Here is a 43,098-nt window from a genome sequence, read left to right on the forward strand (position 1 = left end):
AAATAAGGGGAATTTATCCTATTGCTTCACTATATAATCAGTTCCACGATATGAATTTACATTCGTATCGTGGTTTTTTATAATCTATTCTTTGAGTTGATCTATTTTTTCAATTGAAAGTACTCAATTGATATAATTATCTTCTAATAAACTCGAAAGATGCTGGATGAAGTACTGGTTACTGAAATAGTTCATGTTAGTATTGTTTGCTACTTGGGTTACGATACTTATAAATATATAGAGCTCTTATACACATCTAGATGTGTATAACTTATTTACTATAACATGGATAATTAAATAATACAAGAGCTAAAGCAAAATTAATTTATATTAATAAAATAATTTATTGCTATTTATACTAATAAACAACAATATTGATATTCAAAAGATTAAAATCAAATCATTATTCCTATAATTTACTTACGATAATATAGAATGAAATGTGAATTATTAATTAGTATTCAATATCCATCTATTACAGAGAAAGGTAATTCTCTACTGAAATAAATAGATGACCCTACTACCTTTTAAATTTCAATCGAATAAAACTGTCCTATTTCCAATCACACTCAAACTTATCTGGCTTGTTACATATAGTATTGATTTTAGAAAGAAAAAACTCATACTAAGAGTTAAATGCTATTAATTTCTCTCTATATATTTATAAGTATCGTAACCCAAGTAGCAAACAATACTAACATGAACTATTTCAGTAACCAGTACTTCATCCAGCATCTTTCGAGTTTATTAGAAGATAATTATATCAATTGAGTACTTTCAATTGAAAAAATAGATCAACTCAAAGAATAGATTATAAAAAACCACGATACGAATGTAAATTCATATCGTGGAACTGATTATATAGTGAAGCAATAGGATAAATTCCCCTTATTTTTTCCAGCTTTCAACTGTTTCTTGATTTTTACTGATCCAGTCTTTTGCTGCCTGTTGAGGGTCCTTACCATTATTGATTTCTAACATGACTTCTTCCATGTCTTTCTCAGACCATGAGAAATGATCCAGTACTTCGTAAACTTCAGGTTGATCCTCTTTCAACCCAGGGCGTGCAATTGTATGGATTTCTTCTGCATCCCCCATGGCATGTTTTGGATCTTCTAAATATTTCAAATCGTATTTTGCAAACATCCAGTGAGGGGTCCAGCCTGTAATTACAATAGGTTCTTGTTTTTTGATTGCTTGTCCTAATGCGACAGTCATAGCACCAGAAGAAGAAGTTTCTACTGTCCAATCTGCAAGATTATCATATTGTTCCAATGTGTTTTCTGCTGCATTCACAACCCCTGCACCTGGTTCGATCCCAGTAATTTTCTTTCCAGCTTGATCTGTTAGATCTGCAATCGAGTCAACGTCCATATAGGTAGGAACAGCCAGCCCGACTTTTGCGCCTGTCAGATTTGCTCCTAGATCGTCTACTTTATTTTTGTACTGTGCATATTGTGAACCATGGGTGTTAGGTAACCATGCTGAAACCATCCCATCGGATTCACCTTTAGAAACAGATTCCCACATAATCGAATTATCAAGGGGGGTGATCGTTACATCATAACCCATTTCTTTTAAAACTTCTGCTACAACATTGGTAGAAGCAACTTCGGTATCCCACTCTACATATGAAAGATTGACTTTTTTCGTTTCCTTCGCAGTTGATAAACTTCCCAAACCAATAGCTCCTAAGAGAATCACTACAGCAGCGCCAATCATTATACCTTGACGTTTTCTATTCTTTTGCTTAGCTGGTACTCCAACTTTTTGTATTTTTGGTTGGTTTAAGTGTTGTGTGAAACGGTCAATGATGATTGCCAAAATAACTAACGCAACCCCATTAACAAAACCATTACCGACTTGCGCACGCTGTAAAGCAGATAGAACACCACGTCCTAAACCAGGAGCTCCGATCATTGAAGCGATAACGACCATAGAAAGAGAAAGCATAGTTGTTTGGTTGATCCCCGCCATGATCGTACTTTTAGCAAGTGGCAACTCTAGTTTCATCAATTTTTGCCAACCTGTACTACCAAACGAATCAGAGGCTTCGACCAATTCTTTTGGTACTTGACGGATCCCTAGATTCGTAAAGCGAACAGTTGGAGGTAAAGCAAAGATCACAGAGGCGAAGACCCCTGGAACCATCCCGATCCCAAAGAAAGCAACCGCTGGTATCAAATAAACAAAACCCGGCATTGTTTGCATAAAATCTAGTATTGGCTTGATGATTCCTTGTGCCTTATCACTTTTAGCCATCAAAATACCTAAAGGAACCCCAATAATAATTGAGATCAAACTAGATAATAAAACAAGCGTTACTGTACTCATCAAATCGGTCCATAACCCTTGATTGTAAATAAACCATAATCCAATCAAGGTAAATATGGTTAAACCTGGTCGTTTTTTTGAAACGAAAAAAGCAACAATTGTCAACAATAAAATAAATATAGGAGCCGGAATAATCAATAATAAATTAGTGATTCCCGACATGACGGCTTGACCGATTGTTTGTAGAAAAGAAAACAACCCAGCAAAAGTATTCGTAAACCAATCGGTGATATTTTCTACCCAATCAGCAACTGGTAATTGATAGTTTAATAAATTATTCATCAGCGCTCACCTCACTCGTTTCTGCTAAGGCTTCAATCACACTTCCGCGAATGACAACCCCTTTTAGTTTTCCATTATCCACTACCGCAAGTGGGGTTGGAGAATCATAAATAATGTTGAAAATATCACTAACAACCATATCTTTGCCAATAATCGTTACATTCTCATCCAAGAAATCAATTAATGGTCGTTTTTGTCTTCTAGCTTCTAATGCTTGATCTGCAGTGATGATCCCTTTGAGATTTCGTTTTCTATCCACTGCCATCAACATACTTACTTCTTCCTTACGCATACGCGTCAATGCCACGTTAGGTCCGTCAGATTCAATATTTGTTGTTAATGCTGGCACCATGATGTTTTGTGCAGTCAAGACTTTTGAACGATCGACTTCTCCCACAAACTCACGGACATATTCATTGGCTGGATTTGTTAGAATTTCTTCTCCTGTCCCAATCTGCATGATTTCTCCATCTTTCATCAAAGCAATTCGGTCTCCGATTCGTAATGCTTCATTTAAATCATGAGTGATAAAGATGATTGTTTTTTGAACATTGGATTGCAATTCCAACAATTCATCTTGCATCTCTCGACGGATTAATGGATCAAGTGCCGAAAAAGCTTCATCCATCAGTAAAATTTCGGGATCATTTGCTAACGCACGAGCTAACCCTACACGTTGTTGCATCCCACCTGACAACTGACTAGGATATTGGTCTTTAAATGACAATAAACTTGAATTTTCTAATGCTTGTTCAGCTTTTTGTTGACGTTCTTCTTTTGGTACACCGCGAACTTCTAATCCATATTCCGTATTCTCTAAAATCGTACGATGAGGGAATAGTCCAAAGTTCTGGAAAACCATATTGATTTTGTGACGGCGAACTTCACGAAGTTCTTCTTTACTTAATTTTGAAATATCTTCGCCATCAATATAAATATTTCCCGAAGTTGGTTCGATCAAACGATTTAATAAACGGATCAAGGTAGATTTCCCACTACCTGAAAGCCCCATAATGACGAAAATCTCCCCTTCTTGTACATCAAAACTAGCATTATATACCCCTACTGTTGCACCAGTTTTCTTTAATATTTCAGTTTTTGGTTGATGTTTCTTCATCATCTCCAAAGCGATTTGGGATTTTTTTCCAAATATTTTTGTTAAATTCTTTACTTCTACTTTTACCAAACAAATTCTCCTTTTTTATGTAAATTCATTTTTCTTTCTGAAAAAAGTGACCACACTATGTTAACACCATGTAGTCACTTTTGTCAAAACGGGGAACTTGTTTTTCCTTTTATAAAAATAAAAAAAATGGTTGAAACCTTTTCTGTAAAGGATTCAACCAATCTTAAATTTTGATGAGAAACCAAAAATATCTGATGGTTTCACAAATAATCTATTGATTTTCTGGATAGAAAAAATTTGTCATTCGTTGTAGTGTATACTCATTCCCAATAAAATGGACGGTATCCCCTACTGTAAACTTTGCATACGGCCCTGGTGATACTAATAACTCTTCTTGATGAGAAATTGCAATAACTGTCGCACCAGTGGCTTGCCAAATGTTCAACTCACTAATCGATTGATTCAAGTGAACCGCTTCTTCTGTCAAAGCTAATTCAAATGGCAGTAACGGGTTCATCTTATGTATTCTTTTTGTCTGACTAACCAGTTGATCTAATAATTGAGAGAAATGATTCAATTCCTCTTGTTGCTTTTTCACGCTTTCCATGATTTCTGCTTTTGTTTCTTGGATGGATTGTACATCCTGATATTGTAAAAGAAAATCTTTTGCTTTTTCTTTGGATGCGACAAAAGCTCCACTCCCATGGCGTACTTCCATGATCCCGAGGTCTACCAATACATTGATTGCTTTTCTCGTCGTTTCAGGGGAAGCATTATACGCACTTGCCAACGTTGATCTTGCATGAATTTTTTCGCCGATTTGATAACGATTTTCTACGATCCGTTCGGCTAAATCCACAGCAATTTGTTGATAACGTGGCCGAACTACTTTTTTCTTTTCAGTCATTTTTTTCCTCTTTCTTCTGTTTGTCAGCTACCATCTTACTATGGTCTGACAAAAGAAGCAAAAAAAGCTAGTTTATGTTTTACAAAAAGAAAAAATTTATATATTTCTCCTCCTATAATCGTTTAAAGAGACTCACAATCCAGATTCAAGTATAATCAAACATTTTTATTCTAATTTTTTACTCAACCGCTATAGTTAAACGGCTTGTTCATCCCTTTAAAAATTTTCTTTTTTACCAAATACAATTATCGAAAAGCAACGAATCATTACGTGAATTTTTTCAAATAATCTGAACTTATATCAAACTGACGAGTAGGAAACTCCGGAAAATACAGATCGCTCGCCCACTGCCAAGCTGCGGTATCCGTGTGCAAAGGATTTTTATCTGAAGGATCATATGGCCACTGTGCAACCCAGCAATTCTCTTTACCTAGTCGAGTCATATCCAAGATTCCTTCAGAAAACCAAGAAACACTAGAATAATGAACCACTGTCTGATAGCCAAATTGCTGGATCATTTCTTGAAAAACAAGGGAATTCTCGGTTACTTTTTCGATATTCATTTGTGGATTCTCACTGTCATTCACGACGACTGTTGATAAGGGTAGAGCTAACTCTCTCATATAATTCAATAAGAATTCAGCTTCACTTTTCGTATCAGTAGCTTCATTAAACCAAGCATAATGATAGATACTCACCTTTAACCCAGCATCCGTTGCATGAGCAATTTGCTCAGGAGCAAGCGGATTTTTATAAGAATCGCCTTCTGTCAACTTGATGACTACTCCTTTGATTCCATATTTTTTCATCGTTTCAAATTCTTTTACGGAAATCACTCCATTATGTGAGGAAATATCTACAAAATCTTTTGTCGGTCGTCCAGGTTCAGCTGCCGAGATCCCTGTATTTATAATAGATTTTTTGTTCAAACCTTGAGGTAGTATATTTTGGCCACCTAAAACATGTTGATTTTGTTCAGTAATTTTGGGCTTTGCTGAAAACGTTTCAGCGCTTACCTCTATATTTGAAAATATAACAAATAAAAAACACAAAACACCAATCATTTTTTTGATTCTACGCACATCGATTCACTCCTTAAAGATTATTTTAATGCAATCAACAAGTTATCTTGTCTATTTTATTTAACCAAATATATTAAGATAAAAAAAACATAAACCTGTCTCTTAAGTAATTTTTAAATAGATAGTTGTGAGAAAAGTCTTCCACACTGAGGTATAAGTCAAAAAAAATAGAAAATGGCTCCTCACAGTTTTTATTTTTTTGATTTATGACCAAAGTGTAGCTTCTTGAACACCGTTTATCTAGACTGTGAAAGATAGGTTTTGAACTGAGCAGTAGGATAAAATAGCAGAAATTTCTCCCACATCTTACGTTTTTTTAACTTACTGCCAAAGGTCACCTTCTTGAACACCGTTTATCCAGCTATGAAAGAAGCACTTGAACTGAGTAATAAAACAAGAAGTTGTAAAAATGTCAACCATTTCCAAGTATTTAGTCCTAATTTTAGAAAAAAGACTTGTAGAATTTTTTTAATCTAGTTTTCCGATTTATTTCCTGGCTTTCAATTGAATTATTTCGATATATTCTAAAAATTTTTTTAGATCCAAATGGATTATTCAATATTCATTTCACTTAAAAAAATACTGGCCTTTTTTCTTTTGTGAAATCATTTCTTTATTGTTTTTCGTTCATTCTCTTCTTTAATTAAATCATCCCAGTAATTAATAGAAAAAAATACTAATCTTTGTGAGTGATTGATCGAATATTCATTTACTACTAAAAATGAGGTTAAAAAAAATTTTTTCACTTAGTTTTCCACAGCCTCACTTCACTGAAATCCAGTTAATTCATAGCAAATACTTGTTTTCACTGTTTTTCAAAAAACACAAAACATAGTATTCCACAATTTCCACAACACTATATATAGTGTTTGTTGATTGACTTTTTTACTAATAGATTTATACTATTGATTATAGATAAAACGTAAAAGTCAGGAGGCAAATTAGAATGAACGTAAAAATATTCTCAAAAAACAATTGCATGCAATGTAAGATGGTCAAACGCTTTTTAGCTGAAAATAAAATTGACTTTGAAGAAGTAAATATCGATGAGCAACCTGAAGCAATTACTTGGTTAAAAGACCAAGGATACCAAACAGTTCCTGTTATCACATCTGATTCAGCCACAGTTATTGGTTTCAGACCTGATCAACTACGCAATTTAGCAAGCTAATCTGGGAAAAACTAATCCCGTTGAAAATAAAACAGACAGTAATCAGACAGCTTGAGGATCAAATGGATCCTTCATCTAATTGGATTTGATGGACTTGCGGAATTTATCCGTAACCTCCCCAAATCCTTTTTTAAAGCATTGAATCCCACTATATCTTGTGGTGTATCATCAAAATCAAAATGAAGGTTGGGCGTATCTATGAGTCTTAAAAATTTAAAAGATGTCAGCTACTTTAAGCTAAACAATGAAATCAATCGACCTGTAAACGGACAAATCCCTTTGCATAAAGACAAAGAAGCATTAGCTGCTTTTTTTGAAGAAAATGTCAAACCAAATACAATGACCTTTCCTACAATAATGGATAAAATCAACTATTTGATTGATAATCAATATTTAGAAGCTGAATTTATCCAATTATATAGTGGACAATTTATTGAAAAACTTTACCAATTTTTATTTAAGCAAAACTTTACCTTTAAATCATTTATGGCTGCGTATAAATTCTATTCACAATATGCCTTGAAAACAAATGACGGTTCTGCTTATTTGGAGACTTATGAAGATCGTGTCGCCTTCAATGTCCTTTACTTCGCAAATGGCGATGAAGCATTAGCTCTTGCATTAGCGGATGAAATGATTCATCAGCGCTACCAACCAGCTACTCCTTCTTTCTTAAACGCTGGACGTAAACGTCGTGGGGAATTGGTTTCTTGTTTCTTAACACAAGTCACAGATGATATGAATTCGATTGGCCGTTCCATCAACTCTGCTTTACAACTTTCACGAATCGGCGGTGGCGTTGGGATCACTCTTTCTAACTTGCGGGAAGCTGGTGCTCCGATCAAAGGTTATGAAGGTGCAGCAAGTGGCGTGGTTCCTGTGATGAAATTATTTGAAGATAGCTTTAGTTATTCAAATCAATTAGGTCAACGCCAAGGTGCCGGAGTTGTTTATCTAAACGTTTTTCACCCTGACATTTTAATGTTCCTTTCAGCTAAAAAGGAAAATGCTGATGAGAAGATCCGTGTCAAAACATTATCACTTGGTGTCATCGTTCCTGATAAATTTTATGAACTAGCTCGCAAAAACCAAGAGATGTATTTATTTAGCCCTTATAGTGTAGAAAAAGAATATGGCGTACCATTTTCTTATGTCGATATTACGGCTGAATACGACAACTTGGTAGCCAATCCGAATATTCGTAAACAAAAAATCAAAGCACGTGATTTAGAAACTGAAATCTCTAAACTACAACAAGAATCTGGTTATCCTTATATCATTAATATTGATACAGCCAACCGTGAAAATCCGGTAGATGGAAAAATCATTATGAGTAACCTGTGTTCTGAGATTTTACAAGTGCAAACACCTTCTGTTATTAATGGAAAACAAGAATATGAAGTTTTAGGAACAGATATCTCATGTAACTTAGGTTCAACTAACATCGTCAACTTAATGGACAGCCCAGATTTTGGTCATTCCGTTCGTACGATGACACGTGCCTTGACATATATCACAGATGCTTCAGATATCGATGTTGTCCCACCGATCCAAAACGGTAATCGATTAAATCATACGATCGGATTAGGTGCCATGGGACTACACACCTTCTTTGCAAAAGAGCAAATGGAGTATGGTTCTACTGATTCAATCGACTTCACAAATATTTACTTCATGTTATTGAATTATTGGACACTTGTCGAAAGCAACAATATCGCTCGTGAAAGAAAACAAGTTTTCCATAACTTTGAAAAATCAGCATATGCCAATGGTACTTACTTTGATAAATATGTGACTGGTGATTTCCAACCACAATCTGAAAAAGTAAAAGCGTTGTTTAAAGATATCTTTATCCCAACTGCTGAAGACTGGGAAAACTTGAAACAAGCAGTCATGAAAGATGGCTTATATCATCAAAATCGTCTTGCAGTTGCACCAAATGGTTCGATTTCTTATATCAACGATACAAGTGCAAGTATCCATCCGATCACTCGTATGATTGAGGAACGACAAGAAAAGAAAATCGGGAAAATCTATTACCCAGCACCTTATCTATCAAATGAAACGATTCCTTACTATACTTCTGCTTATGATATGGATATGCGTAAAGTGATCGATATTTATGCCACTGCGCAAAAACATGTGGATCAAGGGATGAGCATGACTTTGTTCATGCGTTCAGAGATTCCAGAAGGTCTTTATGAATGGAAAACGACGACAAAACAATCTACTCGTGATTTGAACATCTTAAGACACTATGCCTTCCACAAAGGAATCAAGTCGATTTATTATGTACGTACCTTCACGGATGATGCAGAAGAAATCGGCAGCAACCAATGCGAAAGCTGTGTCATTTAACTCCTATACACAATGAACTGTTACTCGATTTTTAATAAAGGAGCATCCTCATGTCAGAAACTTATTATGAAGCGATAAACTGGAATGAAATAGAAGATATCATCGATAAATCTACTTGGGAAAAACTGACCGAACAATTTTGGTTAGATACACGTATCCCCTTGTCTAATGACCTAGACGACTGGCGTACCCTTTCGCAACTAGAAAAAGATACTGTAGGTCATGTATTCGGTGGGTTGACTTTACTTGATACAGTCCAATCAGAAAGTGGGATGGATCAATTACGTAAAGATGTACGTACCCCCCATGAAGAAGCGGTATTGAACAATATCCAATTCATGGAATCTGTCCATGCAAAGAGTTATTCTTCTATTTTCAGTACCTTGAATACGAAAAAAGAAATCGAAGAAATCTTCGAATGGACAAATACAAACCCTTATTTACAGAAAAAAGCAGAGCGTATCAACGAGATCTATAAAAATGGCACACCTTTAGAAAAGAAAATCGCTAGTGTGTTTTTAGAAACATTCTTGTTCTACTCTGGTTTCTATACTCCCCTTTACTATTTAGGGAACAATAAATTAGCCAATGTCGCAGAAATCATCAAATTGATCATCCGTGATGAATCTGTTCATGGAACCTATATCGGCTATAAATTCCAATTAGGCTATAATGAGCTACCAGCAGCTGAGCAAGAAACATTAAAAGACTGGATGTATAATTTGTTATATGAATTATACGAAAATGAAGAACGTTATACCGAAGAATTATACGATCCAATTGGTTGGACGGAAGAAGTGAAAACTTTCTTACGATACAATGCGAACAAAGCATTGATGAATCTTGGGATGGATCCACTGTTTCCAGATACAGCAAATGATGTAAATCCGATCGTGATGAACGGGATCTCAACAGGAACAAGCAATCATGACTTCTTCTCCCAAGTCGGTAACGGCTACCTATTAGGAAATGTCGAAGCAATGCAAGATGAAGATTACTTGATTGGATTAGAATAATCGATATTTAAAACAGAAAAAAAGAGCTGAGGTTTTTCAGCTCTTTTTTGTTGTTCGAACAATTTATTAGATCAGCTCGTCCAATGACTCAGCTGTTCGATCAAAGACCTCTCCTACTTTGGCACAAGTCAGTTTTCCTTTATAGGTACTCACTCCTGGCAAGAGTTCAGGATAATATTGTACTGCTTTTTCAAGACTTTGAGAGGCTAGGCATTTTACGTAATCTAAAGTGACATTGGTCAATGCTAAGGTTGACGTTTGCGGTACCAAACCTGGCATATTGGCAACCGAATAATGGATTACGCCATGCTTCACAAAAGTCGGATTGTCATGGGTAGTGGGGTGACTGGTCTCAAAACATCCTCCCTGATCAATAGCAATATCTACTAAGACTGTTCCATCTTTCATTTTCTTCACTAATTGCTCGGTCACTAGATGAGGGGCTTTTTTCCCTGGTAATAGAACAGAACCAATGACAATATCACTAGCTAATGTGGCCATCTCGATATTAGATGGACTTGAATACAATGTTTTCACTTGACCATTAAATAGTTCAGACAATTCACGTAATCGTGCGACATTATTATCTAGGACCGTCACATCTGCTCCTATGCCATGTAAATAGTAGGCCGCATTGACACCAGCGACTCCACCACCTAAGACGACTGCTTGAACAGGAAGTACGCCTGTAACACCTGAAATCAATTTACCACTTTGTTTGGCTAAAATTTCCGCTCCTAAAAGCCCTCCTAAACGACCTGCCACTTCACTCATTGGCGCAAGTAATGGAAATGTCCCATTTTTCGTGACCATTTCATAGGCAATAGCCGTTGTTTTTGCTTCAATCAGCGCTTCTGTTAATTCAAGATTGGCAGCTAGATGTAGATACGTAAAAATTGTTAAATCTTCTCTAAAATAGCGATATTCTGAATTCAACGGTTCTTTTACTTTGATCACTAAATCAGCTGTCCAAACTGCTTGTGCGTCTGTTTTGATTTGTGCCCCAGATGCACGGTACTGGTCATCTGAAAAACCAGACCCCTGCCCCGCTCCTGTTTCTACATATACTTTATGACCCAACTTGATTAACTCTTCTACCCCAGCTGGTGTCAGTCCGACCCGTTTTTCAGAATTTTTGATTTCTTTTGGTACACCGATTACTGTCATACAACTATCTCCTTTCAGTTTCACTTCCTTTTCACTTATCAGGAAGTGAATGTTAACGTTATTTTTATTCCCCTATAAATCAATTATAGTATGGAACAAATGAAAAAGACATCAGTACCCCTTTCCCATTCACTTTTTCTAAATCACTCTAAATAAAAAAGGAACAAGTGAAGACAGCCTAACTTGCTTCACTTGTTCCATAGGATGAAGAAAAGTAGCTGATCCTTCTTAAAAAAGCATAAAGTGTACTTCTACTCTTCAATATTTTAGGAAAAATCTCAAAAAATATCGAAAGTGAGCTTCGATAATCCCCTCATTGCTCTGATCAAAACGCCGCTATTATAACATGTTATTCTAATCAACTTAAGTGTAGAGATCGGCCTAACTTTTAGGTGTTCGTGCTAAAACCCGCTTTCTAAAACACTTTCTATGAAAATAACCAAATGAATCTTGAGTATACGAAAAGTTATTTTTTGATTATTTTATCTCTTGGATCTAAAAACGTTGTTTCAAACACTATTTTTTAAATCCCCTATTTACTTCACTACAATCGTTTTACTTTCAAATCTCGAAAAATCGATCGTAAAAGTATGTGTTTGATCGTCATATACGATTCCCTCACTCATTGAAAGTACTTCGGTAAAGTCATTCGGCAAAGTGAGTTTGATTGGTTCTTTGGCTTGTGTTGGATTAGCAATGGTGTAAATCTGCTGATTCGTTTTTGTTTGTTTCAGTAATGAAATTGGTCGATTGGTTTTGATTCCTGCCAGTTCACCACCTTCTTCATACCAAAAATTAATCCCAAAATATCCTGCATCTTGTACTTCTACTGCTTGGATTTCTTTTGTATTTTTTAAAATGCTCACTGGTTGTTGATTTGCATAAGTTGCTATTTCAGATTGATTGACTCCGGGAAGCATAACGTAGGCATAATTTTCATCTACCGGGTGTTTACCATGATCAATCAAGAATTTACGGTACTCTCCTGTATATTGGGTCTCACTAGGGAACGCTCCATTGATTTCGCCATAGCTTCCTTTTCTCGTTTCATTAATAACCTGAACCTTTTCTTTTTGTGGAAAATAGTAGCCAATCGAAGCATTGGGACGATCTGATTCTAATAATAACCATTCTTTCTCACTTTCCTCATTTGTCTGTGAGATTGTTCCCTGATCTGAATGTACTTGATACAGGTATTCATCATTTAAAAGCCGATTGTCCACAACTGTTTCGATCGAAGCTGTAGTATTACCCGTAATACCAGCACCTAGAGCAATGATTTGTTTGTCAAGAATAAACCATGACTTTTTGGCTTGCAAATCCATAGGCAGTAGCGCTCCATTGTTTTTAGTTCCTCCTTTATTCAATGCCATTCCCACTATTGCTTGTTCATTCGCCGCTACACCACCGACCCATTGTTCCTTAGAGGTCACCGTTGTAAATGCTGACACTTCATCTTCTAAAGATATCGTATCAACAGTTGTCCCTGGCAAACGATACGGATCGATAGTTGGCCAGTAACTATTGCCAAATTGCACTTGATCGTCATTGTAAAGATAGATCATCCCATCAGAAGTATGCCATCCACGTTGATTTTCTAAATTTCCCGCTTCAAAAGACGAAATTCGATTTGAGTACATGCTTAATCCAAGCATATAATTGTGCGTTCTTTGAACAAATCGATCCATTGCCCCATACATCTTCGTGCCGATAAATGGTAGTTGTTCTCCATTTATACTTTGGTCGGCCATTAACGCAGTGGTCATTAGTAGATCATTAAAATCTCTAGTATTTGTTAAGTAATACTCTGGATTGAAGGACATCCAATGCTTGACTGCTTCTTTCAACACTTTTTGTTGTTTTTCAGGAGCAAAGTTCGCTACAATCAATAAATTATACATTGTTGTTGAACCATACCCTACTTTTGTACTTGCTGGCGCACGTGAGATCGATCGACCATTCACTAAAGGAAGCATTTCACCCTGATAAATCAATGGAATGAATGCTCTTTGGACATTCTCCACAAACGTTTTTGTCTCTTCTTCAGCTAAAGTATAAGAAGAATCTCGAATAATGCATAAAATTTGTCCCACTCCTTTTACCAATACATTCCCGTAAGATCCGGTATAAGGAATCGTTTCATGTTGGATAAATGAACCATCTGGGTAAAATCCGTCCCCACTATCCACCAGTTTGAATACTTCTTTGATACTCGTAACCGCTTCTTGCACTTTCCATACATCTTTTTGTAAAATTCCGATTCCTAAAACGGTTTGTGCTAAATCCGTACGATTGGCACCTGTGGTGGAGAAATTTGGAATAAAATCTAGGTTTACAAATGTTCCTTGTGGCTTCGTATAAAGTTGCTGATAAGGATTTGGGACATATTGACTTAAGGCTTGTGTGTACTTTTGTCTTTGTTCTTCTGATAATTGTGTATCAAGAATCATGAGAATATTAACGAACTTTTGAGGCACTCCGATTTGCCAATCCCACCAATTCCCATGATATTTATTCCCATCGTATCCTTTTTTCGTAATCATAAAATCCAAGCCATCTTTAATTGCTTGACTGATTTCTTGGTTTTGATAAATACTTGTTCCTTTAGTTCCATAAGCTAATGCTAGTTTTTGCAATTTGGTAAATTGTGTCGTCAAATCAGCAGAAGGTGTATTCCCTGACTCTAACGGCCATAAATAAGTACGATCTGTTTCCTTATTCAAAGTATCATACAGTTGTTCTGCTTCTTTTGATAAAGCGGTTACATATTTTTTGATAGCTGAATGATTTAGATCAATCTCTTCAGATACAAGTTGCTTTCTCCAGTTTTCTTTCATTTGTTGGAATTGTGGTGTAGGATCTTCGACAGTGATGCTGTTCACCTCACCGCTTCTAATAGAGCGCACGTTCAGATCGCTTTTTTGGCCAAATAAACGGATTCCCGCATACCCTGACCAGTCTCCATCAATCGATGTTCCATCTGGATAAATCACTTCTTCATTCTCGTAAAGCAACTGTTGATTCAAATAGACTTGGATTGCTTTTCCTTCATAGCGTATCAACAATTGATAAGTTTGTCCTGAAATCAATTCAGGGCCAACAATAGAAGTCAGCCATTTACCTCCTGGTTGACCTAGTTGCCATTTGCCATCACGCATGTACGCAAAAGATTGCCAGCGAGACGATTGATCAGGATCACCACGAAACACGAGACCAAAGTTTGCTTGCCCTTCATACAAGAAAGTAAATTCTACATCACCCGAAGTTCGTATTCCTGTATTCAAATGAAGAGAGACCGATTCATATTGTGCGTTTAGCACCTGATTTGCAATATGTAACCCAGAAGAATCAGTTACTTTCTCTGCTTTTCCAACGATATCTTGCCAATCACCTATTTGCTGTGTAAAATCCGACTCATAATCTGCATTTGTAGGATTCACTTGCACTACCTCCTTTATTTCTTCTGCATTTATTTGCCCTTCGCTATTCATGCCAATACTTAAAATAAACATACATCCTAAAGCCATGAAACCTTTATTACTTAACCAGCCTCTCATTATAATTCTCCCCTAAAAAATTTATTCATTCAATTAAAAAGTCAAAAAAAAAAAAATAGTAATACAAAAAGCTACTACTTCAAAAAATAAACGGAAGAATCCAAATACATGAAAAGTGATCTTCGGATTCTTCGACTTATTTTTTGAAGCTAAATACCCATCTGTATAAATAGAACTTTTGAAGGCGTATTCAGTGAAAAGGATGAAATTTTGATCCATTTTTCTTATTCCACATTCTTCTCACTTCGTTTAATACATTACTCTTAATACTCTTTTTTGGATCTGTCACAATCTTTTTCCCAAAAATATTCTTTCGTATTGTGTTATCCTACAAATATCACCCTAGAATCCCTGCGGCGCTTAAAGCGATAGAAAGAATCAAAATGATCCAAATGACACGTGTCGAATTTAATTTTTTCTGACCTAACATCCAATATGTCAGTAGTACTAATAATACAGGGACCAATGAAGGTAAGATGGCATCCATCGTATCTTGGATCACTAGTTCTACCCCATTCTTTTTATAAACAAAAGGAACAGTCGCTTTGATCACTGAAGGAATCAACGCCCCTATGACTGTGATCCCTAGAACCGTCGCTGCGTTAGTAAATGCGGCCAATTTATTTTTTAAGGTGGTGACTAATTTTACCCCTTGCTTATAACCAAGTGGTAATAATGCTGCACGACCAAAAAGCAATGCGATATTTGCAATGATCCAAATGACACAACCAACGATCGAACCACTTTGTGCTAATGTCCCAGCAATAGATCCAAAAATAGTTCCCCAAATCACGTGAAATAATGAATCACCGACTCCAGCAAGCGACCCCATCAAGGCTGTCTTCAAAGCAATAATTGTATCTTTTGCTTTATAGCCATCTTCTTCTTCAATCGCTACATCAATCCCCATAATCAAATTACCAAAAATTGCATTCGTATTGAAAAACTGATTATGAGTTTTCAACATATCTTGTAATTGTGACTGGTCTCCCCCATAAAATTTTTTTAACACCGGTAAAATACCATATAAATAACCCGAACTCATCATTCGTTCATAGTTCCAGTTCAATTGACTTCCAAGGATATAACGCCAACTGATTGCGTTTAATTCTTTTTTTGTTAATTTCTGGTTATTCATCGCCATCAAATCCTCCTTCAAATGTTCCTGATGTTGTCATTGTTTGGACCTCTGCCTCTTTCGCACTGTCGCGCTTGAATACTAACATTGCAGCAATCACGCCTACGATTGAAATTCCAAGCATTGGTACTTGCAAATACGCAGATAAAAAGAAACCTAGAAGAAGATACGGAATATACTGTTTCGTTGGAAGATAATGAAGCAAAATCGCTACCCCAACCACTGGTAATACCCCACCAGCTGTTCTTAAACCAGTCATCAACCACTCAGGTGTATTATCCGTGATCGTTGATACTGCTGCATCACCGACTAGTAACATCAATAAAATCGGAATCGCACGTGAAAATCCCCAAAGAAATGAACCAGATAAAACTAAGCGCGGAATACGATTGATATTCATTCCTTCAATCGCTTTATCGATACGGTGCAAAAGAAAAACATTACAGAAACGAGCCACAACATCTAGTTGTAACATCAATAGTGACACCGGCACAGCTAAACCGATCCCGTATTCTGCCCCTTTACCAGAAATAACCGCAAAAGCAGTTCCAAGTACAGCCCCTGTAAAATAATCAGGAACAGATGCCCCACCAAAAGCAGCAATTCCTAAACGCATCAATTGTAATGTTCCCCCTACCATCAATCCAGTTTCGAGATCTCCCATGATCATCCCGGAAATCATTCCTGCAATTGCTGGTTGTGTTAAAGTATTTGAAATAAGTGAATCATTAATCGCAATAAAAGCATAAACAGTTATCAATAAAATTTGGTACATGGCTAAGTGTTGCATCTTGTTTCCCTCCTAAATCACTTTCTTAGTCTTTCCATAAAGTCAATCACTGGATCATTTGGTACTAATTGAGCTGTGATTTTAACATTTTTCGCAGCAATCGCTTCAAATACCTCTTCTTCTTCTTTCATTACTTTGATACTTTTAGTGACTTCTCTTGCTCCATCTTTATAACTCATATTACCGACATTGAGTATGGATAGCTCTCCACCAGCTTCTAAATATCTTAAGGAATCGGTCGGGTTTTTGAATAATAGAAACAGGCGTTGCTTGCCGTATTTACCTGATTGGATATTCTTTGCTGCATCTTCAACCGTTAAAACAGATAAACGCATAGATGTAGGCGCTGCCATTCTTAACGAAGATTTTTGTAAATGATCCATTGCTGCTTCATCATTGATTACGATAATTCGTTGTGTATTCAAACTTGTCGACCAAATACCAGCAACTTGTCCATGGATCAATCGTTCATCGATGCGGACATTCACAATATTGGCTTTTCCTTTGTATGCTTTGTATAAGTCTAGATCTTCTTCAGCTGCTTGTTCTTCTTGAATCTCTGTTTTCTTCATTTTTTGTTTGACATCTGTAATGCCACCCTTCGCAAGCTCGATCAAAGTATCAACAGTTGCCTGTTGATTCAATGTAGCTTCCATCACGAGAGGAAGAGACATACCGGCAATAATCGCTACTTCTTCATTTTCTAAATAATTTTTTAGTGCGGTGTTACAAGGTGTACCTCCTAATAGATCTGCTATGATCAAAGTCGATCCGTTAAGGGCTTTCATTTTAGTTAGTAATTCATCCTCAAATTGTAAATTATCCCCGTCTGGCCTTAAAGATAGTGCATGGACATGTGGTTGCTTGCCTACGATCATTTCTAAACTTGCCTTGACACCTTCGGCCATACTACCATGGCTGATCAATAGGATATTATTCATCACTCTTCCTCCTTTGTTGAAATTAAACCATTCACTTAACATGTTAGCTGTTGAACAAGTACACTATATCACATAACAATCAAAACGTAAACCTAACATCTTAACATATTATGTTTTTCTATATATATTTTTTTACAAGGATTATGATTTGATAAAGCCAAGTTAACATGTTATGGTAATCATTAGAAGAAAATCAATAAACTGGAGGATGTTTATTTTGATTCCTAAATATGAACAAATTAAGCAAGAGTTACTGACTGAAATAAAAAATCATTTATTCGTGCCTGGTGATAAATTCTACTCAGAAGCTGATATCAAACGAAAATATTCCGTTAGCTCGATCACTGCCGTTAAAGCTTTGAATGAACTAACGACTGCAGGGTACCTATATAGAGTTCAAGGAAAAGGAACGTTTGTCTCAAAATCAAAAGTTTCCCAATCCGTAAAATTTTCTGACATCGAACTCCATTCTTTAGACAAAGAAAAAGTCAAAGTCCTATCAGTCGAAGAAGCAAATGATCCAGTGATCTTAAATGAGCTAGGGCTACCAAAAAATGAATCTTATTATCGTTTTAAGCGAGTACGTTACTTTGATGACACCCCTTTTCTCGTACACGTTACCCATCTACCGAAAAAACTTGTCAAAGAACCAATCAATAAGGACTTGTCAACCTACTCTAGCATTTACGAGCGAGTGAGAAAAGATTTTGGGATTGATTTATTCTCTCTTTCTTCTATAGAAACTGATGAGATCATTTTCCCCCAAGATGCTGGATTACTTAATTTATTACATCTGAGTTTTAGAGAGCCGGTGGTCAAACAAGTGAAACATTCTTATCTAGCCGACCGAAGTGTAGCAGAATATATCATTAGCTACAAACACTGGAAATATTTTAAAACAAAAATCGAAGTAGAAGCTGAATAAGCTTCTTTTTTTATTGTTCGAATCTTGATCAGCTTATAATTCCCCCATGAAAGAATTTTTTCCTCAAGAGTCGCTTTTTTTCTTCAATTAGGTTATACTTAGTCTAGTTAATATGTTAACAAATTAATAGGAGGAGGCATTATGAAGCTTAACCAAAATAAAGAACAACTTATTTCATTAAGCAAAAATGTTAATGAGGCATGGTTAACAAAGCAGATTGCTTGGTGTTGTGACAAAATCGAAAAAAATATGGATCGGTTTCTATTAGATTTCCCTTCCGCTTGTGCGACACACGGAAAGTATCGAATCAAACCAAATGACGATTGGACCAATGGCTTTTGGACAGGGATGATCTGGTTAGCCTATGAATGGACTGGACAAGAAAAGTTCTTAGTACGTGCCATGGAGAATATCCATAGTTTTCAAGAGCGCCTAACGAATCATTTCGTTCTAGATCATCATGATATCGGTTTTCTTTATAGTTTATCTGCTGGAGCTGGGTATCGCCTGACGAATAGTCAGCTATGTAAACAAGAATTATTACAAGCTGCTGACATCTTGATCGCTCGCTTCCATGAAAACGGAAACTTCATTCAAGCTTGGGGTGCTTATGGCGATCCTCAAGAATATCGTTTGATCATTGATTCATTGATCAATTTGCCTTTGCTCTTCCAAGTAGCTGAAATTACCCATGACCCACACTACAAAGAAATTGCTAAAAAACATTATGAAACATTGTTGCAGACGGTGATTAGAAAAAATGCAACTACTTTTCATACTTTCTATTTTGATCCAGTCACTGGTAAACCTAGCCATGGTGCAACTCATCAAGGAAATAGTGATGAATCAATCTGGGCACGAGGACAAAGTTGGGCAGTCTTAGGAATCCCTCTAAATGAATCTTATTTGCATTCAGAAAGATTCCCAACAAACTACAAAGAGATAGTGGATGTGTTCATCAATCACTTGCCAAGTGATCTTGTACCTTATTGGGATTTCGATTTCAATGATGAATCTCCTTCTGCAAAAGATAGCTCTTCTTTAGCAATCACTGCGTGCGGTTTATTAGAAGCAGCTAAAATGGAAGCGTATCCTCAAGCAATTGAATTAGCAAAAGGCATGATCTATCAGTTAGGTGAGATTTATTCATCCAAACACGACCCGGAAAATGAAGGTTTGTTGTTGCATGGTGTTTACGCATACGCGGAAGGAAAAGGAATCGACGAACCCAATCTTTGGGGCGATTACTTCTATTTAGAAGCATTAATGCGCTTAGCAAATCCCACATGGAAAAAATATTGGTAAGGAGAACTAGATATGAAAACATTTGAAATAAAAGAAGAATTTCTGGTGGATGGACAACCCGTCAAACTGATTAGTGGAGCTATCCACTATTTTCGACTGCCACAATCTCAATGGGAAGATAGCTTATATAACTTAAAAGCGCTTGGCGCAAACACCGTAGAAACTTATATTCCTTGGAATCTCCATGAACCGCAAGAAGGTCAGTTTGATTTTGAAGGAATGAACGATTTCACCACATTTGTAAACATGGCTCAAGACTTAGGTTTATTGGTCATCTTACGCCCTTCTGTTTATATTTGTGCAGAATGGGAGTTTGGAGGATTACCTGCTTGGTTACTAAAAGAACCAGGTATCAGGCTGCGTTCGGCTGATCCTCGATTTATGGAAAAAGTCAAAAATTACTATAAAGTATTATTGCCAAAAATCATTCCTTTACAAATTACACATGGTGGCCCTGTCATCATGCTTCAAATCGAAAATGAATACGGATCATATGCAATGGACAAAGAATATTTGCGACAAACCAAACAATTGATTGAATCCTATGAGATTACTGTCCCATTATTTACTTCAGACGGAACTTGGTTGGAAGCTCTAGATGCAGGTACATTGATTGAAGACGATGTTTTTGTTACAGGAAATTTTGGCAGTCAATCAAAAGAAAACAGTCAAGTTTTAAAAGCTTATTTCGAAGAACACGGTAAGAAATGGCCATTGATGTGCATGGAATATTGGGATGGTTGGTTTAACCGTTGGGGGGAACCCATCGTTAAGCGAGAGGCTAAAAACTTAGCAAACGAAGTCAAAGCAATGTTAGAAGTTGGTTCTTTAAACTTGTACATGTTCCACGGGGGAACAACTTTTGGTTTCTATAATGGTTGTTCTGCTCGGGGCAATAACGATCTACCACAATTAACTAGCTATGATTATGATGCTTTGCTTACAGAAGATGGTGAACCAACTGAAAAATATTATGCTGTCCAACAAGCAATCAAAGAAGTTTGTCCTGACGTCTGGCAAGCAGAACCCCGTAAAAAATCTCTGCAAGATTTAGGAGATTATCCGATAACAGCTAGTGTTTCTCTTCTTCATACAAAAGACAAGATGATGGATGGTCTTTCATCGCTTTACCCCCTTACGATGGAAAATGTGAGTACTGGTTATGGGTATGTCTTGTACTCTTTAGCATTGAAAAATTATCAACATGAAAATAAGCTACGAATTATCGAAACAAACGATCGCGCACACGTTTACGCAGATGGTCACTTCCAGTTAGTTCAAGATCAAACTACTCTTGGAGAGGAGTTCATGGTTCATGGTCAAGCAGGAAATGAACAAATTCAACTAGATGTATTAGTTGAAAATCACGGAAGAGTCAACTACGGAGCAAAATTAAATAATCCCGCTCAAACAAAAGGGATACGCGGTGGTATTATGCAAGATATCCACTTCCACCAAGGTTACGTCCATTATCCATTACCTTTAGACCAAGAACAGCTTCAAAAAATCGATTATGATGCTGGGAAAGATCCTTCACATCCTTCCTTTTATCAAGTCACTTTTGACTTAATGGAACCAGCAGACACATATATCGACTGTTCTTCTTATGGAAAAGGCGTGATCATCGTTAATGGCTTCAATCTTGGGCGTTATTGGAATCGTGGTCCGATTTATTCTCTGTATTGCCCCAAAGATTTTCTTAAAGCCGGAAAAAATGAAGTTGTGATTTTTGAAACTGAAGGTGTAGAAATCTATACCCTGAAATTTTCCGCTGAACCAAATATTGAAACAGCAAACGAGCAATAATAGAATCAATGTATGAATAAAAAATGGCTCTTCGACAAGTAGTGTTGGTGAGTTCAAATTGAAAGAATTTCATCGAGAATCAATCGAAGCAGAAATACGCTTCGATTGATTCTTTTTTGTTTTGGATTGATCTTGGAAAACCAAGCCCTGGATCAAGTAAATACGGTCACGAAAATGGAGAAAATTACGGTAACCATAAGCGACTCGTTTGATGACCTTGATTTTATTGTTTGCCCCTTCCAATGCCCGGTGAATATGTTGGATAATATGAAAACGATCCGTGACAATTTGTGCATGGGGAAAAATACTTTTCGCTAATTCAAAATAAGGAGCGTTCATATCCATGACTATATATTGGACATTCTCTCTGGCTTGACGGGTATAGCGAGAGAAATAGGTACGTAGATAAGCTAGTTTACGACTTTCAAGAAGACCAAGAATTTGATTCGTTTGGCCATCCATAAAGATAAAACTCATTTTACCAACAATCGAACCACTTTTCACTATTAATACTTTTTTGATCAAAAATCATTTTACATAGATTAAACTTAAATTTCCGCATCATGAAAAGGCAATAAACATTACCTTACCAATATTTTTTTGAATGGCCTACTCGAATTAATATTGTGGAGTTGCTTCTTGTCGATTGTGTGTTTGTTTCTTCGATACATTTTGACGAAGTTTATTTCTTTTTTCAATACTCCTAGTGACAAGATCCGAGAAACTTAGAGTCGATGGAGATTGTGTTGGGCTCGTTACTCCTTGTTCTTTCATAATGAATTCAGTTGTACTGTTGTTACTTTTTGTCATACTAGTCGTTATAAGGTCTGAGACTTCCTTTTTCAACCTATCTTTTGCTCTGTATTTTAGATTTTTTAAAGACTCCGTGTGTCCAATCATTCTTGTTTCTTCCATTATTTCTTTACTTGGGATATCTGTACTCACATTATCCGTTACTTTTGTTGTGTCCTGTTCTTTCATTTGGTTTAATTGAAGATTTACCTCTAAATTTGAATTTCTAAACAGATAAGCCATTGCCGTATAGAGGAACAGAAATTTCAATTTCATTTTTTGGTTATCGGTACTTCTTGGGACACGAACGATTTCATTAATCCCTCTTCCTTCGATAATGTCTCTTAAAATTAATGTAGATAATTCTGCATCTGTCAATAAAAAGTTATAAATCAATAAATCATCTTCACACATTACCCTCAGAACCTCAGACTTGGATAAGTTAGGTAAATTCAATTCTTTAGCTAAATGATCCACAAAGATACTGAAAGGTTGAGAATCTAAATTTACTATGTTATTGAATTCTTCATAAAGCCGTGTTATTGCTTGTGCTGCAGTCAATTCCGTCCCTCTTGGGGGATAATATTGAACTGCCAGATCCTCTGTATGTGAAACAAGATGTGACCCTTCATGAATTAATACTCGAGATGGTCTTGCTGTTAGCTCATAATCTGGAGCTTTTTGAGGATCCAAATGATGACTATCTGCATAAATAATGACTCGACATTCTCCATCAGTTGGAAAAACCTCTGCTTTCGGAATAGCTAGATCAACTGTTGATACATAACCATTCTCCCCCTCTTTCTTAACGAATAAATCACTCCAGACGAACAAAATATTTTCATAGTCTCGTTGCTTTGATTGCTTATAGAAATCTTTGATTTTTTTCAACCTATGCAAAAGTCGTTTAATCGTTTCTGTTATGAGGAGTTCTTGGCTAGGAGTCTCATTTATTGAAAGTAATTTTGTTAAATATTCCCCTACCTTAGATTGGGAAAGAGTTTTATCAAACTTAACTAGTTCAACCGCTTTGTCAAGTTCAAATTGTGCATGCTCGGCTTTTGCCATAGCTTCTTTAAGCTCTGCTTTTGCAATCGCTTGGTCAAGCGTAGATTCTGCCAGCTGGACTTTTACCACAGCATCGTCAACCACAGCTTGTGCCACAGCGTTGTCAACCACAGCGTTTGCTACGGCTTTGTTAAGCTCTGCTTTTGCAGTAGTTTTGTCAAGCAATAATTTTTCAAATATGGCTATTCCGGAATCTGTAAACTTCGTTAATTGTTCAAGACCATACTCTATATCTTGAATAAACAGCTTGAGGAAATCTGGCACTTTATCAGGCTTAACTCCCGCCATTGTATTAAAGGTAGAATTGGGCGGCAAGTGCTCTTTAATTGTTTTCAAAATATTCCGTCTTATTTCCTTGTCACTAAAATGATATTTATTAGGCAAATCTGAAACAAATTCAGTTAACGGTGCAAGTCGAACGTTAGGATCTTCTATTCTTGGAACTACATATTTATAAAGCTCTGCTTCTCTAAGTTTACTCCATAAATCACGTTTTCCTGCGGATTTGGGAATATCATTTTTTTTCACTTGACCAACCAATGTGCCCATTTTGGAACGATTGACCCTTTTCTTTTTAGTACTTGAAGTACCAGCTGTCTCTCCCTGAGACACTCTTGATGTCCCTGAGGTGCCCGGTGTTTCTCCTTGCGATACTTTTGATGTCCCTGAGGTGATATCCTGTTTTTTTAATTTTCTTTTATGTTGTAAAACCTTTAATTTAGGGGATTTTTCTTTCTTGTTTGTCTTTTCGATTGCCTCCACCTTCGCTCTTTCCAAATCTGTCTCAAAACGAAACTTGCCTTTTTTTTCATCAAATCTTAAGATGGTCATCGGTTCATTGGAATCCTTTTTCACTAAATGATACCGATTGTCTTTTTTATCCAGTGCGATCAATGGAATGTAATGATCATTGATCTTAATATGGGATCTGCCTGACTCCTCCCACATCAACCCTTTTCCATCTGGCGCAGAAAGATCACTTGGATTTTTTCGTGTTTCAAACTTGTCCAATTCCCTAGCGATTTTTTCCTCTACGGATTTTGATATGAAAGGAGAAGTCGGTGCTTCAAAATACCATTCTACCCCGTTAAAATTTACGGGCATGATCTTTCCCGCATGACGGGCATAAACATCCAATCGGAACCCATGTTCCTTGATGATTGTCATAGACACTTCAATCAGTTTCCCCTTCATTCGAATAAAACGCTTCGTCTCTTCTCCTTCTTTCTTGACAGTTGTGATCTCCCCTGTGCCATAGGCTTGAGGATTTGAATTAACTTCCACGACAAAGACCTGATCTTTATCCAGCTTCACCTTCAAAAGGTCGATTAAGTTTAGTTGTTCAGTTGTAAACGTGGCGGGTCTATAGGCTTCTATGCGATTGCCTTTTTTCATAAATAAACCGCCAAATACCTCCGCAGTTTCCAGATTCGTCACTCGCATATACAAATGTTCGTTCACTTTTTTCACCGGCACTTCCAACCCCTTCCACTCGAGCATCTCAATTGATTTTTTTAGCGCTTCTTGCGCCTTCTCCAGTTTTTCGACTCTTTCTAACAAGTCTTTGATTTTCTTGCCTACATGTAATTCATTTTTGAACTTCACTAATTTCCGAACAATCAACCGCCCTCCACCTATGAGTGGCTCAAACCCTGGATCAAGATTCTGTGCAAAAGTCAGCACAAGTCTTCTGATCTCAGCCATGGTGGGGAGGAAACTCCTACTGCTTCTGATCACATTGCGAATTCCCCCTCGGACAAAGGCTCTAGCCACACCTAATGCGAATTTCATATTGAGGGAGGTGACTTGACCGAGTATCGGAATCATAAGTAAGGCATCAATCGTACACGAGACAACTGCTTCTTCCGTGTCTTGGTTAATGATCCCTGTCACACAATCATAAAAAGGAATAAAATGCTTGGTCACCTCCCAAGCTTTTTTGAGATCCGCTTTGTCGTTTCCCGAATCGTACAATTGTTGATACAGTTGATCACTATGTTTACGACTAAGTACTTCAATGAATGGCGCTGTCTCAATCCCATGGGATAATTTTTTATTCCGATTCACATGAGTAGAAAATGTAAAAAGTTTATCCCCGATCCGAATCTCATTTCCTTCTTTCTTGTATCCATTTTTCCAAAGGTTTTTTTGATCAAACAATCCAAGTTTGAGGTATAACAGAGGATCTTGATTGACACGATAAAAACGATAGCCCCCTTCGCCATCCAACTGTTTCAACGCATACCACCGTTCTTCCTTTCCGTTGACGGCCACAAACAGATCCGTTTTGTTTAGACTAAGAGTCGTGGTCTTTTTTTTCCTCACGGAAAGTAAGAAATGGATAGCCGGAGACCCACTTGTGACCGGCATCTCCTCTATATAGTCACTTTCATTTTTCAATTCGGCATTCGCTTCATATAGATGAGTCCCTTCTGAGAAAATAAATGCTCGTTCCTCTTTGTCGAAGGCAGGTAGTGCAAACTCTATCAGTTTCTTATCCAGTGGTAAATACGCCTCTGCTACATTTTTCGTCAACTTAGTATACCTAGTTTCTAATTTCGTTGGAAGCCAGTCAATGTCTGGACAAGGATCCGCTGCACCTATAAGATAATTTTGTTTGATCACATCAAAAGAAGTGAGAGACCCTTTGTCGCGACATGTCTGTGCTAAAGCTGTAGCTAATGCCTCTTTTCGACGCCATTGAAGAAAGTTTTTTTGATAGGCTTTATACAAACGATCAAGAATTTCTTGATTTTCGATAATCTTATAATAGCCTTCTTTTTGGTAACCTATAAATGTGCTGATGGCTACTTCTTTATAGGTTCCCGTAGCCAATGCCTCTCGTAACAGATCTGGTTCTAGTTGAGCGACCGCAAGTAAAGAAGGCATTAGAAGATGTCGGAATTCTTCATAGATGGTGATCCCTTTTTCAAGGATGTTTTCCCAGAAATGTTGCCCCATCAACCGGCTATCTTCTGAACTAAACGACTCAAGGTAGCCACCCTCCTTTAAAATTTTCACCCCTGTTAGCTGCATCAAGGAAGCATAATCAGAAATCAACAAATTATCTGCTAAGCCACTACTATCTAAAAAGTAGTTAGGTAACTCTTTCTGGAGTAAAAAATTCCATAACCTGTTAAAGAACCTCTTCTGTTTTTGAGAAAGAGTAGGGGTATCTAACTGGATCAATCCCTCTTTTTCCAAGTTTCTGACGGTGAATAAATCTCTCAATCGCCCAATGGTAAATTGATCCACATCAGGGGCTGACACCAGTATTTTGACCATGTAGGCTTCCAGAGAACTTCCTAATATCGTTTCAAAGGCCCATTTCATGATCGTTAATTCGGCATCTTTGTTTGAGAGATTCTCCTTGTTTTTTTCGTCATTGAGTTTCAATGCTTTCAGGATCACTTTTGCCAATGGTTGAAGCCTTTTGTGATTGAAGACTAATGTGTTATTTTTTTCTTGAGTGATCCGTTTTCCCATAGCGATCAATACTTCTTCTTTAGTTGGCTGATCCGAGAGTAATTTTTTCTGCTGAAAAAAGGCTTCCACTTGTTTTCGCACCTCTGGGTCACGCCATTGAATCCCATCAGTTTCGACGACTTTGTTTTTTCGTTTGTCTACACTTGTTGATTGAGGGGAACTTGTTGTTGATGGTGTACTTGTTCCTTCTGGTTGTTTTGTCATTTCTGCGACAAGCGCTAAAGCTACAGGTTGGTTGTCTTTGATTGTTTCATAGACCCATGTTCCGACAGTTAGACTTGCCTGTTCCTCTGAAATTACTGTCTCTTCGTTCATTCCTAAGAGTAGTTTTGCGATTTGTTTGACTTTCACCATATCCAACGTTACTGGCACTGCATCTTCAAGAAGGACCCACTCACCGACTGTCTCTATTAGATCTTTGGCATTAGATTCTTGACAGGCAATTCCATTTTCCATGAAAAAATCAACCAGCTTTTTACGGATGTTCTCTTTTTGTTCCCTGTTCCACGTTGGAAGAGGAATTTCCTGTTCTTCCTGAACCACTGCCTTTGTTAGGTCAGCTCTATTTTCACGCAAAAACGCTTGGATCTTTTGATTAATCTCTTGAGTGGTAGCGATTTCTCCAGCTTGCGTCACATTTAACTCAGTAGCTTCACTAGGAGTTGTCGTCACATGGATCGGGTTGTTTTCGACAGTTGTTTCAATGCCAACAGGAATCGGCCTAGCTTCAGCACCTAAGTGTGGGAAGACATTAAAATTAAAATATTGGATATATCCATCCACTCTTTCAATAATATCTACTGCCATATCCCAGAACTGTGCCAAAAAACTCTCTTCTTCAGGGTTCGATACAGCTGCCGCTTCCGATGTCGCTTCTGGAGGGGGTTCCTGATGGTTGCTCACTTGCTTTTCATTCTTCGCTTCTTTTTTCGAAGTCTTAGTTGGGAGCGAATGGTCCATAGGATGAATATTCACTGGAACTTGTCGATTCTTTTCCGATTGAGGTATCGGTATCGGGGGAATTGGTTCGCCATAATTCACCGAAAAGGCTCGCAAGAACCAATCCACAATATGCGAAAATAGAGTTTCCTCGCTTCCCCCATCTTGTTTTTGGGTATAAGACGTATGTGCATGTTGGGAAAAGAACTGGTAAAACTGCTCGGTTAACCCATTCCAAAACGTTCCTGTCACTTGATTATGTACATTGGTTGGCTCATCCTCTGTGGCATTTTGTTTGTTTTCATAAGCAGCTTGAAAGGCTTTACTTAGTTTTTGAGCCGCTTCTTCTGCAGAAAAATGAACTGGATTATTCATGTGCTGAGAAGAAAGAGGCGCATGCTCACTTTCTTGTTTCATTCCTTGCTCATTTTGCGCATTCGATCGACCAACCGCATCCTGACAAATCGTTGTCAATCTCGTTTGTTCCACACTTACTCCTGCGATGATATAGGTATTCACCTGATCGGTCCTTCTCGTGGTGTAACATTTTAAAGCTTGATAGATCTCATGCGCGCTCTGATGAACAGAAAAACTCAATTCATGCGTGATCTTCGCGACATCGATGTCTTGTTGCGTGGCTGTGGCTGTCGTTGTCTGATTATAGAAGGTCTGATTGCCAAAAAAAGGACTGGTACTGACAAACGGTAAGGCAATCGACGTTGACTGTTGAGGCATGGTCGTATTCAAGGACTGAATGCGCGCCGGGTTGATGGTGGACGTGGAAACAAAGGAATGAATTCTTGTCTGATTCCCATCTCTTCTCACATCAATCCGGGTAGTAACTTCAAAAGCGGGAGAATCTTTTTCAACAACCGGATGTTGTTCGGGAGGATCTGGTAAGTGAAGGTTTTGCAAAATACTCAATAGCTGAACTAATCCAGTAAATGTCCATACACCATTGCGTGTTGCCGTTAGACCATTATGATTGGCCATATAGGTTAAAACCTTTTGATCCGTTCCTGACGGATGTTCATCATTCCGTTTGTTGTTGTTATTTCCAATTTTTTCTCTATAAGCATCTTGTGGTAACTTGGGCATCTTTGGCACTCCTTCATTTAAATTAATGATATAGATAGTTTATTCGTATGTAGTCAACAAAAAACACCTCCTAATCTCCCCTTTTTATAGAATATAATACAAACTTGCAAAGATACACTAAAAAAATAAAACTCCTGACTTATCAAGAGTTTTAAACTTTTTTGACCTTTTGGTACGTGTCCACGTACATACGATTTTTGAACACTCCGTTTAATACAATTCATCATGTAAAATCTATTGTCAGGTATTTTATTTTGCACAGCATACTTGGCCGTCAAGGATCATCGATAGATTGAAATAAAATGGGTGACTATTGGGGTATACCCTGTTGGACATATGTACTGAAATTCTTAAATATTATCCGACATTTACAGATTTTCAAATACATGGATGTTCTATTGACTCTGATCATATATCATATACGTTTAAATTCTCATGTGAACATATTTTTTTCTCAATTCATTGTTTCTACATAGATATTCTTCCTAGGTTTGTTTAATAAACCGAATCCAGTTGTGTTTCTTTCACCAAAGTAGATTTCTTACCTATTATTAGATTAATTATACAAATGAACATAATTCTTCATTGAAATTATACGGCTGATTTATTGTATGTATACCACAAACAAAAAACTCCAAAATGTCTTTCTTTTTATAGAATATTATAACCCCCCAAAAAATAAAATACCTGAATTATCAAGAGGTTTGAACGACCCACAAAAGTTAGGCTAAAATCTAACTCTTAGGGGTCGATGTTTTTATGGAAAAATAAAGTTTTGAGTTTATCTCAAGAGTATCTTGATGGACAAGGCAGATGTGGGTATCTAACCAATCTGGAGATTAATGCTTACAAAGAATTTGAGGGAAGCAAGACCTTAGTAAACGTCAGAATAAAAGATCGTCGGATAATCAATACTTGATTCTTTTAAATTTTTACAAACTTCTACAACAACAATTTTTTTGTGTAGGCCTAGCGCTGTGGTTGTAAATTTTTTTGGTTGAGTATTATTGGATTCGCAGTCTTACATATTTCTTTACTCGTACCTATAAGATTTAATAGGTTCTTCTTTGAATTGAGGTTTTTAACTTCTACAGTGTGCGCAAATTCTCTAATCTTCGAGGTATCCGAAATTCCTGTTATTTCCCTTACTATTCTTTTTTCATTTGATTGTCTCTCACCATTATTAATCCCTTCTAGTGTTGGTATAGGATTATCCTTTGTCTTATTTAATTGAGGTTCTCTCTTAAAACCTTAATATCCATATACATAAGTTAATGCTGTAAATAAAAAAATTCTACCTTTTCTTAATTTAACATCATTCAAATCTCTTGTAATGCGAAGCTCGTCTTCAAATCCTCTGCCAGAAGCAAAATCCCTGAGGATAACCATCACCATTTCTGCATTGGTCATCTGAAAATTAGACCACAACATGGGATCTATTTTTATTGCTTCAGCCACGGTATCGTGTGACAAATTCGGCAAATTCAGTTCTTCAGCTAATTGATTTACAAATTTATTAAAAGCATCTATTTCTAAAATATCTGTGGTTCCGCTAATAAATTCCTCTAACACTTCTTCTCCACTTCGTCTAAAGTTTTTTTCAGGGTAATTATATTTAACTACATCTTCGGTACCCGAAACAGCATGTGTAGACTCTTGGATAATTACTTCACGTGTAGACAAACTTAATTCTACCTCTGAATCAATATCTGGATTTAAATGAAAGGCATCAGCAAAAAAGAACATTTTGCATTCTGGATCATGTTGTAACATGAAAGCTTCTACATTCATTTTTTTATTAAATTGCGAGTAATATTTCTGTGCAACCACTTAGTAAACTAAATCAGTAGAAATAACCTAAACATTGTCAAATCCGAAGTCTGCTGTTTTTTGAAGAAAATTTTCTCCTTTTTCTGCGAGCGACTTCAGTCGTTTGGTGATTTCTCGTAGGACCGTTTCTTGAGTTGGGACGCCCTTCAGTCTAAACATTTGGGTCAATAAAAAATGAACAGAAAGAAAAATAGTTCTTTCTGTTCACCAATCATTCTAGGATTTCTCTTCACCAACATCGTTTGACAAAAAGCCTTTATTTGTACTCTTATTTTTCTATTTCAATCGTTGGTTTGATTCCTTCAGAAACATTCTCGAATTTTCTCAATAAATAGATTTTACGGATATTTAAGACCAGAGTTTTGATCACTGCATATACTGGGATACAGATCAACATCCCCATGATCCCTGCCACACTGCCTGCTCCGATTAATACCAAAATAATCGTCAAAGGATGCATATGCATCGTCTTACCAAATAGTAATGGTTTAATCACATTCCCATCTAATTGCTGGATCACTAAAATTGATAGCGCCATGTAGAGTGCTTGAAATGGTGAGATGAATAAACCAACAATAATCGCTGGAACAGCTCCTATGAATGGACCAACATAAGGAATGATATTCGTGATCCCACATACTACTGCTAGTAGTAAACTATAAGGCTGTTGAAAGATCGTCATTGCTATAAAACTCATCACTCCAATAATCACCGCATCCACGATCGTACTACTGATATAAGCCGACAATGTTTCATTTAATTCTCTAACTGTCTGTCGCAATTCTCCACGAATCGCTTGTGGGAAAAAATGGGATAAAGCATCGATAAATTTGTGTCCGTCCTTAAACATGAATAATAAAATAAACGGTACTGTAAACATCAAGATAAAGAATTGCATCATAAATGAAAGGATTTTTGAGACACTATTCGTTAAGCTAACGAGCACGATATTGAGTAAATTACTTAAAGTTAAATTTGCTGAGGCGAATTGTTCTTCTAAATTGAATCCTCTAAATTCTTCACGTTGCATCAGATCATTTAACCATTTACTTGTCTCATCTGCATAAGCTGGGATACTTTTCGTTAACTGCACTGCTTGATCTACCAGCTGGGGTAAAACATTCATGACTGTCAATAATACAATCACGATCAAGATAACCAGTGTCAAAAGATAACCAATCACTCGAGGAACGCGATGTTTTTCTAAAAACAAGACGACTGGATTAAACATATAATAAAAAAAACCAGCAATGATCAGCGGCAATAAAATAGCAGATAGCATTTTTAATACGGGTTGGAACACATTAGGCATACGTAAAATAAAATAGACACCGATAATCGTCAGGACCAATTCCACAGTCCAAAACAACAACTTTGATTCTTTGAATCTTGAATACATAGATTTCCTCCAATTTCAGTTATAACCGTTATCATTATTTTACCATTTATTATTCAATAAAGTACTATTTTTTATTTCCAATTTGTTATTTTAAAATAAAAATAATGTATAGTAGTTTTTATGACCGATTACTGTGGTAGGCTCACTAAATGAAGTTTGGTGATATTTTTATAAACTGATAATTCTTCAATCACTTCGGCATAAGTCAGACCTTTAGGCAGGTTTACTGTATAGACATTCTTGTAGACACGATAATCATCAATGAATTTCACATCGAAATTGACATCTTCAATCGTGATTTTTCGTTCCTCAAAATATTCTGCCAAGAAATCTTTCGTTTCTCTACGATGAATAAATTGAATCTCTAACTTTTTAGTCGTTGGTACATGGATGATCTGCTTGACAACAGTTAATGCGATAACAATACCGATAAAACTTACGATCGCGATGGCGTAAAAGCCCATCCCGATGGCAATCCCTAATCCCGCAATGGCCCAAAGAGAGGCAGCTGTTGTCAGACCTGTCACTGATTGTTTTGTGACAATGATCGTACCTGCACCCAAAAATCCGACACCACTGACTACTTGGGCGATCAAACGGGCTTCGTCCGAACGAATCGTTCCGACTAGTTCAGGATGTTCTAATGCATCTCTCAACGCACTGCTGGCAATTTCTACTTGTATCAAAGCAATGATACAGGCGCCCATACAGACTAAAATATGCGTGCGCATCCCAGCTGGACGATTTTTATATTGACGTTCAAAACCGATGGCTCCTCCAAACAATAATGCAATACTTAACCGCAAAATAATTTCCGGAATAGATAAAATCATCTCATCCATGAAACCCCCTCCTTCAATCAAATATAGCATGACTAAAAAAACAGTCAAAGTATATTGATTGCTAAAGGAGGTAGAAAAAACCAGTCACTACTGCCGCAGTTTTCTTCAGTTATTTGAGAAAAACTGGCTGTGACTGGTTATTATTCTATTCTCTTATAGTTTACTTGCAGCAGCTTCGTCTACAATAACCACCACGTTCTCATGATTTTGTAGAACACTTGCTGGCATATCGGTTGTGACAGGACCTTTGATCATTCCTTGGATGGCCTCTGCTTTATTTTCACCATACGCCATCAATACGATTTTTTTCCCCTTTAAGATAGATCCGATTCCCATCGAAACAGCTTGTGTCGGTACATCTTCCACTTTTTCGAAAAATCGTTTATTCGCATTGATCGTTGACTCAGTAAGTTCCACGACCGAAGTCTTACCATCAAAAGATGAACCTGGTTCGTTAAACCCAATATGGCCATTTTCACCAATCCCTAAAATTTGGATATCAATTGGATGTTTTTCAATAATTTGATCGTATTCTTTACATGCAGCTACCAGATCGGCCGCTTTTCCATCTGGAACAAAGGTTTCTTTGAATGGCTTTTTATCAAATAATTTAACATCCATAAAATGACGATAGCTTTGGTCATCCGAGCCACCTAATCCTACATACTCATCCAAGTTAACAGAAGTCATGTTACTGAAATCCATGTCGCTTGAAGTCATTTCTTTGTATAAAGTGATTGGCGTACTTCCTGTGGCTAATCCCAAAACTTTTGCACCATTTTCTATTCCATCTTTAATTATCTCAAAAGCTTTTTTTCCGCCTTCTTCAGCGTTTTTCACACGAATGATTTCCATAACGATTGCTCCTTCATTTTTGGTATAGCCCAATTATAGCATGGAATCATTTCTTTGGCAATATTTGTATAGACCAAATTTTTCGTTTATTTGCTAAAAAAAGTCGATACAGCTCAATCAAACAATGAATTCCACAATCATATCCAGTCAAATTTAAACATTGACTTCTATTTAGAAGTGAAGAAGCCTTTTAGCATAGATTGAAAAAAACAACCAAAAAACAATTTTTCCACGTTTTTCGGTCGTTTGGTGATTGCCTATTAACTAAGATGCAACTCTTTAGTAGCTTTTTAGTATAATAGTCAAAAAGATTGAGATCATTTTTTTATTTTTCACGCTTTATTTTTATTGGATGTCGATAAACTGTTGATTGAAAGAAAAAAGCACAAAACTGGAAGAACAATCCTGCCAGTGTCACACCGAGCCAGCCATAATGCTGCCACATGGTTGTTCCTAATAAGGATCCAGTAGCTCCACCAATAAAGTACATAAACATAAAAATCGTATTATTCCGAGTACTGGCTACTTCTCCTAAACCTTGAACTCTGCTTTGATTTGCTACTTGTCCAAATTGGTTCCCTACATCTAATAAAACGATGGCTACTAATAAAACAGCAATGTAGTCTCCAGCAATCAATAAGAGTATAAAACTGATCGTTTGCATCACTAACCCCATACCGATGATTCTTCTTTCAGAATATGAATCTGCCAAACGTCCTACGATAGGCGCTGCAACTGCACCTGATAAACCAAAAATAGCTAAGATTCCTGCTTCAAATGTTCCCCAACCATAAGCAGGACTACTAATGTAAAAAATCAAGGTGGACCAAAAGATTGAAAAAGTTCCAAACATAAAAAAACCGCTGATAGCTGATTCTCTAAGCAATCGTTGTGATCGGATCAAATGTGGTAAACTTTTTAGCGAGTCGACGTAAGAAAATTCATGACTTTTTGCCTTATTCGTTTGTGTCCGTGGCATCTTCAAGTAAAGTAAGGCAGTCAAAGCTACCACTAAACATAAGGCAAATAAATAAACAATTCGCCAAGAAAAGACACTGGCAATTAGCCCTGATATAGTTCGTGAGAGTAAAATACCCACCAACAAACCACTTAATAAAATACCCATTATCCGCCCTCTTGCAGCTGGCCCTGCCAATACTGCACCATAAGGGATGATGATTTGCGGCACGATTGAAAGTAATCCAATCAAAAAAGAGGCACAAGCAAATAGTATAAAGTTTGGTGCAAAATAGGCAACTAATAAAGAAATTGCCGAAAGAGCTGCCATTCGAATAATCAACTTAGGACGATCCATCACATCTCCTAATGGTACTAATAACAGCAATCCTAGCGCATATCCTAATTGTGTCAACATTGTCAACATCCCTACTGCACTCGTACTAACCGATAAGCTAGCTGCTACCTTTGTGCCAATTGGTTGAATATAGTACATATTCGCCACAACGACACCACATGTGATCGCTAAAAGTAAGATGAGTGATCTTGATAACGGTTTTTGTTTCTCCATGTTCATTTCTCCCCCATTTCCTTTCTTAGTTTACAACTTCCAAAAATAATTGGAAACAGGAAACATTTAGAAAGAGGACGAAACATCAAATACTTTCAATTTACTTGATGTTTGCGTCGATCTTTATAGATAACTACGACAAGTACTGTCAGAATCAGCACACTAGCGACTAACAAAAGAGCGGTTTTATGATTCCCATGAAACAGTGCTTCTCCTCCACAAGCATACAAAAGCGAAGAAGGAATTACTCCGATCAAAATCGATAAGAGAATTTCCCTTATACGAAGATTTAATGTGATAGCCGCAAAGTTAATCAAAGATGAAGGAATGATCGGTACCATGTACCCAATCATCACACCAATCTTTGGATGCCTCATATGACGAATCGCTTTAACCCAGCGATTTTCTTTTTTCGATTGATCAAATAAAGATAGATGTTGCATCAAAAAAATAGATAAGATATTCCCTAACGTATTCCCTAAGACATTGATCAACGTTCCCAAAAATGGTCCATAGCTCAAGCCAACGATTACCCCCACAACCGAAGTGGGTATTCCTGGAATCGCACACATGAGGCTAATCATAATGATCAAGATGACAGCTGCCGATAGACCATGGGAACGAATGCTGTCCATCAATTCTTGGCGACTGGCTTTAGGATCAAAAAACAAGTGAATATCCGGTTGATACTCTATATATAAGCGATAACCAACAAACAGCATCAAAAGAACGCCTATGATGATTAAAGCCCAACGAATCTTTTTCTTTTCCATAGCTCCTCCTATTATGAAAGCTTTATCTGACATCAGTTTAAACTAATCAACTAAAAAGAACAAATGTGATACAACTTAAACTCTGTTCCTTCTACTACTTTATTAGAAAATTGATACGATCAAAAATTCCTTTTTTATAATCATAGATATTTAGTTGGCCTCGGATATCTCTTATCTATTCCCACTCATTCACCAAATACAACAATCACTTTTCCTTTTTTACGAAGATAACACTAAGTTATTCTTATTGTCACTATCAGACTTTCGAAAAATTCAAAGAGAAAAGTTTGCAAAAATAATACATTTTTTCAACACAAAATACTCAATAGTAATCACTTGCTCCCAAAAGCAAAATATACTCATTAATGTCGCATATAAATATTCTATGGTTTCAACTCATCAGAAAATATGAACCTTTCTAATAAATAAACTTACGCAAAAGAACAAATAAAAAAGTAGAGAGAAACTTTAGCATTTCTCTCTACTTTTTTATTTTAACTCTACCTTCATTCACAAAGAGTATGAGTGGCACCCTTTTATTTAAACTTTTACTAATTGAATTGATTCAATTTTCTACTCTATTTCGTAAAGAATCATTGATTCTGTGCCATTTCTCTTCTTTGTCGATAAAGCTTAGTCAGTGCTAGGAGGGAAAGGAGGCTACCTAAAGCAATCAATAGTAAGCTTCTCCCCTCTCCCGTTTTAGGAAAATTTGGTTGAGTAGGCTTTGCGCTATTCACTGGTGTTTTTTTTGGTGGCGATAGCTCCTCTGCAGGAGGTCTTTCACTCTCACCTGAAGTACCAATGTAACCAGTAGCGGAAATCTCCATCTCTGTTCCATGTTCACTCCCATTAATCGTTGCAGCATAACTAATTACAGGAGAAAACAAACCTAACATCAGTAACCCCACCAAAGCTAGGGATAACGTTTTTTCCTTCATAGATATTCTCCTATTATGGTAGTTCTGGCCCTGTATTCGTGCGATTTTGTGCTTCGAAATGAAGTCCTAATTTAAAGTCGACTGTTTGTGAAGTATCTTTATCTGTAGGATCAAATTTTGTTGTATCTGTTTTACCAACAACTTGTAAAGCAACGGAAGTTGGTCCTGTAAAATCAGTTCCTGTCGCATTTGGACTTGCTAGTGTTGTCAAAGCGGTTGGGGAGATGGTTTGTTCTTGTCCACCAACAATCAAATCTAAGATTTTTGTTCCTGACTGGTTCAATGATAGTGTATCCACTACCCCACTTGGATTGTTGACATTTTTTAATTCTTTCACTTCAATTTTTACTGGACGTCCAGAGTGATTGGTGATTGAATGGTCAGCAGAAACAATATCTTCATGATCAGAATTTTCAGTAGAGTGGAAAACAAAATTCGTTGGTACACTGACATTAATCCACTGGTCTGGATCTACAACGCTCCCATCCGGGTCAGTATTGTCCACTGCACCAATTGAACCTTTGAATTGCCAATCCCAGTCAGTAACAATCGGATCGGTGCTGTTATCAATCGTGGTTGTTCCTACATTATCCACTGCATCCGCAAATACTTCGCTTACTCCAATCAATGATCCTGATACTAGTACTGCTCCACAAAGTAAATTTGCTAGAATATTTTTTTTCATCAATATATTTCTCCTTTTTATTTTGCATTATTTTTTATGAACACTATATATGTAAATCCCTTTTTTTGGGAGATTACCACTTTTAACTGTGAACTGTAATATCTACACCCACACTGGTCTCACCGACCTTTTTCTTTGCTTCTAAATCGTAAAACTCTAGTTTGACATTTCCCTTATAAGCCCCTGGATCCAATGCTTTATCTAATGATACATTTGCGATTTCTTGTCCCGGAAGAATCATACCGGACTTCATCAATTCTTCTCCAGTATCCGCATTTAACAAAATTGCTTGTTGACCGGTGGTATTCGTGGGCAAATTTTGTACACGTATAGTAGCTGTTGTTCCATCAGCCTCAACTTCGACACTCGGATATACATTGATCGTCACGCTACTTGCATCCGCTAATTCATCCATGTACTTTTTCAACTCATCATCTTTCATATCTTTTGCTAATCTCCCATCAGGAAAGGAAGCAGATACAATTGCTACTGGCTTTGAGGACAGGTGATACCAAACCCCACCAGCCACTGCCAAAAGCATGGCAAAAAAGAGTAGTAGTAAGAGTCTTTTTTTCTTTTGTTCATCTTGTTTTGTAATATGTTCGTTCATAACTGAAATGTTTCCTTTCTGTGTATGGTATCTCTTGGAACTCCTGCATATCTCAAAATGTGACCCTTGTCCAGAGTCGCTAATACTTGATGATAGTCAAGTTTCGTTTTTACCCTTTTTATCATCATACTAAATTGTTTAACGTTCTATTTGTAAAATCATGAGCTGTGATTTCAGTATATAGACTGTTTGGTAAATGCCTATTCGCCCTCTTTGACAGGTGTTGTTCCACCCCCACCCGTATCATTTCCTGCTTCAAAATGCAAGGTCAATTGTACGGTAACTTCTTTTGCCGTTTGCTCTTTTGTTGGGACATCACCAAAGTAAGCCCCTCCTAGGGAAACCGTTCGTGCTTCTTTTGGGTCAAATAGAATGCTTTCATCTATACCACCTCCATTATTATGCAGGTAAATGGGGGTGTCTCCTTTATCAAGATTCAACTTCAAATGCATCGCTTCCTCCCCAAGATTTGGCGTTACATTAGGAGATAAGAAATCGATATTATGGACATTTAACACTGAAGAAAAATCATTATCTACATTGAAACTGACATTCAAGGAACGTTCAGATAGATTTTCAATCGTTTGAGTGTTGCTCTTGATGTTTTCATCGGTGGTTTTTTTGAGTGCATTGTCTACCGAGAAAAACATTTTTGTTGGAAGTTTTACGTGAATCCATTCTTTATTAGACGGTTGCTCTACAGACACACCATCTAGATTGACGTAAAGTGAACCGGCTGATGCTCGATCAATATCAACAAAACTAGCGAAATAAGATACATATGCACGTTTAACGCTAATCCCCGCAATGTACTCAAAGCTTCGCCCTGGTGTGCGTAACAAAATATACTCAGAATCTAAATTTCCTTGCTCATTTTTGATATTGGCAAGATATTTATATTGAAAAGCATTATTGTCTCGATAATATTGTCCTAGTGTACCCTCTACCCAGTCATCACCATTGGCTTGACCCAAATTTGGTATATCTTGAACACTTAATGCAAAGGCTTGACGGTCATTAAGTGTTCCATTTGTTAACACTTTGGTCGACCAATCTTTTCCTACACTTGTTTTAGCTGCATAAATAATCCCACTTGACCATCTGTCATAAGTAGTAAAAAACCAGTAATCATAACCAGTACCACCAACCAAGTAATCGTTTTGTAAAACTTCTTCAAGAGTTGGGGTCTTAACTTCTACAGGAAGGACATAATCTTCAGCATCTGTACCAGCTACTTTTGTTTGATACCAATTATCTATCATTTTTTTTAAGTTGCTTGTATTGTAACCATCATCATCTTTATCGTTTTTATAAAAGGTTGTACGCTCTGAGGGTTCTACGAATGCTCCTATGCCTGCATGTTTTAAACTACTTACTAATAAATTATCATTTTCGTCTTTTTTGATAACCATCATATCTTCAACTAGAAAACCACGTATCACATCATATGGCTGAATATCACTTATTTTTTCCACGCGTGTCCAATTTTCTTCATTGGTGGTTACATTGCTATCTTGACTATCAGGAATCCGAAATATTTGAATAGGTTGGATCCGAAATTCCTTACTTGTTACTTTGACTTCTTTATACCCATCTCCTGCTGGAATCTCCACTACTAACTTAGCAAGAATATCTGAATCTTTGATATCTAAATTGTCTAACTCCTCTTGTTTGATTTCGGAACCATCATTGGTGTGAACCAAACGGTAAATAGCCTTTTCTGATAGAACTTCATCTGTACTCTTGCTTGTCTTATCTTCAAAACGTACTAGTTTTTGTAGTGATTTTTGAGATGAGATATCTGCAGTTCTTGGGATATCTCTTGGCTGTGTTACGAAAATTAAATTTCGTTCTTTAAGCGGTATCTTCTCTTCATTAGCAGATGTATCTTCTTCCTCTGTTTGTTCTTGAGTACTTTCTATTGTCTCACTTTCATCTGTTAATATGTCGGTCTCTGTTTCTGAAGTACTATCTTCTGTTTTACTTTCATCTGTTAATATATCGGTCTTTGTTTCTGAAGTACTATCTTCTGTTGCACTACCTTCTGTTGATATGTCGGTCTCTGTTTCTAAAGTGGTATCTTCTGTTGTACCTTCATCTGTTGGCATGTTGTTGTCCGATTCTAGCGTGTTATCTTCAATTTCTTCTGAGTCACTAGAAAAAGCATCTTCGATTGGCGTTGCTTCATCATTTCCTGAAGAAGGAGCATCATTTTCGATTACTAAAGAATTATCATCGACTTCTTTTGTATTTTCTGCAAACACGCCTAAAGTAGGATTAAGAGAATGTAATACCAAAATACTAAGTATTATCAACGGTGTCATCTTTTTAAAAATTTTTCTTTTTTTATTTGGATAATTCATCTTTTGTCACACCTTACTTTTATGTATATAATTTTTACAGTAAAAAATAGCATTACTACAGTCATACATTCATAATAAAGGTGAACTCCCAAAAAAAGTCAGATGTGTATAAGAGACAGATCATAGATATTTAGTTGGCCTCGGATATCTCTTATCTATTCCCACTCATTCACCAAATACAACAATCACTTTTCCTTTTTTACGAAGATAACACTAAGTTATTCTTATTGTCACTATCAGACTTTCGAAAAATTCAAAGAGAAAAGTTTGCAAAAATAATACATTTTTTCAACACAAAATACTCAATAGTAATCACTTGCTCCCAAAAGCAAAATATACTCATTAATGTCGCATATAAATATTCTATGGTTTCAACTCATCAGAAAATATGAACCTTTCTAATAAATAAACTTACGCAAAAGAACAAATAAAAAAGTAGAGAGAAACTTTAGCATTTCTCTCTACTTTTTTATTTTAACTCTACCTTCATTCACAAAGAGTATGAGTGGCACCCTTTTATTTAAACTTTTACTAATTGAATTGATTCAATTTTCTACTCTATTTCGTAAAGAATCATTGATTCTGTGCCATTTCTCTTCTTTGTCGATAAAGCTTAGTCAGTGCTAGGAGGGAAAGGAGGCTACCTAAAGCAATCAATAGTAAGCTTCTCCCCTCTCCCGTTTTAGGAAAATTTGGTTGAGTAGGCTTTGCGCTATTCACTGGTGTTTTTTTTGGTGGCGATAGCTCCTCTGCAGGAGGTCTTTCACTCTCACCTGAAGTACCAATGTAACCAGTAGCGGAAATCTCCATCTCTGTTCCATGTTCACTCCCATTAATCGTTGCAGCATAACTAATTACAGGAGAAAACAAACCTAACATCAGTAACCCCACCAAAGCTAGGGATAACGTTTTTTCCTTCATAGATATTCTCCTATTATGGTAGTTCTGGCCCTGTATTCGTGCGATTTTGTGCTTCGAAATGAAGTCCTAATTTAAAGTCGACTGTTTGTGAAGTATCTTTATCTGTAGGATCAAATTTTGTTGTATCTGTTTTACCAACAACTTGTAAAGCAACGGAAGTTGGTCCTGTAAAATCAGTTCCTGTCGCATTTGGACTTGCTAGTGTTGTCAAAGCGGTTGGGGAGATGGTTTGTTCTTGTCCACCAACAATCAAATCTAAGATTTTTGTTCCTGACTGGTTCAATGATAGTGTATCCACTACCCCACTTGGATTGTTGACATTTTTTAATTCTTTCACTTCAATTTTTACTGGACGTCCAGAGTGATTGGTGATTGAATGGTCAGCAGAAACAATATCTTCATGATCAGAATTTTCAGTAGAGTGGAAAACAAAATTCGTTGGTACACTGACATTAATCCACTGGTCTGGATCTACAACGCTCCCATCCGGGTCAGTATTGTCCACTGCACCAATTGAACCTTTGAATTGCCAATCCCAGTCAGTAACAATCGGATCGGTGCTGTTATCAATCGTGGTTGTTCCTACATTATCCACTGCATCCGCAAATACTTCGCTTACTCCAATCAATGATCCTGATACTAGTACTGCTCCACAAAGTAAATTTGCTAGAATATTTTTTTTCATCAATATATTTCTCCTTTTTATTTTGCATTATTTTTTATGAACACTATATATGTAAATCCCTTTTTTTGGGAGATTACCACTTTTAACTGTGAACTGTAATATCTACACCCACACTGGTCTCACCGACCTTTTTCTTTGCTTCTAAATCGTAAAACTCTAGTTTGACATTTCCCTTATAAGCCCCTGGATCCAATGCTTTATCTAATGATACATTTGCGATTTCTTGTCCCGGAAGAATCATACCGGACTTCATCAATTCTTCTCCAGTATCCGCATTTAACAAAATTGCTTGTTGACCGGTGGTATTCGTGGGCAAATTTTGTACACGTATAGTAGCTGTTGTTCCATCAGCCTCAACTTCGACACTCGGATATACAT

At 36.8% G+C, this 43,098-nt stretch carries 29 protein-coding genes and 1 pseudogene; 6 read left to right on the forward strand and 24 right to left on the reverse strand.

The genetic code is table 11. From position 1 onward, the window contains the following. Positions 1 to 888: 888 nt before the first annotated feature. The 4 genes from A5844_RS10250 to A5844_RS10265 form a co-directional block, all read right to left on the reverse strand. Positions 889 to 2,616, reverse strand: a complete 1,728-nt coding sequence (locus A5844_RS10250; RefSeq protein ID WP_086285083.1) for an ABC transporter permease/substrate binding protein — start codon at positions 2,614 to 2,616, stop codon at positions 889 to 891. Then, a complete protein-coding gene (locus A5844_RS10255) occupies positions 2,609 to 3,802 on the reverse strand; it encodes a quaternary amine ABC transporter ATP-binding protein (RefSeq protein ID WP_086285084.1) in 1,194 nt (397 codons plus the stop codon). Before A5844_RS10255 ends, A5844_RS10250 begins: the two co-directional genes overlap by 8 nt. A 211-nt stretch (positions 3,803 to 4,013) precedes the next feature. Further along, complete coding sequence (locus tag A5844_RS10260) at positions 4,014 to 4,649, reverse strand: GntR family transcriptional regulator (RefSeq protein ID WP_086285085.1); 636 nt, start codon at positions 4,647 to 4,649, stop codon at positions 4,014 to 4,016. 266 nt (positions 4,650 to 4,915) lie between these two features. Next, complete coding sequence (locus tag A5844_RS10265; RefSeq protein ID WP_086285086.1) at positions 4,916 to 5,731, reverse strand: GH25 family lysozyme; 816 nt, start codon at positions 5,729 to 5,731, stop codon at positions 4,916 to 4,918. Between the two features lie 946 nt (positions 5,732 to 6,677). Between A5844_RS10265 and nrdH the strand changes: the two genes are divergently transcribed. The 3 genes from nrdH to nrdF all read left to right on the forward strand — a co-directional run bounded on the left by nrdH (position 6,678) and on the right by nrdF (position 10,276). Then, positions 6,678 to 6,902 (forward strand): glutaredoxin-like protein NrdH, encoded by a 225-nt coding sequence (gene nrdH / locus A5844_RS10270; protein ID WP_086285087.1) that lies wholly within the window; start codon positions 6,678 to 6,680, stop codon positions 6,900 to 6,902. Between the two features lie 198 nt (positions 6,903 to 7,100). Further along, a complete protein-coding gene (gene nrdE, locus A5844_RS10275) occupies positions 7,101 to 9,260 on the forward strand; it encodes a class 1b ribonucleoside-diphosphate reductase subunit alpha (RefSeq protein ID WP_086285088.1) in 2,160 nt (719 codons plus the stop codon). Positions 9,261 to 9,310: 50 nt separating this feature from the next. After that, complete coding sequence (nrdF, locus tag A5844_RS10280; RefSeq protein WP_086285089.1) at positions 9,311 to 10,276, forward strand: class 1b ribonucleoside-diphosphate reductase subunit beta; 966 nt, start codon at positions 9,311 to 9,313, stop codon at positions 10,274 to 10,276. A 66-nt stretch (positions 10,277 to 10,342) separates the two neighbouring features. Here the strand turns inward: nrdF and ald are convergent, their stop codons facing one another. The 5 genes from ald to A5844_RS10310 form a co-directional block, all read right to left on the reverse strand. Continuing rightward, positions 10,343 to 11,443, reverse strand: coding sequence for an alanine dehydrogenase (gene ald / locus A5844_RS10285; RefSeq protein WP_086285090.1), 1,101 nt, complete (start codon positions 11,441 to 11,443; stop codon positions 10,343 to 10,345). Positions 11,444 to 11,979: 536 nt separating this feature from the next. Further along, on the reverse strand, positions 11,980 to 15,000 hold the full coding sequence (hylB, locus tag A5844_RS10290) for a hyaluronate lyase HylB (protein ID WP_086285091.1): 3,021 nt from the start codon (positions 14,998 to 15,000) through the stop codon (positions 11,980 to 11,982). A gap of 337 nt (positions 15,001 to 15,337) precedes the next feature. Then, positions 15,338 to 16,144: a PTS system mannose/fructose/sorbose family transporter subunit IID gene (locus A5844_RS10300; protein WP_086285093.1), complete on the reverse strand. Its 807-nt coding sequence runs from the start codon at positions 16,142 to 16,144 to the stop codon at positions 15,338 to 15,340. Beyond that, complete coding sequence (locus A5844_RS10305; protein ID WP_086285094.1) at positions 16,131 to 16,928, reverse strand: PTS mannose/fructose/sorbose/N-acetylgalactosamine transporter subunit IIC; 798 nt, start codon at positions 16,926 to 16,928, stop codon at positions 16,131 to 16,133. The genes A5844_RS10300 and A5844_RS10305 overlap by 14 nt, the downstream gene beginning before the upstream one ends. Positions 16,929 to 16,945: 17 nt before the next feature. After that, positions 16,946 to 17,869 (reverse strand): PTS sugar transporter subunit IIAB, encoded by a 924-nt coding sequence (locus A5844_RS10310; RefSeq protein WP_086285095.1) that lies wholly within the window; start codon positions 17,867 to 17,869, stop codon positions 16,946 to 16,948. Between the two features lie 217 nt (positions 17,870 to 18,086). On the opposite strand from A5844_RS10310, the gene A5844_RS10315 reads away from it, so the two are divergent. The 3 genes from A5844_RS10315 (at position 18,087) to A5844_RS10325 (ending at position 21,905) form a co-directional block, all read left to right on the forward strand. Then, positions 18,087 to 18,794, forward strand: coding sequence for a GntR family transcriptional regulator (locus A5844_RS10315; RefSeq protein WP_086285261.1), 708 nt, complete (start codon positions 18,087 to 18,089; stop codon positions 18,792 to 18,794). Between the two features lie 141 nt (positions 18,795 to 18,935). Further along, the gene (locus tag A5844_RS10320; RefSeq protein ID WP_086285096.1) at positions 18,936 to 20,099 is read left to right on the forward strand and encodes a glycoside hydrolase family 88 protein; all 1,164 of its coding nucleotides are present in this window, start codon (positions 18,936 to 18,938) and stop codon (positions 20,097 to 20,099) included. A gap of 12 nt (positions 20,100 to 20,111) precedes the next feature. Continuing rightward, positions 20,112 to 21,905 (forward strand): glycoside hydrolase family 35 protein, encoded by a 1,794-nt coding sequence (locus tag A5844_RS10325; RefSeq protein ID WP_086285097.1) that lies wholly within the window; start codon positions 20,112 to 20,114, stop codon positions 21,903 to 21,905. A gap of 129 nt (positions 21,906 to 22,034) precedes the next feature. On the opposite strand, the pseudogene A5844_RS10330 reads toward A5844_RS10325, so the two are convergent. The 15 genes and pseudogenes from A5844_RS10330 to A5844_RS14315 form a co-directional block, all read right to left on the reverse strand. Then, positions 22,035 to 22,382 (reverse strand): annotated as a pseudogene (locus tag A5844_RS10330) (transposase); the annotation flags it as partial. A 141-nt stretch (positions 22,383 to 22,523) separates the two neighbouring features. After that, on the reverse strand, positions 22,524 to 29,288 hold the full coding sequence (locus A5844_RS10335; RefSeq protein ID WP_086285099.1) for a hypothetical protein: 6,765 nt from the start codon (positions 29,286 to 29,288) through the stop codon (positions 22,524 to 22,526). A 1,251-nt stretch (positions 29,289 to 30,539) separates the two neighbouring features. Then, positions 30,540 to 31,061, reverse strand: coding sequence for a hypothetical protein (locus A5844_RS10340; protein ID WP_086285100.1), 522 nt, complete (start codon positions 31,059 to 31,061; stop codon positions 30,540 to 30,542). 325 nt (positions 31,062 to 31,386) lie between these two features. Further along, positions 31,387 to 32,517, reverse strand: coding sequence for an AI-2E family transporter (locus tag A5844_RS10345; protein WP_086285101.1), 1,131 nt, complete (start codon positions 32,515 to 32,517; stop codon positions 31,387 to 31,389). 128 nt (positions 32,518 to 32,645) lie between these two features. After that, the gene (locus A5844_RS10350) at positions 32,646 to 33,359 is read right to left on the reverse strand and encodes an MgtC/SapB family protein (RefSeq protein ID WP_086285102.1); all 714 of its coding nucleotides are present in this window, start codon (positions 33,357 to 33,359) and stop codon (positions 32,646 to 32,648) included. A 153-nt stretch (positions 33,360 to 33,512) separates the two neighbouring features. Beyond that, a complete protein-coding gene (gene nagB / locus A5844_RS10355) occupies positions 33,513 to 34,214 on the reverse strand; it encodes a glucosamine-6-phosphate deaminase (protein ID WP_086285103.1) in 702 nt (233 codons plus the stop codon). Between the two features lie 325 nt (positions 34,215 to 34,539). After that, positions 34,540 to 35,748 carry an MFS transporter gene (locus tag A5844_RS10360; protein ID WP_086285104.1) on the reverse strand — a complete coding sequence of 403 codons (1,209 nt, stop codon included), beginning with the start codon at positions 35,746 to 35,748 and terminating at the stop codon, positions 34,540 to 34,542. 89 nt (positions 35,749 to 35,837) lie between these two features. After that, entirely contained in the window at positions 35,838 to 36,515 is a 678-nt protein-coding gene (locus A5844_RS10365) for a TVP38/TMEM64 family protein (protein ID WP_086285105.1), read from the reverse strand. A gap of 593 nt (positions 36,516 to 37,108) precedes the next feature. Next, entirely contained in the window at positions 37,109 to 37,456 is a 348-nt protein-coding gene (locus tag A5844_RS10370; protein ID WP_086285106.1) for an EF2685/EF0750 family sortase-dependent surface protein, read from the reverse strand. A gap of 13 nt (positions 37,457 to 37,469) precedes the next feature. Then, positions 37,470 to 38,141 carry a hypothetical protein gene (locus tag A5844_RS10375; protein WP_086285107.1) on the reverse strand — a complete coding sequence of 224 codons (672 nt, stop codon included), beginning with the start codon at positions 38,139 to 38,141 and terminating at the stop codon, positions 37,470 to 37,472. A gap of 82 nt (positions 38,142 to 38,223) precedes the next feature. Continuing rightward, positions 38,224 to 38,751, reverse strand: coding sequence for a hypothetical protein (locus A5844_RS10380; RefSeq protein WP_086285108.1), 528 nt, complete (start codon positions 38,749 to 38,751; stop codon positions 38,224 to 38,226). Positions 38,752 to 38,951: 200 nt separating this feature from the next. Then, on the reverse strand, positions 38,952 to 41,114 hold the full coding sequence (locus tag A5844_RS10385) for a hypothetical protein (RefSeq protein ID WP_086285109.1): 2,163 nt from the start codon (positions 41,112 to 41,114) through the stop codon (positions 38,952 to 38,954). Positions 41,115 to 41,687: 573 nt separating this feature from the next. Next, positions 41,688 to 42,035 carry an EF2685/EF0750 family sortase-dependent surface protein gene (locus tag A5844_RS10390; protein ID WP_086285106.1) on the reverse strand — a complete coding sequence of 116 codons (348 nt, stop codon included), beginning with the start codon at positions 42,033 to 42,035 and terminating at the stop codon, positions 41,688 to 41,690. Between the two features lie 13 nt (positions 42,036 to 42,048). After that, on the reverse strand, positions 42,049 to 42,720 hold the full coding sequence (locus A5844_RS10395) for a hypothetical protein (RefSeq protein ID WP_086285107.1): 672 nt from the start codon (positions 42,718 to 42,720) through the stop codon (positions 42,049 to 42,051). A gap of 82 nt (positions 42,721 to 42,802) precedes the next feature. After that, positions 42,803 to 43,098: hypothetical protein (locus A5844_RS14315; protein WP_179190586.1), on the reverse strand; the 296-nt coding region annotated here is incomplete at its 5' end.

The sequence above is a fragment of the Candidatus Enterococcus wittei genome, from assembly GCF_002140175.1.
Classification (GTDB): Bacteria; Bacillota; Bacilli; order Lactobacillales; family Enterococcaceae; genus Enterococcus_B; species Enterococcus_B wittei.

Excerpts from the sequence above, each read along its gene's own strand:
- A5844_RS10250 (WP_086285083.1), bottom strand. The coding sequence starts at position 2,616 with ATGAATAATTTATTAAACTATCAATTACCAGTTGCTGATTGGGTAGAA.
- A5844_RS10260 (WP_086285085.1), bottom strand. The coding sequence starts at position 4,649 with ATGACTGAAAAGAAAAAAGTAGTTCGGCCACGTTATCAACAAATTGCT.
- nrdH (WP_086285087.1), top strand. The coding sequence starts at position 6,678 with ATGAACGTAAAAATATTCTCAAAAAACAATTGCATGCAATGTAAGATG.
- nrdE (WP_086285088.1), top strand. The coding sequence starts at position 7,101 with ATGAGTCTTAAAAATTTAAAAGATGTCAGCTACTTTAAGCTAAACAAT.
- nrdF (WP_086285089.1), top strand. The coding sequence starts at position 9,311 with ATGTCAGAAACTTATTATGAAGCGATAAACTGGAATGAAATAGAAGAT.
- ald (WP_086285090.1), bottom strand. The coding sequence starts at position 11,443 with ATGACAGTAATCGGTGTACCAAAAGAAATCAAAAATTCTGAAAAACGG.
- hylB (WP_086285091.1), bottom strand. The coding sequence starts at position 15,000 with ATGAGAGGCTGGTTAAGTAATAAAGGTTTCATGGCTTTAGGATGTATG.
- A5844_RS10300 (WP_086285093.1), bottom strand. The coding sequence starts at position 16,144 with ATGGCGATGAATAACCAGAAATTAACAAAAAAAGAATTAAACGCAATC.
- A5844_RS10305 (WP_086285094.1), bottom strand. The coding sequence starts at position 16,928 with ATGCAACACTTAGCCATGTACCAAATTTTATTGATAACTGTTTATGCT.
- A5844_RS10310 (WP_086285095.1), bottom strand. The coding sequence starts at position 17,869 with ATGAATAATATCCTATTGATCAGCCATGGTAGTATGGCCGAAGGTGTC.
- A5844_RS10320 (WP_086285096.1), top strand. The coding sequence starts at position 18,936 with ATGAAGCTTAACCAAAATAAAGAACAACTTATTTCATTAAGCAAAAAT.
- A5844_RS10325 (WP_086285097.1), top strand. The coding sequence starts at position 20,112 with ATGAAAACATTTGAAATAAAAGAAGAATTTCTGGTGGATGGACAACCC.
- A5844_RS10335 (WP_086285099.1), bottom strand. The coding sequence starts at position 29,288 with ATGCCCAAGTTACCACAAGATGCTTATAGAGAAAAAATTGGAAATAAC.
- A5844_RS10340 (WP_086285100.1), bottom strand. The coding sequence starts at position 31,061 with ATGTTACAACATGATCCAGAATGCAAAATGTTCTTTTTTGCTGATGCC.
- A5844_RS10345 (WP_086285101.1), bottom strand. The coding sequence starts at position 32,517 with ATGTATTCAAGATTCAAAGAATCAAAGTTGTTGTTTTGGACTGTGGAA.
- A5844_RS10350 (WP_086285102.1), bottom strand. The coding sequence starts at position 33,359 with ATGGATGAGATGATTTTATCTATTCCGGAAATTATTTTGCGGTTAAGT.
- nagB (WP_086285103.1), bottom strand. The coding sequence starts at position 34,214 with ATGGAAATCATTCGTGTGAAAAACGCTGAAGAAGGCGGAAAAAAAGCT.
- A5844_RS10360 (WP_086285104.1), bottom strand. The coding sequence starts at position 35,748 with ATGAACATGGAGAAACAAAAACCGTTATCAAGATCACTCATCTTACTT.
- A5844_RS10365 (WP_086285105.1), bottom strand. The coding sequence starts at position 36,515 with ATGGAAAAGAAAAAGATTCGTTGGGCTTTAATCATCATAGGCGTTCTT.
- A5844_RS10370 (WP_086285106.1), bottom strand. The coding sequence starts at position 37,456 with ATGAAGGAAAAAACGTTATCCCTAGCTTTGGTGGGGTTACTGATGTTA.
- A5844_RS10375 (WP_086285107.1), bottom strand. The coding sequence starts at position 38,141 with ATGAAAAAAAATATTCTAGCAAATTTACTTTGTGGAGCAGTACTAGTA.
- A5844_RS10380 (WP_086285108.1), bottom strand. The coding sequence starts at position 38,751 with ATGAACGAACATATTACAAAACAAGATGAACAAAAGAAAAAAAGACTC.
- A5844_RS10385 (WP_086285109.1), bottom strand. The coding sequence starts at position 41,114 with ATGAATTATCCAAATAAAAAAAGAAAAATTTTTAAAAAGATGACACCG.
- A5844_RS10390 (WP_086285106.1), bottom strand. The coding sequence starts at position 42,035 with ATGAAGGAAAAAACGTTATCCCTAGCTTTGGTGGGGTTACTGATGTTA.
- A5844_RS10395 (WP_086285107.1), bottom strand. The coding sequence starts at position 42,720 with ATGAAAAAAAATATTCTAGCAAATTTACTTTGTGGAGCAGTACTAGTA.